This is a genomic window from [Flexibacter] sp. ATCC 35208, assembly GCF_001975825.1.
GTDB lineage: Bacteria > Bacteroidota > Bacteroidia > Chitinophagales > Chitinophagaceae > Chitinophaga.
On sequence record NZ_MTKN01000022.1, the window covers coordinates 19346 to 60047 of the forward strand.

The window sequence follows — 40702 nt, forward strand, 5'->3', positions numbered from 1 at the left end:
GCGTCAGCGTAATATCCGGAGGTCCCTGCTGTTTTGGGATAAGCCAGTACGTCGTGCGGATTCACCAGCGACACGATCAGGCAATAAGGTTTGTACTCACCTGCAGCTCTTTTCACTTTTACCTCCTGAAGGTATTTGATGGCCTCAGCCACATACCTGGCATCATGGTTGGCAAATCCTCCTCCAAAATTTAAAGGATTTACATCTTCTCCTGCATCCGGGGCTATCCATCCCATTGCACCAAATAGAGAAATATCGGCTGATGTAAGGTTATCATAATTCGTGGTTGCGCCATTACCAGCAACGCCCTTACTCATATGCCATTTACCACGGTACTGCACATCATAACCGTCATTCCAGAGTACATTCATGATGTTTGGTAAGGAAGTACTGATGGTTGGTTCCGAAGGAGATAAAGGGCCGCCAATAGTCAGTGTTTGAGAAACCTTATGCTTAGCCGGATAAATTCCTGTAAATAATGTGGTACGGCTGGGAGAACACATGCAGGTATTACAGAAAGCTCTGTCGAAACTGAAACCGTTCTTTTTTAGAAAGGTCAGCGTTGGAAGATTTGTCTCCTCCCATCCCGGGGGGAAATGCTGTGTAGCACGCTGTTCGTCTGTAATAATGAGGATCATGTCTGGCTGCTTGCCAAGTTGTGCTAACTTTGTTTTGAAGTTCATGGTTTAGAGTGTTTTTTTGAAAGGGATCGGGGCAAGTTCGGGGTAGATTTAAAAGTTAAATGTATTGTTAAGATTGTGTCAATGTCAAGACCAACATATATCTCAATATATGATAGTATTCAGTCAGGGTTATAATACTTTAATTTTTCCAGAATAGCTTTCAATTCCGGCATGAATCAATTAAACATCTTGTTACAGTCATCACATATCTTTAACTAATCAAAGTCGCTTTTGTTCAAAAAATATTCCATTGTTTCTTAATAGGGCACAAATCACTTAGTTCTACCTCAAGGGCCTCGGCGATCTGAACAAGCCTGGTGAACCCCGCTCTATTTGCGACATATTAGAGTCAGAAACACCACACTTGACTTCCAAACAAATAAAATTGTACCTTCCCTCCCATCAGACAGGCCCCAGTTCATAAGTAGCCATACCTTACTGTAAGCAATTCATTAACCATTTAAGTCCCACAATTATGAAGCTAATACTACTCATGCTAGTAGTTGTCACCCACTCTGTATCCGCGGCTGACTATTACGTAGCCATCACTAACCATGCGAACACCAATGAAAGTCTTCCCGGAGGTAGTTACACCATCACCGTTACCGGCACTGCCAGCGGCACAGATACCCTTACGGTCAACTTTACAATCAGCGGAACCGCTGTACCGGGTGTTCATTACCAGGCTTTCCCACAGCAAATCAAGATCCCCGTCACTGATGGTAACGGCAGCTTTACCTTCCCGGTCATTCCTGTACAAAATAGAATTGTTGAAGATTATGCCGAAGTTCTACTCTCTATTCAAAGTGCAACTGCTACTTCCTCAGCAAGCGTGGATGTCGATGCCACTCCTACTACCCTCAGGATTTACGATGATGACTGGATAAATACAATAATTTCTTTTACCGGTTCAACAAATGGAACAGAAGGCGGCCCCAATGCGACCATTACTGCCAGCTTGTCCAGCGATTATATAGCAGGTCAGGTCATATGGATCAATGCTAATTTTGGTGCCGGTACAACAGCTGGTTTTACTGATATTGACGGGCCAACATTAAGGATTGATTCAGGTCAACATAATGTTATTGCCGATATCAACGTACTTGACGATAAAGTGAAGGAAGACACTGAATTGATATACTTTGAAATCACCAATATTACCGGCGGTGATTCCTGCAGGACTGCATAGTGCTACCCTTCCAATCAACATTATAGATGATCGCAAGGTGGAGTCAACAGAATATTTAAACCTCCAGATTGACGGAGGATATGGAGATAGTACAATTTATCCTGTTAATTCGGATAGTGTGGCAGTGATTACAATTGAAGATAATGATTCCAGTTACACCCGGCTTTGCATTCCTAATGTGTTTACACCAAATGGCGATGGCAGGAATGATTTGTTCGTGATCCGGGGATTAGAGAATTATCCCGGTTCAAGACTTTCTGTCTATAATTTGCTGCGTGGTGGCGCGCTTGTTTACAGGTCGGAGAATTATGATAATAGCTGGGATGGACGTGGTGCCAGTCCGGGATTATATAGTTATATCCTGGAGGTGAATGAGAGCGGACGAAGAAAGATCTATAGGGGAAAACTAGTTATTATTAAATAAAAGAAGGGTCGGCAGAATGCTGACCCTTCTTTTAAGAATGAGATCCTGATGCTATTCCAGTTCATTTAAAGTTGAAAAATGGCCACCTCATCTGATGGGTTACGTGGAGCCTCCATGCTTTATAAAAGACACTTATAAAGCATGGAGAAAAACCCATAATGCGTCTTTTGACTTTTCTACGTAAGCAATGGGGGAGCTCCTCATGAAATTGCAACCAGATATTTTAAGCCTGGATGCCTTGTAGTCAAGGCATCCAGGGATATTTTACCCCCGATTTACCCGGACAATCATGAAAAAAAAGTAAAATTACTTGGATATTGTTGTCGTGCATACTATATTTGCGACAACAATATAAATTATTAGAAAATGATACAATTAACATTTGCCTCACTACAAGTGAAAAATCTGGAAGCATCAAAAGAATTCTACACCCAAAAATTAGGATTTGAAATTGACAATTCTAATCCGCAAGCCTGCATATTTAAATATAATCAAGGACAAGCAAGTTTTGCCATTCGCACACCGCTTGAGCCAATAGAGGAAAAAGAATTGGGTATTGGTGTAGCACTTTGGTTTGCTGTTAACGAAAATGTAGATGAACTGAAAGAGAAACTCATTACAAATGGAATAACTACAACAGGACCAATTATTGAAACACCTTTTGGCAGGGCATTCCACGTAAAAGACCTTGACGGCTATAAACTTACTTTTTTAAATACAATATAAATTTAGCGTTTCATCACAAATGCTTCAATAAGAGTATGCAAAAAAAAATAGAATTTAAGTTCAAAAACCCAGGTGAAAGTCCGGGTTATTTACTTGGACAAGTAACCTTGCTGTGGCAACGTAAACACAAAAAAGTTTTAGACCCGTTGAATTTGACCCAAACACAGTTTGTTCTCTTGACCGCACTGGGCTGGCTTTCAAGAGAAAATGATACGGTAACACAAGTGGATATTGCCAATCAGGGAAACGCAGACAGAATGATGGTTTCCAAAGTTCTGCGGACATTGGAAGAAAAGAAATTTATCAGCAGACAGGAACATCCGACTGACACGAGAGCCAAAGTAATCAAATTGACAAATGAAGGTGCAAAAGTTCTGCAAAAAGCCTTGACAGCAATTGAAAATGCTGATATAGAGTTCTTTTCGGTTATAGACAACAACTTGTCGTCATTCAATTCGAATATGATAAATTTAATAGAACAAAACAAAGAAGAATAAAAACACTGCCTTTAGCAACGGCTTTGCAAAATGCGGGGAAAAACCTCTCTATAAGAAAGTCTTCGCTTAGCCCTTTCATTTTGCATCTCCAGGTAATAATATTATCTGAAAATATCCCCCCTCCTCTTTTGTGATGTATTTCAGTTCTTTCCTTAGAAATTATCGTTTGGAATGAATCCCCCCGCCGAAAGATGAAAACTTTGAACTTTTCAGGAAAGATGCTGTTTCCTGAAAACGTGCGGCGTCATCCCGAATTCTTTTTTAAAAAGCCGTATGAATGAGCTTTGGTTCCCAAAGCCACAAGAACTGCAAATCCCACTGACAGTCTGATTTGTCTTTTTGAGCAACCGGCAAGCCTTCTTCATTCTAAGACGTGTAAGGTACTGGTTCGGCGAAACTTCGTAAGTCGCTTTGAATAACCGGAGAAAGTGAAAAGTGGAAATATGAGCGGCACCGGATAATTTTGCGAGGGTAATCTCTTCATCTATATTTTCATGCATATACTTTATTGCCAATTTGAGTTTTTGGTGCAAATCAGCCTTTGTTGATTCGGCAAATGCCTTAACGCGGTTGACCGTTTTATATTGTTCCAAATCAAACCAGGGCCTTTGAGGACGATTAGCCGGATAGCCATTTTTTTGTCTGAACGCTTTACGTTCACTCGTGAAGTCCCACCAATTCAAAGCACTGTCAGGGTGATCCGAATAATAAACAACTAAACGAAATTGATCTTCCACACAAGGGTCGATCCACACACCTGTCTGCAGTTCCAGTCTGTCAAACAGTTTTGCCGGATCTTTGCCCCTGATCTCTTTCAGGGAATAAAAGCCGAGTTGCATAAGATTCTCAGCAAACTGTTTCCCGATTGAAGGAATAGTTTGAAACTCGGATATGGCCCTGAGCTCCATCGCACGTATTTCGGAGACATTCAAAACAGCTTTTAATTCACGGATCGAACGATGATGAATTTCTTTTAACTTTATCCCATTGGCTCTCAGTATTCGCTTTTCGGAGTCCAGAATGTCTGATCTGTTCAGGAAAGGGTCATTCATATTCTGCAAATGTTAATAGATAATTATTATTGTCTACTATCGAAAACTCTGTGGCACCATAAAAAGTTTTTTCAAGGCCATGCAAAATAGTCACTTTGTCTTTTATTTTCACAAACAGCGCACTTATATTTTCCACCTTGATGTACAGTAGTAGCGAACCGCCATCATTCCGGCTGATCAGAGGCAACGTATTTCCAATGCTTTCAAATGTCTGAAACATAAATGTAACACCTCCGCAACGCATCAATACAAAAACAGGATCGCCCTTATCAGGCACCATGGTAAGGACCTCGAAACCCAGCTGCTTGTAAAAATCGACGGTCTGTTTGATATTCCTCACATAAATATTGGGCGAGACCTTTTCCATGGTGATGGCCTTACTGGTCAACGGTGTCTGAGCCTCAGTGGATAAATAGCCGGCCAATAAGCCTGTTAAGATCAATACAAATTTCTTCATTTTTTTCTCTCAAAAATAGAAGACAACAGCGAAAGATAATGTGCAGAAATTGCTATTCCTAATTTCTGAAGGTATCTTCTCCAGCATCAACGTGGCGGACAACATAGCGATGGGGTACAGCCATTTCTGTACGGAAGGTTCAATTTCTAACTATCCACCCGATAAGAATAACTTTAAAGGTAACATTTATGTGCTGAATCCCCCTCCCCTGTTGCAGCACAAATTACATTTTGGACACCCAAATTCAAACTTATCACACATCCCTCATGTAAATTAAAATCATTAAAAAAGGTCCCTTCCGGATACCACCCCGCAAGGGACCTTATACTTTGACATTTCTAATACAACTTCATCACTCTCATCTCACTACTACAAGCTTTGTACGGGGTAAGGATACAACCTGCCTGTCAGTAGGAAAGTGTAGGAATTTCATCTCTACAATAGCACCGTTAATCACTTTTCGATATCCACTAATGTAGCCCCATTTAAGCAGCTCCTTCATAGAACGGTAATACGTTGTCCTGGATCCAAGATTAGATTCATCCATCATTTCATATGATTTGATGAGGATAACGGGGTTATTTTCCTGTTTTTGCCATTTCAATAGCAGGCTGATATACAGCGTTACATGATGAGATTTAATGTTCTTGTCTGCCATTTGCAATTGCCAAAAGGCAGGTAGTTGTATATCTAAATTAAAGTGAGTATTCATGGAGGATACAATACATCGTTAATAAAGGGATTACTAACAATACGAAACGATTGCATCCTCGGGTCTTCGGTACACGCGCCCACGGCTGCATATGCAATCGGTCGTCACGATGTATCGAATGACTAATGGGTTAAACATAGGCTTTTTTCGAAAGGTGAAACAATAATTGAAATAACATAAAACCACTGCAACGGGAGGTTCAGTGAAAAAATATGTGCCTCTACGTAACAGGATCACAAGTACTACTTTCCAGTCAGCATACCCCCCATAAAACAGCTCACTCAAAACATAAAATACTGATTATTAAAACCTCGTTTAGTCATCACTAAGTATCAATACTCAATCCATTCACCCGTTTGCCCATGATTCACTATAACGACTCTCCATTGAAAAAAAATTCCATCCCATTATATTTTCTATTGAACCATCCCAAATATCACTATTCAACATCCGTTGCGACGCTCCCTTCAACCTAAAATTCTCTCTTCACCTTCCCATAAAAGATTTTACCGATCGTCCCACTTCTGGTACCATCGATCATCCCGCTTCCGATACCATCGATCGTCCCACTTCCGGTACCATCGATCATCCCACTTCCGATACCATCGATCGTCCCACTTCCGGCACGCCTGTTTTTTTCATTCGCCCCTCTCTAAATTGCCAACCATATCGAACTAAACAACACACATAAACGCATCACACACCTATATCAAACCGTACCAATATATGAACCTATTATCCAACATCGCCAAACTCGTTAACACTAAAGTGCATACGATTCCTCACCTGGAATCCAACACCCAATTCGCATCCACCCTCGAAACAGAAAAAGAAAACATCATCTCCGCCCTTCAGAAAAAACTCTTCTCTCTCGATGATAAACTAGACCAATACATCCAGCTTCATCAAAAAAAACTGTCAGAACTAATGGAAACAATCTCAAACATTCTACCCGAAGAACTATTCACCACACCACCCCCTGATAACCACCTCATCCAGTTATACTACACCTTATACGACATACAGGTCTGCCTTGAAAAAGACTGTGCCCCCTACCTTGATTTTCACTGTAAAATCCCATTTATCTATTTACTCTCCGCCCGCCAGGCATTCACAAAAGAAATCCCCCTCCTACGTCAGCTACTTTCCTCATTTGGTATCATTGATTTTGTCCAGGAAATCATTATCGCCCCATTCGAAGAGGTCCTAAAAACCGACAATATCAGTTACCACCGACTTTACTATATCAAAGAACTTAGCAAACATCTTCAACAACTTCCGACGGACAGCACTTCCGAACATGTTGAGAACATCCTGATCTACATGAATTTTAATAATGAAATCTACCTGAACTACCGGCTGGATATAATCTCAGAAAATATCAAATCATTTCCTACAACCCAACAGCAACTCATCCAAACAAAATTGTTGTTAAAAATGAATAGTCAAAAACGGCAACATCCCAACTATCGATACACACATCACCTTCCCTCCCTAAAGGAACAAATCCGTGATTGGCTCACCGACGAACATACATTTCTGGAACAAAAAATCCTTTACCCTGAAAACACCTTATTACCAGAAGAAGTCGCCAGATGGCAGGCCTATAAAGTAAAAGTAGATCTCTCAGTCAATGAACTGGGTTACCTGATCCGCTTAATGATAGAACACGGCCTGATATTAAACGACAACAGAACCGAAGTCGCTGATTTTTTTGCCCAGTATTTCGCCACTAATAATCAGAAATCGCTCTCCCACCTAAGTCTCAGACAAAAAATGTATAACTATCCACCCTCATCCACAGAATCAGTAAGAGGTCTTTTGCTGGATCTTTTCAACACCAGTAAACAATTAAAAAACGATCACCTACCCAGGAAGTCATCCTCCCCCTGATACAGGCGTATTAAATCAATGCCTGCACAAAGTGCGTGTGGGTGCCCGAAATACCAACAACAAAGCCGCTCTTAAAGCTTTACTATGTAGTCAATCACATATCCTGCACCAGCCCCATACCAAATGCCCACCCTCATCTTTTTCCACCTCACAACCCATTACAAACCAATACCCTAACAGGGGTTACAGTAACCCCTGTAACTATTCCAGCGTGCTTTATCTCCGTTCATTTGCATCATCAACAAAGCAATCAAAACGCAATGCCAACACAAATAGTAACACTTGACGATCTGCATCATTTCAAAAAAGAACTCTTCACCGAACTAAGAGACCTCTTCAAACCTGCATCACCCATCGTCAAAAAATGGCTAAAAACATGGGAAGTCAAAGACATGCTCGGCCTCTCATCCGGCACCTTACAAACCATGCGCTCAAACGGAACGATTAGCTATACCAAAATAGGCGGATTAGTCTTCTACGACTACGATGATATCATGAAACTGATGGAAGCGCAAAAAAAGGGCGGAAAACCAGCTAAAAACAGATACTAATGCAGGACATGTACCGGGTAAACTACATCCGGCATCAAAAAGCCTTCTATTCCCACGTCCGTAAAGACAACCGGTTAAAGGCAAATGACATCAGCCTCTACCTGGCCCTCTTCCAGATCTGGAACAACCAGCACTTCCGGAACCGGTTTCCCATCATACGCGAAGAAGTGATGCTCCTCAGCAGAATAGGCTCCCGGAACACCTATACTAACTGTCTGAAGTGGCTACATACATGCGGTTACATCATCTATCAACCATCTAACCGCCCATATGTCCCCAGCCTGGTCAGTATCGTCCCATTTACGGGGAAAAGCACAAAACAGCTTACCCTGTTCGACGAACCTAATCCCAAAAGAGAGACACGCACTAAGCTCAGAAAAGAGACACATACACGTCTCAAAAAAGAGACACCTACATGTCCCAAAATCGATACTACCATAGTCCCAAAAATGAGACACAATTATAATAAACAAATAAACAATCAAACAGAGAGTAAAAGTACACGCTCAAAAAAAAATTCAATTATCAATGAAAAAAAAACACCAACAATAGAAGCCGCCATGGATTGGTTTTCCCAAAGAGGCCACCCGCCTCAGGAAGCCCGCAAATTTTTCTACCACTACCAGGCCATTGACTGGATGCTCAGCGGCCACCCAATAGCGGACTGGCAGGCCGCCGCCGCAAAATGGTCCGAAAACATAAAAACCACAAAACATGACAAACATGACAAACCCGGAAAACTCCACACCGACAACAACAAAGCCTACACCCACCCCTTATGACTATCATTACCTGCTGCAGTACGTCTCCAGCATAGGAAAAGACATGTACGGAAGAGACTACACCATTGCGGATATAGACAAACCTATCATTTCCCGTCTCTTATGCTATTTCCTAAAAGACAGGGAAGTTGCCGCCGCCGAAAAAATAGACCTGCAGAAAGGCATACTCCTCATGGGCCCTGTCGGCTGCGGCAAATCTTCCATCATGAAAATCATGAACAACTTTTGCCCTGCACCAGATAAACCAGTTTTCCACTCCTGCAATGAAATCGCCATTGATTTCAATACCAAAGGATACGAAACCATTCTAAAATATACCAAAGGGAGTTTCTTCCCATACACCTCCATCCCCCGCGTTCATTGTTTCGATGACCTCGGCCTTGAACCACCTGGGTACTATTATGGCAACAACAGCAATGTCATGGCAGAAATCCTACTGTCCCGATACAACTATTTTACCTCGTGCGATATGATCACCCATATCACCACGAACCTGAACACCAGCGAGCTGGAAGCCATATACGGCAATCGTATCCGCAGCCGCATGCGCGAAATGTTCAATCAAATCATATTCAGTAACACATCACCTGATAAACGAAAATAATTATGTATCCAACATTCGTCAAACAAAAAGAAAGCAACCCATACAACAGTACCCGTACCCTCGAAATCTGTGGCCAAAGCTACCTCGCCCACACCGCCGATCCTTACATCGACGACGCTATCAGTCTGGCAGCTCTCTGGCACTCCCACCAGATCACTTACCCCCGTATCATCCACTTAAGAAACTGGATCCGGGAAAATGATCAACACGGGCACAACATCCCATTTAAACACATAAAAGACATCATGGGCTGCAAGTATTTTGTAGATAGCGTCATTGAAGCTGAATTTTCCAACATCGGCCCTCACTATCAGGAAAACTTCTATGCCAGCTTAAGAGAGAATGAAAGAATATTCTTCGAATAACAGTTCATTGTAGGTATAGGATTTATCTCAAAGGGCCTGATAGTCTTGTCGGACCTGATTTTAACCTCTAAACTATTACATATGCGACAACGACAAGCCATGATAAAACGGCCTGATATTCCTGTCGGGCTCAATCCTAAAAACATTATTTTGGGGTTAACAATCAAATCCAATGAAAAAAGGCCTGGTATTCCTACCGGGCCTAATTGCATTAATAACTATACCGAACTGCATTATTATGATGGCAATCAGGTAAACTTTGGTAATAGCAGTCCTAAAAGATACGTCAATACGACCTTTGATCTGGCGGGGTACCTAAACCGTCCACTACGTATAGCGCTGTTTGTAGACGGCCAAAGGATGGCTGTATACCTGGACGGCAAAAAAATACAGGACGGCATTTTTTTTAATCCGTCTGCTGCAAAGAATTTTTATATCACCGCACCATGGATGTATGAAAACGGAGCCAAAGTTCTGGTCAGTAATATAAAGATTTATGGATTTGGAAAATAATCACGGTTTAAGGGAGGTACGACAATGCATAGTCGGCCTTACATACAATAGGCCCCAAAAAGTCAATAATACTTGCTATTTTGTAACCACTTCCTGGCTCACTGCATCTGGTAGCGAAACAACATCATAAATTGATTAAATGAAGAACATTTTTGTAGTATTTCTTTTATGGATATTTACCATCAATCCATTCACCGTTCAAGCCCAAAACCTGGAAAATGCTGTTGATGAACTAATCCTTAGGGATTTTAATGATAAAAATGGTCCAGGAGGTGTATTTATGGTTGCACATCATGGAATACCTGTGTATCAAAAAGCTTTTGGAAAAGCCAACCTGGAACTTGGCGATGATCTGTCGGTGGACAATGTATTCCAGCTCGGTTCTATGACTAAGCAGTTTACCGCTATAGCAATACTGATGCTGGAACAACAACGTAGGCTTAGCGTTGGGGATCCTGTTTCCAAATATATTTCGGATTATCCAAATGGGGACAAAATCACCATTCACCATCTATTGACGCACACTTCCGGAATAAAGGATTTTACGAAAATGAAATCCTTAATGGGTATCGCACAAAAAGATATGACACCTAAAATGATGGTTGATTTCTTTAAGGACGAACCCGTTGATTTTGAACCAGGTGAAAAATTTGACTATAATAATTCAGGGTATGTTTTGCTGGGTTACTTGATTGAACTTGTTTCTGGCGAAAAATATGAAGAATATATCAAGAAACACATTTTCGACAAAGTTGGCATGACCCAGTCATATTATGCAAGTGATCGAAAAGTTATTAAGGGCAGAGCCTATGGATACCATAAAAAAGAGTCCGGTTATGTAAATAAAACGGTCATCAGTTTCAGCGTTCCGTTTTCTTCCGGTGCTTTAATGTCAACTTTATCGGATATGCTGAAATGGCAAAATGCACTGAACAAAAATCTTTTACTTGATACCGCTGAAACAACGAAAGCCTTTAGCAGGTATAAACTAAATAATGGTGAAGAGTTTAATTATGGTTACGGATGGCATATCAGGGATATAAACAAGGTGCCAACCCGGGAGCATGGGGGAAGCATATTTGGATTTAAGACAATGGCAGTATACATACCTGGTGAAGACATTTATGTAATAGGATTGAGCAATTGCGACTGCAATTCGCCCACAAAGGTAACCGGGGACATTGCGGCATTAGCCCTTAAATTCCTGGGTGGTGAAAAGAAGGATAATCGTTAGTTTGTTATGGCAGAAAGGCCTTTATGAGTCCAGGGATCAAGGGTGAAAAATAGTTATGTTTTGTTTTTTGTAATAAATAGAAACGTTTTATATAATGTATTTATCTAAGCATAATATGGCCAGGGCTGGAGTGAAATTTTATTTTGTATTGTTCCTGTTTACCACTTTCGCCTGCAATAACAACAATAACCAGAAAGAACAGATAGATAAACATGCGGATAAAAAAAGTACTGAAGTTAAACAGAAGTGGCACTGGGATAATGACCACAAGCAGAATGAAGATGCGGGATATGCCCAGGTCGTCAAATTGGGCAATATGCTTTATATTTCAGGTATACCCACAGAGGATCTTAGCCCAAAAGGGATAGCCCAGGTCTACCGGGCACTGGGAAAATGCCTAAATGCAAATGGCGCATCCTTCGCAGATGTAGTGAAAGAAACCCTATATACTACTGATATAGAGACAATGAAAAAGTACAATGACGTTAGAAAAGAGTTTTACAATGGTGACTTTCCCGCTGCTACATGGGTACAAATCAGCAGACTATATGAACCCGATTGCAAGTTGGAAGTGGAACTGATTGCACAGCTCACAGATGATAAGTAATGCCCACAACACTTAGGAATATGAGGTGACCGGACTTTCTGGCGATTATTTATTATGACAATGTAGAAATTACGTAACTATAAGGTGAAAGTCAGTAGTCCTCAAAAGGTTTTGACGTATCAGCCCTTTCTTAACAGCCAGGTCTGCCAGAACAATGACCGGCATTGTATAAAAGCCTTTTATAACAACAGTCCCTTTCATAAAAACGTAATCGTTTTTCCGAAAAACAGGCCAATTGTAATCGTTTTTCCAAAATCATAATTACTTTTCCAAAAATGATATGATTTATAATCGTTTTTCCAGGTAAAAACAAGCCTTGCGTAGATTATACCACTTATTCTACGCAAATCTTGCGTAGAATACTTCTTCATGCGAAGAATATTAGCTATAATACGAAGGCCCCTGCATACGCAGAGGCCCTCACCACACCAACAGCCAGCTACACCAGCCTGAATTCATCTACTCTTAACCATATTCCCACCATCCACCGTCGCCTGGCTAATCCCACTCATCACCGTCCCAGCCACCGCCAGGTACCCTGCAATCTGTGTCAGCACCGCAGGTACCATCACCGGCAACCCCGCAATCGTCCCACTAATCGCCAACAACACCAATCCCACATTACGCACCTTCTGAAAAAATGGTGGCGTCGGTGCCACCAACCGTTCCGCAATATTCATTGTTGCTTTTTTTTGATAGTTAAAAAAACCTGTTCCTTCGCATCTAGCGCCATATACACCACCCTCCTCAACACATCCATTGCAGCCACGGAATAATACCCCAATCCCTCTCCATGAATACTGGTCACCGGCGCAATACACCCCTGCAACTCCTTCATCGCATTATTCGCCGGATGAATCAGGATCAGACTCCTACCTTGCACACCCAACACCTCAAGGTGCCATTTCTTCCGCTCACTAAATCGCTTCCTTAGTGTATACCTCCCTTCCGGAATACACGAACACCCCACATGGTTCTCCTTCCACGGCAACTCAATAGTATAACAAAGCCGATGCCCTTCCATGTACAAAGCGCCATTTGTACCCGTATCAAAATACTCCCGCATCAATAATAATTCCATAACCCTGAATATTAAGCCGTACCAGACACCGCAACAATAGACAAGGCATTAAATGCCCCATTAAACAGGCTATACAACCCATTATTAACCCGCTGGAAAAACTCAATACCCAAAGCCAGGAAAAGTGGCCTGGTACTATTAGCAGTAACCACTGCAGACAAAACAATTGGCGCCGTCGCAACCCTGTCCAATGGCAGTTCACCACTATCCAGGATATTATTCACGAAAGTCTCCCCTTCAAAATCAATCTCTGCACCACCCACAAAGATCTTATAATGGGTAGCACCTTCAGGTGCAGCAATCATATTATTGGGAATAAACGCAGGCACATTTATAGTTGCAGTGCCTGCAGCCCGGTCAATGGTTGCCACATATGGCGCATAAAAAGTACTCCCCAGCGATGACGCTGCATTGAACTCAAATCCCCGCAGTAACTCCACCTCTCCATCAATCACATTCCGCTTTCCACGTACACTGACCTGGTCTGCCTGAATCACCTTTAAAAAAGCACTGGTTAACCTCCCTGATACATAACTGTCACTGGCATTCTGTACCAAAGCTCTTAATGAAGTTCTCAGGAGTTTATTTGCCTTCCCGGCCCTGCCAAACTCCTCGCCGTTCTCCCTGGTCCGCTCAAACGCCGGATCCTTTGCTATACGGCTGCCATCAACACCTCCTTTTTCTCTCGCCAGATTCCCGGCTTTTGTCTTATAAAAAGAGATATTCCCGATAGTACCCTTAAAAGGCACAATTCCTCCAACTCTTGCCATTTTAATATCATTTAATTCACTTTAAATAAGGACAATTTCATCGCCATGTCCGTTCGGCTCATTCTGCGCAAAATGTATTATATTTGGTTACCAACACCAAGCTACGCCGGCATTTCAACCTAAAAAAATGTACCTTCCGAATATGCCGATTACGCAGAAAATCATACCAAACCGCATCGTAATATTTGCCAAAGATGTCATGAATATCACCGGCAGAAAAGAACGTGCTGCGCGGGATTTGATACAAAAAATAAGAGAGAAAAATGGAAAGGGGCCAAAGCAATTTGTGACCGTAAGTGAGTTTTGTGAATATACTGGTCTGCCAGAAGAAAATGTGAAACCATTTCTGCTCTGATAATAGAAATAATATAAACGCCCCCATATTTCAAATCAGGAGCTGCCACATATAAAGGCACATCTACCAAAGGTTTCCAACTGCACCTCCTTATGAACATTCACCCCTTCCATCTACACCTCTTCCAACTGTGAGTGAAATCCTACTGTTGAAAGAAATGCAGATGAAAAAGAAGTCCACAACAAAAACACCGTTGTGAATGTAATAACAGTTTAAATTTTCCAATAGCTGGAAAATTTAAACATGCATTCCTACTGATTACCTAAAAAATATTATCTGAAAAAATAACTGACATGAGCAAGCGCTGCAAACTTAGTCCCCGCTGTAAATGCAACGCCATCAACAGGCTGTTCACCCTTCAAACGTGTGACTGTCTCAAATTGTGTTTCCTTCCATTTCACATTAAACACATTGTTGATCGTTAAGCCTACCTCAAACTTCGCCCTTGTGTAATTCAATACTAAATCATTCACAAAATACCCCTTTGCTGTCAGACTATAATCCTCATTCGCAGCCCTGTCTCCTAAATAACGATATCGAAAACTGCCATTGATTCCATTCTTTAATAACCATGTTACCCCTCCCGTACTACTCCATACCGGTGCAAGCGGAATATAGTTTTCCCCCTTAGGGTCATCGATAGAACGCCCATGTGCATAGTTTACATCCGCATCTACATAAAGCGCAGCAACCGGCTGAAAACGTCCTGAAAAGTCGAAACCCACACGACGGGTACGACCACTGAATTCAACAGTTCCACCATCACCTGCATATACATATTCTTTTTGCAAATAGCTATACCATACCGCTGCATTAAATAATAAACTTTTTGATAACTTGAACACTGTTCCCAGATCTGCACCATATGCAGCAGGCAAGGTCTGCCCCCCTTTTTCCACTACCACTACCCGGGCATCGTTGGAATGAAACCCTTTCCCCAACAACAAATAAAACTGCGTTTTATCTGTTGCCTGGTAATAAAGGTTCACCTTCGGACTAACAACATTATTATTAGCTGTATAAATCCCCTCACCACTTAATGTAGCATCATCCGCCAGTTTGTTATTGTACTTATAGAAGAATTGATCAAACCTTAGCCCTAAATTTAATGAAAGCCGGTTATTAAACTGTAGGGTTTCATTCACATATCCACCTGCACTGAATTCAGTAATATCGCCCAGTTTAAAACGTTCAATCAATGTATAGCGGTTGATAGTATGAGATAGCTCTGAATTATCTGTAGCATCAAAACGCGCATTGATACCAGCGTCAGTGGTTAACTTTGTATTCCCTATATACCCTTCATGCAGGTAACTGCCATTATATCCAAATAAATTACGCGCTTCTTTTTGCCTGATCTCATCTCCATTTACAGTATCTTCTAAAAAGAAAGTAAAATTCGTAAACAGATCAAACTTGTACCTGGAATAATAAACCTGGTTTTTTATAATATCATGGTTAGGAAGAGTAGTGACTAACTGTACATTCAAATTTGTCCGGGAAGTAATCCCCCCCTCATTCGGATCCAGCTGTCCATAAAACCCTACTTTCCCTTCATCAACAGCACTTTCAGGTATCTGGCCGGATGCATCCCATTTGCTATAAAGCGTAGATGCTGTCAATGTTAACCAGTTATGCTCATTGAGTTGACCATGATATTTAGTAAAGAAATTGAAACGCTTGAAATGCTGGGAATGATCGAAGTAACTATCACTATAGCGATATTCTGAAGCAGCATACCAGGATTGATTCTTCGCTTTGGCTTTATCTCCCAGCAGGTTTATCATCGCGAGTGCCCGGTAAGTATTATATTGACCACCTTCCAGTTTTACAGTGTTGGAACTGATCGCATCTGCTGTATTAAAGTTCACAAAACCAGTTACAGCAAGATCTCCCTTTTCTGCATTATACATTCCCTTCTGGTAAGTAGTACTTTCAATCGTTTCGGGAATAATGAAATGACTATCTGCATAGCCCTGCCCATGTGCATGCGAAACCATATTAATAGGTATTCCATCTACACTCATACTGATATCTGTACCATGGTCATTATCAAAACCTCGCAGGAAGATCTGTTCTGCCTTGCCCCCACCCTGGTGCTGGCCTATAAACAAACCAGGCACAATCCGTAATACTTCCTGTGAATTTGATACACCTCTTAACTTAATATCCATTTCACTCAAAGCCTTATATGGATTGCCGGTATTCGCAGTGATGATCACATCTGTTAATTGAGTTTGCTGGGTGGCGATAGGAATAATCTGGCCATTTCTAAAGTTACTTAACTGGTAAGATTGTTGCTTATAGCCAATTGCCGATACTATAATCACCCTCGCCTCAACAGGGATATTTTTATAAAAGAACCGTCCATTTTCATCCGTTATGTCCGTATGGTTGCCGGGAGTCAAACGTACAGTCACCCCGCTGGCAGGAACATGTGTTGCACTGTCAATGACTATACCGGAAAGGGTTTGTTGTTGTGCAGAAATAGAGTGATTGATCACGATGGTCATCGTGATAACAAGCAATAATTTTAATAAATTCATCTCAATATTTATAGTACATACAAAGACAGATCAAGCCAATGGCTTAATCAAATTAAAAATAATCAGGTATATGCCTATAATCGTGGTGGAGGGTAGTCAATATCCTGCCTGGATGCTAAATTAGCACATCTGAACAGGGAATATGCCGGATTCAATATTTGCTCAGCAGGGAAATGGAGTTGTATATTTACGGCTGGCGTATGAGAAATATCTTCCAGGCCACTTTTTTGATTATTAGTAGCATCTTCTTTGCCGGCAAGCTTTTCAGCCTTTACAATTTCAAGGCCAACGTGATCTTTGCCATATGCATGATGCGCTGTTTCCAGGTGCTCCTTTTCCCGGAAAGTATGGGCGATGATGTCTGAAACCAGTGGTATAAGCGGTGAAAAGATGAAGAAAACGTAAGCAAATAACACCACGTAAGACAGATCCTGCATCAGCTTCTTTTTCAGCGACATACCTGTATCTCCGGATGAATTATCCAGGGATTCATTCAGGTCGCGTACAAAAAGGAACCAGTATAGCTTTTTAATCAAGATCGTTGTTAATTATCGCTAAAATATCATTATTTAACCAGGAAAACGCACTAATTTCGACATGCAAGTTAATAATATAGCCTAAATCATGCTATCTCAAAGTAAATTTATTATTGTATTCGCTCATATACAACCAGGAGAGCTGACCCGGCTGCTAAAATCAAATGTGATATCCGCTTATCTGCTACAAGGATATCAGCATATTTTGCCATACGGCTACGACCACATTGCATTTATTTTAGGACTATTTTTACTAAGCCCCCGTTTAAAGGCCATATTATGGCAGGCCACGGCATTCACTATCGCCCATTCTATTACACTTGGACTCGCCATATATCATATTATTACCCCCTCGCCGGCACTTGTAGAGCCATTAATAGCACTGTCCATTCTTTACGTTGCCGTCGAAAATATTCTTTCCCCTAAGTTGAGGCCTTCGAGAATAGGAATTGTATTCCTCTTCGGATTAATTCATGGACTTGGATTTGCAGGCTCGCTGTCGCAATTGGGATTGTCTCATGAGCATTATTTCTCCTGCCTGATTATGTTTAACCTGGGAGTTGAACTTGGACAAATTACAGTGATACTTACCTGCTATTTTTTACTGGCCAGGTGGTTTGCGGATAAACCTTATTATCGAAAATATATAGCAATACCGCTATCAGCCTTGATTGGCGTGATAGCTTGTATCTGGCTGGTACAAAGGATATAACCTGCTTCTGAACACTGTATAAATAATTTATTCAATACTGCTCCCCCTCATTTGGAAAGTCAGAATATAACAGCATCTTACATACACCTATTGAAAGTTCACATTCCCTTACCCGTTGGAAAGCTTTTTGAATTTTTTCTATAGCCAATCGCCTTTAATAACCATCCCTACGAATGATCAATTGAAGGATTACATGCAGAAAGGAATTTTCCACACCGTAAAAAATTTATACCATTTCATAATTATATTTATAATCTGAACATACATCTATGAACTGGTTTAAAAACCTGGCTGGCAGAATCTATGCATTATATGTGCTGATGATCTTCACCATATTCATGCTCATTTTCCTGCTCCCAATGTGGTTGTTATCATTCTACTCTCTAAGAACCCGCGTTCGCAGATTTGTCAAATCCGGACGCCTCTGGTGCCGTATAATGATGCCGCTGATCGGTTGTCCCGTCCGTACCAAAGGCCGCGAAAATTTCGCCCCCGGACAAGCCTATATCATCGTTTGTAACCACAACTCCTTCATGGATATCCCTGCCACCTACGCCGGCATCCCAGGTATCCACAAAAGCCTCGCAAAAAAGGAAATGGTAAAAGCACCCATCTTTGGCATTATGTACAAGATCGGCAGCGTGCTGGTAGATCGGAAAGACCCCGCCAGCCGTAAACATAGCTTCGTGGAAATGAAAGAGGTACTGGAAAATGGCATGCATATGCTACTCTATCCGGAAGGCACCAGGAACAAAACTGATCAACCCCTGAAGGAGTTTTATGACGGGGCCTTTTCACTCGCTATTGACACCAAAAAGCCCATTTTACCAACCATCATAAAAGGCACAAAAGAAATTATGCCCCCTGGAAAAACGTTCTTTGCCTGGCCACATGCTGTTACAATGGAGTTCCTGCCACCCGTCTCCACTATTGGGTACACCTTGCAGGATATAGAAGAACTAAAGGCAAAAATATTCCAAATCATGTGGGAACATTATCAAAAAATATAAAAAAAGGGAAGCCCCTACCGGAACCTCCCTTTTTACAATATCCTACACTTCGCTATAGATCATAGAACGTCCTCGACCTGTTAATCCTCAAATCTCTCAATATTCCCGCCTTCGGACTGATCGTAATACTAAACTGACGATAACTACCAATCGGAATCAAATTAATCGACATCTGCCAACAGTGCAGATCCCTCGATATATACATATTTGTATACCCCAATGCATGATTAATAAAGTCATAACCACTATTCACCCCCACCTTCCACTTCGGTGTCAAACTAAAATCTCCACTAACCGTCAGGTACTGGTAGAATGTCTTCACCACCCCTCCTGAATCCGCCTGGATCGTATTACTATAAGTCAGGCTATAAGACAGATCCAACTTCCATGGAATATCAAAGTCCACATACTCACCCGGGTTCTTCTTCACCGTCGCCAGCTGTCGCTGCTGTGCCTGGAATGCCGCATCCGTACTTTCTGCATTCTCTATACTATTTAGCTGATCCTGCTTGGCCTTCGCCTTCTTATCCGGCGAAGTAAGGGACGTACTCAGCGCTATCGTGGCATTCGATAATCGGCCCGGACTGAACCTGCCCTGATTCCACACATATTTGTCAATTTTTTTTCCCCTGCTATTATATACATAAGGATCAATATTACCACTGGCTGTGATGTTGATCTTATCAAACAGGTTCGTACGGGCGTACAAACTGAAAGTTGACAGTTTGAAGCTGTCCGCCAACAGGTTATAAGAACCATTGAAACCAAAACCATCCAGCAGCTTGATCTTCTTCTCATGGTTCGCCGACGTATCCTTCTTCGAGAACACCTTCATTTCCAGGTTATTATCCAACCCGAACGAGATAGATGCGGCCCTCCCCTCCGAAGGCACCCCAACAGAAGAACTGGTAAAATAAGAAGTACGTACCGCATCGCTGTCCCTATTATAATACTGGTTATAATAGGCATTACTGGCCAGATCAGGTTGCGCACTGATACTCAGTGTAGGCCGCATCACATGGCGGATAGCTTTCACTTTAGACCCATTCGGGAACACATACATACCATATACCGCTGTTGACAAAGACAAACTTGCACTCGCCTGCCGTGCAGCAAATAAGCCCTGAGTATATATTGTATCCAAACCACCCAAAGAGTCTACACTCACACGCTTGTTTGGATTCCACCTACGCTCCGTCTTCTTTGTATACCAATATTCTGCATAACTGACACCCGGAGACAGGGTAAAGTTTTTAAACACAGGAATAGTAAAGGAGATAGGAATATTCTGTTTCATCCCTGACTGCAACGCATCGAACATCTTCGACTTACCAAACACTGAGTCCTTGAATGTCACGCTATTAGCAAGCGTTGCGGTGTAACCAATCCCGAGTTTGTGGTACCATTTAGACTTCCCAACCAGCTCCTTTGGCTGAAACGGATACTGCGTATTCATGGAAAACGTCGCATTCGGGAAGGAAATAGACACATCACGGGTACTCAGGTTCTGAGAGTGTGTCAGACTCGATGTAAAGTTATAAGGCTTGCCCTGCCAGGTCTTCGAAAAGCTGATAGAAGAACCAATGTTATTGTTTACACGGGTAGCATAATCCGTTACATTGTAAGTATTATAGCTGGAAGTACCAAAGTTCACGTTCGCACCGAAGTTCACACCCGGTCTGGCCTTACTGTCCATACTGTGGTTCCAGGTAACCCTGAAGTCACGAGAGCGGCTAAACTCAGATTTCACCGAAGGATCACCGAAACGGGTATTGGCAAAACTCAAAGTCATACCACCATTATAATGATAGCGCTTTCGGTATGTCGGACTGGCAGTGAGCGACCAGCTACCATAAGAGTAGATATCTCCCCGCATGGTAAGGTCAAAATGCTCCCCCAGACCTAAGTAGTATCCTCCATTTTCCAGACCCATCCCCTTCTGGGCGTTCACCACATACCCCGGCACCAGGATACCGGAACGTTGTCCCTGGGTGATTGGGAAAATAGCAAAAGGAATGAACAAAGGTGTTGGAATCCCTTCAATCTCCAGGTTTGCCGGACCAGATATTACCAGTTTATCAGGAATTACCTTGATCCTTTTGGCCCTGAACTGGAAGTGAGGGGTATCCAGGTTACAGGTAGTATACCCGTTTTTGAAACCAAAGATGCTATTGTCAGGCATGCGCTTCGTCTGCTCACTATGCACATAGCCTTCTCCGTACTGGGATTTGGTATTGTAGATCTTTGCTTTCTTCGTTTCCATTGCAAAACGCAGGGTATCGGAATCAAATTCCTGTCCACCGTCCTTGAAATGCGGACGACCGAAAGGCTTACCAGCTGTATCCAGCGCGGTAGTGGCTTCCATAATACCTGTAGATTGCATGTAGGTCATTCGTTCAGCTGTAATCTCCATCGTTTTATACTTTGTATTGGCAGTGCCATACATATAAAACTTCTTTTCCGGAATTACCAGGATAATAGAATCCTTCGCTTTGTAAGCGACTGGCGCATCCAGGCTATCCTTGGAAAGCTTGGGACCATGCAGGCTATCTATTCCTGTGGAATCGGTTGAAGATCCAATAGTATCAATACGGTTTGGATGCTGTGTATCAGTTTTTGCTGGTTCCGGCGTTTTTATAGCAGGAATAGTCGTATCCGCCCCTTTCGGCACGGTATCTGCGAAAACAATTGAAGACACGGTGAGGTCGGACCTCGGCGAAGCCAAACTGGTAAAAATTACAGGAAACGCAATTAATATTCCTCCAAATACCAGGTATATCTGTCTCAAAAACTTTTTATAATTATTTTTGTAACTCGGGTGCATGTGTTAAGTGGCACAAACCTACAAGTTTTTGTACAAATTATTGTCAATTGTAAAATGAAAAAGAATGCGGCTTAATATTATTTAACACCTTATATTAGGACGAAAGACTGATTTTAAACGATGAATTACTTTAGAAAAACCAGGAACTCCCTGTAAATTACTGACTGAGGAAGGAACCGGACAATACAAGTTTACTGTGTAGACCCCGGCCCCATCGGGGAAATTCGATTGTAATTCGCAATTATTTTTTTTATTATGACTAACGCCCATTAAATTAAAATAAAAACTGAGTCATGCGCTGGAACCGATTTTGGATTTTTTTAAGTTGTGCAACATTTTTTGGAAGTTTATTTCTTTACGCGAGGAACAAACCTGAACCAGCAGGCAAAAAACAAAATCCGCCCCTAAGGACGATCATTATTGATCCTGGACATAGTGCTACTACCCCGGGAGCAAAAGGAAGTTTTTCCACGGAGGAACAGGTAACACTGGATGTAGCCCTTAAGTTGGGCAAGCTGATCGAAGCCAATATGAAAGATGTACGTGTGGTCTACACAAGAAAGACACCCGCAGCACTGGCAGGCTCCCTGAAGGCAGACCTGAACGAAAGAGCCAATATCGCCAATAGGGAAAAAGGAGACCTTTTTATCTCTATTCACTGTAATTCTGCTGGACCTACCCATAAAGTAACCGGCTATAAGACGGTATATGTGAAGAAAGGAAAAAAGAAAGTAGCCTCCAAAAGACCTATTTACTCAACCTCCCCCAGCACAGCAGAAGGTACTGAAACCTATGTATGGGCTACCGGGAAGAACAATGCAAAGACAGAATCCCTGCGTGAAAGCTCCGTAATCATGCTGGATGCTGAATCTGAAGGGGCTAATTCTGTCATGGATATGTCCGATCCGGAAACCTTTATCCTGCTGAACACCCTGCGCAACGCTTATTTTGACCAGAGCCTCCGCCTCTCTTCCCTGATCGAAGATCAGTTTACAGAAGTAGGCCGCATCAGCCGTGGCGCCCGTCAGCGTGACGAAAAAGGAATCTGGGTGCTGCAGGCCACCGCCATGCCAAGTGTACTGGTAGAACTGGGCTTTATCTCTAACCCACAGGAAGAAAAGTACCTGAACTCAGACGATGGTCAGCAGGAAATGGCACTCTGCATCTTTAAAGCAATCAAACGCTACAAGGATGAACTGAACCGCTACGATGGCGACCGCCGCTCCGGCAGCGAACAACCAGCTACCATTCAGAACAATGCCACCAAAAGCAAGTCGGTTTATAAGCAATCCGCTGATAAAGAGGTCGTAAGCAATACACCTACTGCCCCAGCCAAACAATCTTTTGATGTACAACTGCTGGTCACCGAAAAGACCTACGGCAGAGGTGCTACCATATTTAATGGAATGCACGGTACCATCAGGAAGTATTCATACGTAAAAGACAGTAAGAAGTTAAATAAATATATCTGGGAAAATTTCCGGACCGAAGCTGAAGCCAAAGCTGCATTGCAAAAAGCAAAGCAGCTTGGCTTTCGCCAGGCCTTTGTAATTAACAAGGATGGCTCCATAGGTAGTTCAAAACCAACGCCCCCCGTACAGCTGGCTAAAACAAAGTCGGTGAGCAAGCCACCAGACAATAAATATAATATACAACTCCTCGTTACTGATAAGAAGTATACCCGCTCAGCCCCCATCTTCAGCAAATTGAACGGTTATATTAAAAAACAACCCGTGTCTATTAATAATAAGACACTTAATAAATATGTTTGGGGCACTTTTGCCAGCATCAATGAAGCAAGGTCTGCGCTCTCCCACGCCAAAAAAGCCGGCTTCTGGAACGCCTTTATTATGGACCCTGAGCATAACAGCCTTGCTCAACGTTAACTCCTCCCCTCCCCCCTTTAGCCTTTTTAACCCCACGACCCTTTCCCCCAACTTTTTCCCAAAACCAATCATTTCCAACACTTCACGTTATATTTACCTTTTTAAATATTAGTTAAAATAGGTGTGGTATTTGCAATTGAAAATCAGTAATTGATTGCCCGCATCCTTTTTTGATTATTTTTGCAAGAACGTATAACGTATTCACATGCTTAAAGTATCGAACGAAACTAAGGTTGGCATCCTGGCTGCAGTAGCCATCGCAATGCTGATTTTAGGTTTTAATTTGTTAAAAGGTAAAAGCCTTTTTTCGCATAGCAAGACTATTTATGCTGTATATACACAGGTAAATGGCCTCCAACCTTCCAGCGCCGTACAGGTAAATGGCCTCGTGGTAGGTAATGTAGCCAACCTGGACGTAATGGATAAAAACGCAGGCCGCATCCTGGTAACGCTGACTATCAAGAAGAAAATTGATATTCCGCGCAATTCTGTGGCCCGTATTACCGGCGACCTGTTAGGTACCAAAACCGTACAGATCGACTTCGGTAACGCGAACGATTATCTCAAAGACGGCGATACCGTGTATGCAGCCGTAGACGGATCCGTAACAGACGCCCTCAAAGAACAACTGAACCCATTGGTGCAGAAACTGGAAGGTACACTGGGATCTGTAGACTCCGTTCTCCTGACCGTCAACTCCATCTTTGACACAACTACCAAAGGCAACCTCAGAGAAGCAATCGCCCACCTGAATGCCACTATGGGCAACTTTACCCGTACTTCCGCATCCCTGAATGGTATGCTGGATCCAAAACATGGTAATGTGACCGCAACCTTCGACAACCTGGAAGCACTCACCGCTAACCTGAAAGCAAACAACGACAAGATCACCGCTATCCTGAGCAATGCAGAAAAAACAACTGCTGCCCTGTCTAACGGTCAACTGGATAAAACACTACAGGAGTTGCAGCAAATGGCTACACGCCTGAACGAAACAATTGCAAAACTGAATAGTACCGATGGTACTGCAGGTATGTTGCTGAACGATAAGAAAGTATATGTAAACCTGCAGAATTCATTGAATAGCCTCAATAAATTGTTGGAAGACCTTCGCGTAAATCCAAAAAGGTATGTACACTTCTCTTTGTTCGGTAAAAAATCAAAACCTCAGCCCATACCATCAGATACTGCTACGGCACAATGATTTTAAACATGCAGCATTTAGCTAAAGTCGGGCTTATCCTCGCCGGGATCTGCCTTGGTAGTATATTCTCTGCCAAAGCACAGGATACCCTTCAGCAAAAGACTGATACCGGGAAAGTGATCCACATCATTCACGCTGACTCCTTGAATGTAATCACGAAGAACGGAGTTTCGCTGAACCGGTTTATAAACGATGTTGTCTTCCGACAGGGAAATACATTATTCTATAGCGATAGTACATTTATTGACAAAGCGACAAATGTACTCGACGCCTATGGTCATATTCATATCAATCAGGCCGACAGTATTCATATCTATGGCAACTATCTCCACTATGAAGGGGAGAGCAGACTCGCCACCATGTATGACAATGCCCGCCTCACAGATGGTAAAGTGACCATCTCTGGCCCTGAGCTGCAATACGACATGAATGCCAGGATCGGTACCTATACCAAAGGTGGTAAACTCGTAAACGGTACCAGTGTTCTCACCAGCCAGGAAGGTTTTTACTACGCCGATACCAAAGACGTTTATTTCAAAAAGAATGTATTGCTCGTAGATCCGGAATATACCCTGACTACCGATACCCTCTTATATAATACAATCTCCAAAGTGGCCACCATCGTAGCACCTACTACGATCAATGATGGTAAAACCATTATGTATACCACCTCAGGAGAATATAATACAGAAACCGGCGAAGGTAACTTCGACAGCCGCCCTACTATTGAAGACAGCGCCACGACCATTACTGCAGACAGGATCATTATGGACAAAAGAACCGGGATGGCATATGCCTACGGGAACATGGTCTATAGAGACACCGCACAGCATATGAGCCTCCTCTCTAACTTTGGTACGGTAAACCAAACCAAAAAAACCATCCTGGCCACACAGCATCCTCTCATGATCCTGGAAGGGAAAACAGATACCATGTACCTCTCTGCAGATACCTTGTATTCTGCCATCCTGGGCAAGGATAGCATCAATGTCAGGAAACCACTGAAAGATACCATCGCTGTCGTGTTGGAGAAACCTGCGGAAAAAGAAATGCCGGATCTGGCCAAAGCAGATAGTATAGCCAAAGCAGTACCTGATAGTACCGCAAAAGCATTATCAGATAGTATAAAGGCCGTAGCAAAGATCGATAGCGTCACCACACCAACTGCGGCAAAGCTTGATAGCGTCGCTACTTCAGCACTCGCAAAGCAAAAACCTGTACCAGGAGGTCCACCTCCGGGACCGGGTGGTCCGGGTGGCCGCCCTCCAATGGCGCCAGGTAATCATCCGCCAACGCCTCCGAACGGCAATCCTCCTTTCCTTGATGCAAAGACTGACACCACTGGCAAAAAATTCCAGGAAAGTCTGCAAAAAGCTAATGGTCTGGCAGATCGTGAACGCGATAGCCTCATGAATGTAGTCGATACCGCTACACTGGCGCTGACCAACCCTGCCCTTACAAAACAAGTGAGGGATAGCCTGGTAAAAGCGGGTCCTGATGCATTGCAGAATAAACCGGATACTATCGCAAAAGACACGACAGAGATCAGGTACATCATGGCATGGCACAATGTAAAGATCTACTCCGATTCCTTACAGGGCGTGGCAGATAGCGTATATTATTCTACAAAAGATTCTATCTTCCGCTTCTACCGCAACCCGGTATTGTGGGCGAATAGTACACAGCTGAGCGGAGATACCATTCACCTCTATACAAAAAATCAAACGGCAGATAAAATCTTACTGACACAGAATAGCCTGATTGTAAAAGAAGTAGACAAGGATCTGTATGATCAGATCAAAGGAAACTTTATCACCGGCTACTTTAAAAATCAGTCGCTCGACTGGATGCATGTAGATGGAAATGCCGAAAGTATCTATTATGTACAGGATGATGATGGTTCTATTATCAGTGTGAACAAAACGTTGAGTGGTATCATCAATATGTACTTCCTGGAAGGACAATTGCACCATGTAAATTTCATCAAAGATCCGGAAGGAACGATGTATCCGTTCGGTCAGCGGCCTATCGATCAGATGCAGCTGCCTAACTTTAAATGGGAAATCAAGCGAAGACCGAAGTCGAAATATGAGCTGATGGGTGGTGTGAAAGAAAAACAACCTGTAGCTGATACAACGACCGTAACAACTTCTTTACCTTAAAAAAATAATTATGATCAAACGGCTCTTCTCTCCCATTTATGATTTCCTGAATGATAGCAGAGCCACCGGAATAGTGTTGATCATATGTACAATCACATCCCTGCTACTGGCTAATTCTCCAATTCAGGAGAGCTGGTTGCAGGGATGGTCTTTTTCAGAGCACTGGATCAACGATGGATTGATGGTGCTCTTCTTTTTTATGGCCGGTATGGAAATTAAAAGAGAGCTGATTAGCGGAGAGCTTTCTTCTGTACAACAAGCCACACTACCAGTGTTGGCAGCAGTAGGCGGAATGTTGTTACCCGCAGGGATCTTTGCTTTATTCAATCATGGTACACCCTATGCAAATGGCTGGGGAATACCCATGGCAACAGATATCGCTTTTTCACTGGGCGTGATTTCATTATTAGGAAAAAGAGTACCGCTGGCGTTGAAGATCTTTCTCACTGCGCTGGCAATAATCGATGATCTGGGAGCGATAGTGACGATTGCAGTTTTTTATACAGCGACATTGCATCAAATTTATTTATTGGCAGCCGGGGGAATTTTAATCGGGCTGTTTGTGATGAATAAATTTAAAGTACAAAGGCTGATATTTTATTTCATCCCCGGCATCATCCTCTGGTATTGTATCCTCCATTCAGGTATCCATGCCACTGTTGCAGGTGTATTACTGGCCTTTACAATACCGCTCAATAAGTTGGATAATCTGATCCATCACCTGCACAAACCTGTGAACTTTATCATCATGCCCCTGTTTGCACTGGCAAATACAGCCATCGTAATCCCAACACCACTCGGACCCATTCTCCAACACACAATCAATTACGGCATCATCGCAGGACTGGTACTCGGCAAACCACTGGGTATTTTCCTCTTTTCTTTCATCGCTGTTAAAACACGTATTGCGGCATTACCTTCACAAAGCAACTGGTCACAGTTATTAGGTGTAGGCCTGCTGGCCGGTATCGGATTTACCATGTCCATATTTATTGCCACACTTGCATACACAGATGTCAACTGGCAGGTTTACAGCAAGATAGCAGTAATGATTGCATCATTAATAGCCGGCATAGCAGGATATCTTTATTTACGCAAAAGATAGCTACCTCATCCACGCAATATTCCGTATCTTGGCACCGTTATTGCGAAGCATTGCAAATAACAAATGAAAAAGATCCTGTTCATAGCCTTGCTCCTGGGGTTGTACGCTAGTTATTCAAAGGCACAGACAAAAGGCAATCCACAATTAGGTTTGCGCGCTGGTTTGCCATTTGGAGCTACAGTACGATACTTCTTCGACGATGCCAACGCAATAGAAGGCATCGCAGGCGCTTATTCCAAAACTTACACTGTCACCGGTTTATACGAACATCATTTTGACCTCTCGGCCTTGACCACGCAAGGATTTGCATGGTTTATCGGCGGCGGAGCTCATATGGGTAGCCGGACAGTGTCAGGAAATACAAAAGTGATTGGTGGTGTGGATGGTATTGCGGGCGTAGATTACACCGTCCCCTCCCTCCCACTGAACCTGAGTATAGATTGGAAGCCCGCAATTCATTTTAATACTGACGACGACCTGACTGACTTTGCCATATCGATCAGGTATACGTTTGGAAAATAATTATTGAAAACCTTTAGAGATTATTGAAACAACCTTTTTTAAAAACCAAAAACAGATATGAAACAACTTGTGTTATTATTCAGCCTGTGTACTGTAATGGCATTTCAGGTTAATGCACAACGTCGCGGTAGCTCTACAGACTACGTGAACGCGGTAGGCGTAAGATTAAATCCATTTGTAGTAGGTGCAACTTTCCAGCATTTCTTTACTGAAAACCATGCTTTCGAGGCCCTGGCCTTTACGGATTACAACCGTCGTTCAAATGTAACTTTCACGGCATTGTATGAGTACCATTTTGACCTGGGCGATACCCCACTGCGTATGTATGCAGGTGGTGGCGTGCACTTAGGTATCTACGATCGCTGGGATTATGATCGTGACCGTTATTGGGAACACGGTGATGGTTCTTATGCATCTCCTGGTATAGATGGTATCATTGGTTTGGAATACAAATTCAAAAAAATCCCGCTGGTGATCAGTGGTGACCTGAAACCATATGTAAACTTCGTAGGTGGTACACACCACATTGGCGAAGAGATCGGTGGTGCTTCAGCAAGATTCGTCTTCTAAGAAGAATATACTCTATTATTGAAAAGGGTCGTCTCAAACTTCGGGACGGCCCTTTTTCTTTGAAATAGTTTTCATTCCCCGTTGCTGAATTCCCTCTATCATGAAGGTTTTATTCAGTACCTATGGAGAGAATTTTCGTACATGCAATTCTCCTGGCCTTCCTTTTATGATACATCCCCTTTTCTTTTTTATATTTAACTATGAAGATTTTTTCTGCACAACAGATTCGTGAAGCAGATGCATATACCATCACGCACACGCCCATCAGCAGCCTGGACCTAATGGAAAGAGCCGCTGCTGCTTGTACTACCTGGATTTGCAAGCACTATGCTGCTGATATACCTGTATATATTTACTGCGGTATGGGCAACAATGGCGGTGATGGTCTGGCCATTGTACGCCTGCTCAGAAACAGAGGTTACATTGCCCACGCATTTATACTGCACCATAGTGAAAAGGCGTCTGCAGATCACGTGGCTAACAGAGAAGCTTTGCAGCAAAAATATTTGGATGCCCTACACGATGTGCCTGTTATATCTTCTATTGCTGCACCACCTGCAAATGCACTGATCGTAGACGCCCTCCTCGGTACAGGACTCAGCAGGCCCGCAAGTGGCTGGATAGCGGGCATTATCCAACAACTACAGGCATTGTATACCACCCACACCATCATCGCCATCGACCTGCCTTCAGGCATGCAGGCAGATAACTCTTCCCTGAATACACCTGTGGTAAAAGCACACCATACACTGAGCTTTGAATTTTATAAACTTGCTTTTTTATTTCCTGAAAATGCTGGCCTCACCGGCGAAGTACATATTTTGCCTATAGGCCTCCATCCGGATTATATTAAGCAAACCCCTACCCCATTTCATATTAGTGAGTCCGCATTGATCAAAAGCATTTACAAACCCCGCTCCCCTTTTGCACACAAAGGTACCTTTGGTCATTCCCTGCTCATTGCAGGCAGTGAAGGCAAAATGGGCGCAGCAATACTGAGTGCCAGCGCCTGTCTGAGAGCAGGTGTCGGTTTATTATCCTGTCATGTACCCAAGTGTGGATATACTATTATTCAACTGGCAGTGCCCCCTGCTATGTGCATCATAGATGACCAATATGACCACAGTTCCGGCTTTCAGACAGACACTTCAAAATATAAAGTGATCGGAATCGGCCCCGGTATCGGCACCGCCGCAGGTACCGCCTGGGCACTCGAAAGACTTTTTGAACAATATCGCCAGCCCATGGTAATCGATGCAGATGCACTCAACATCATCGCAACTACACCTGGTTTGATTGACAAAGTACCTGAAGGAAGCCTGCTAACCCCACACCCTAAAGAGTTTGAGCGCTTATTTGGAAAGACTGCCAACAACAGGGAACAACTACAGGTCTTATCTCATAACGCCATTGAAAAACGCCTCTGTATACTTTTAAAAGGCCGGTATACAGCCATGGCATTTCCGGATGGCAATATTTATTTTAACACAACCGGCAATCCCGGTATGGCAACAGGTGGCAGTGGAGACGTATTAACAGGTATTTTGACATCATTAGTGTCACAGGGATACGCCTCCAAAGATGCGATGCTGATGGGCGTTTATATCCATGGTCTGGCAGGTGACTATGCCGCTGAAACCCTCTCCCAGGAAGCAATGACGCCGGAAGACATCATTGACAATCTCGGCAAAACCTTTCTGGGCCTGCGTAAATGAGATACTACATCAACATACACCCCAAAAAACCTCGGAATAACGGCTTTTTTCTATCAGTTATCTATCTATTTCCCATCAGACAATTCGTAATGGAATAAAGTTTATATTTATAGAATTGTAAAAAATCACGTATATGAATATCGTTTACCTCGTTCCATGTTTTGGCTTGCTTGCCCTGCTATTTACTGCCGTCCGCAGTGCATGGGTATCCCGTCAGGATGCCGGTAATGAAAGGATGACAGAAATAGCCCGCTACATAGCAGAAGGGGCAATGGCTTTCCTAAAGGCTGAATACAAGATCCTAACCTATTTTGTAATTATCGCCGCTATCCTTTTGGGGATTATGGGTGCTTCTCATGAAAACTCTGACTGGACTATTGCCCTTGCATTTATCATTGGCGCTGTATTCTCTGCTACAGCCGGTTTCATTGGAATGAGAATCGCAACGAAAGCAAATGTACGTACTGCCCAGGCGGCACGTACCAGCCTGTCACAAGCCCTCAAAGTTTCCTTTACCGGCGGATCTGTAATGGGTATGGGTGTAGCCGGACTCGCTGTATTAGGTCTGGGTTCACTCTTCATTATTTTGAAAGCTTACTTTGGTGCAATACCCAACACCGATCAGATGATCAAAACCATCGAAGTATTGACAGGCTTCTCACTGGGTGCAGAAAGTATCGCACTGTTTGCCCGTGTGGGTGGTGGTATCTATACAAAAGCTGCGGATGTAGGCGCTGACTTGGTAGGTAAAGTGGAAGCAGGCATCCCGGAAGATGATCCGCGTAACCCCGCTACCATTGCAGACAACGTAGGCGACAATGTAGGTGACGTAGCCGGTATGGGTGCTGACCTCTTTGGCTCTTATGTAGCCACTGTACTGGCAACAATGGTATTGGGCAGTGAAATCATCTCTAACGACAAGTTTGGTGGCCTTGCACCGATCCTCCTGCCTATGATGATCGCAGGTTTTGGTATCGTGTTCTCCATGATAGCAACCGTTTTTGTAAAGATCTCTGATACCGCAGGTCTGAACACCAGCACGGTACAAAGAGCACTGAATATGGGTAACTGGGGGTCAATCGTACTCTCTGCTATCGCCAGTGCAGCATTAGTTTACTGGATCCTGCCTGAAGGATCAATTTACCTGAAACGTGATTATTTACCAGGAACATCTGATTTACGTGAAGGTACCAAAGCGATCACACAGAGTGGTGTAGTAGGAGCCATCTTCGTAGGATTGGCTGTGGGTACGCTCATGAGTATCATCACTGAATATTATACCGCAATGGGCAAGCGTCCGGTATTATCCATTATCCGTCAGTCTTCAACTGGTCATGCCACAAACGTGATTGGTGGTCTGGCTGTAGGTATGGAATCTACCATGCTGCCAATCCTTGTGCTGGCTGCAGGGATCTACGGATCTTTTGCCTGCGCAGGTCTCTATGGCGTAGCAATTGCTGCTGCCGGTATGATGGCCACAACTGCCATGCAGCTGGCGATCGATGCCTTTGGCCCGATTGCAGATAATGCAGGCGGTATCGCTGAAATGAGTGAACTGCCCAAAGAAGTAAGAGAGAAAACTGATATCCTGGATGCCGTTGGTAACACCACTGCGGCTACAGGTAAGGGTTTCGCCATTGCTTCCGCAGCACTGACTGCACTGGCGCTGTTTGCAGCATTCGTAGGCGTAGCTAAAATTAATGGTATTGATATCTATAAAGCAAATGTATTGTCCGGTCTGTTCGTCGGCGCAATGATTCCGTTTATTTTCTCTTCCCTGGCTATCAGGGCTGTAGGCGAAGCGGCTATGAGCATGGTGGAAGAAGTAAGAAGACAATTCAGAACCATCCCAGGTATTATGGAAGGTACCGGCAAACCTGAGTACGATAAGTGCGTGGCAATTTCAACACAGGCTTCTATTAAAAAGATGATGGTGCCTGGAGCCATTGCCCTCATCTCCCCAATCCTGGTAGGCTTTGTGTTTGGTCCGGAAGTATTGGGTGGTTTCCTCGCAGGTGCTACTGTAAGTGGTGTACTGATGGGGATCTTCCAGAACAATGCCGGCGGTGCATGGGACAATGCGAAAAAATCCTTTGAAAAAGGAGTCGTGATCAATGGCGAGACTTTTTACAAAAAGTCAGAACCACACAAAGCATCTGTAACCGGCGATACCGTAGGTGATCCATTCAAAGATACTTCAGGTCCCTCCATGAACATCCTGATTAAACTGATGTCTATCGTAAGTCTGGTGATAGCGCCGACTTTGGCAGATTTACACCATACAGGACAACCTGAAACTGCGAAAAAGCAACCAGTGAAAACGGAACAGGTCGTTGTTAAAAAATAATTATCTGAAGCTTATTTTGGAAAGCCCCGGCTGAAATGCCGGGGCTTTTTAATTATACAGTAATCGAACAAGCATCGAAGAAGCATCGAACAAGCATCGAAGAAAGCTTATAGCGACCTTATAGAAACCTTATAGAAACACTACCTGACTAGTCTAATTATCAATTTATTTGGTAGAATGGAAAAACTCTTTACCTTTGTACTGTAATCATTTTAATTACAGTATGGTCAAAAGTAAGTTTGCAATATCAGTTCATATCCTCAGTCTGCTCAGCCTTTCTGAGACAGAATGGATGTCCAGCGATCTCATTGCAGGCTCACTCAATACCAACCCCGCCCTGGTGCGCAAGGAACTCGCAGCACTAAAAGAAGCCGGTCTTGTAGAAGGCAAGGAAGGCAAAAACGGGGGAAGCAGGTTGACCAAATCACCAAACAATATCTATTTATCCGATGTTTTCCAGATTGTAAAGGAAAACCACATCTTCGGCTTCTCTCCCAACCTCCCCAATCCTGAATGCCCGGTAGGCAGGGATATCAATGGCGCGCTGGAAAGCCTTTTCGATACCATCGACCAGGCCGTATACGAGAAACTGAAGCATACCACACTGGCGCAGTTCAGCGCTCAGTTCGTGTCTTGATTTTTTTTACATCAAACTGTAACAATTTTAATAACAATAAAACTTAATACATGAAATTATCTATCGTAGGCGCATCTGGCTTCATTGGCAGCGCATTATTGGCCGAAGCACTGGAAAGAGGACATGAAGTAACCGCTATCGTACGTAATACTGAAAAGATCACCATTTCCAATCCTAAGCTGACCGTAAAGCAGGGTGACGTAGCAGATGCAGACCAACTCGCTGAATTGATCAAAGGTTCCGAAGCTGTCATCAGCTCTTTCAATGCACATGATACCCCCACTTACCTGAAACTGATTCAGGGTCTGGCAAATGGCGTAAGAAAAGCTGGTATCAAACGTGTACTGGTGGTAAGTGGTGCAGGTAGCCTGGAAATTGCTCCTGGTAAGCAACTGCTGGATACCCCTGAATTCCCCGCTGAGTGGAAAGGTGGTGCCACTGCTACCCGCGAAGGCTTCTACTGGCTGAGAGAACAGAACGACCTGGATTGGACCGTGATGAGCCCTGCGGCTAACATCTTCCCAGGTGAGCGTACAGGTAAATTCCGCCTGGGCAAGGATACCCTGGTAACTGATGCAGAAGGCAACAGCAAGATTTCAAATAAGGATTATGCAGTAGCACTGATCGACGAAGTGGAGAAAAACCAGCATGTAAAAGCAAGGTTCACCGCTGCTTACTAAGCTAATTAATAAAAGGAGGGGGTATCATGCTTTGAGTTCTTTTCTTTGAAAAAGAAAACATGATTTCGATACTCCCTCTTTTGAAATGCATCTAGGCATTCCGCAGCTTTACCGGGCTCACCCCGAATTTCTTCCTGAAAGCAGTACTGAAATGCTGTACTGATGAAAAACCCAGCTGCTCTGCTATCTGGGTCACTGACTGCACAGCCGATTGTAATAACTGCCGCGCATATTCCATTTTATGATCATTCAGGTAGCCAAACACGGTATTATCAAATACCTGTTTGAACCCATTCTTCAGTTTAAACTCATTTAACCCCGCTGCTCTTGATAACTCCGTCAGCGAAGGGGGAGACTGCATTTGGTTCAATAAATAATCTCTGGCAAAGAAGATCTTCTCCTTATCCGATGCAGATAATGCAAACCGCTCTTTCTGTAAGGATTCTGCCTGCTCCTGCTGCTCACATTGCAGGGCCAGCAACTCTATCACCTTAGATTGCAGGTATAATTTTTTATGCCCTCCCAGAAACTGGCAGTTCCTGATCTCGTCCAGGATCATCAGCATGCGGGCCGTAATAGGGTGATTACTCTTTTTATTTAGTATGATAGGCCTGTTGCCAGCCACATTGTTCCCCAGCATATCCAGTATCCGGCCATTATTTTCCGCCAGCTGCAGGAACCGTTCTTTGCTGAAATTCATCCCAACTGCAGCCAGGTTCTCCTGTTTGAGGATATGGGCATTTTCCACACCCCCGGGATTATAATATAGGTTGTGCTCAAGCGAACCAAACAGGCGCTGCCGCTCATGCCCTACATTAGTATTAAAATGTCCGCGTACCATAAACAACAGGGATACTGCCGGTATGGCTTCTGTCGCATTCACATGCAGGTTCTCATATACAGAGGCATCGCCGGTGAAAATATGATACCCGTCAAAAAAGGTTTCCCGTAATACCGCTTCCCCGAAATGGTACTTGATTTCCTGCTGCTCTTCTACCAACTGGGTAGACACCAGCTTTTCATGCAGGTCATCCCCGATCTCTTCTTCGAGCAATAACTCATTTATATCATTCCTGATCTGGACAGCCATAATAATCCGTTAAATATAAAATTTAATCCTTTTCGTGTAACAGTTAACCAGACGATGTGCTTCACCTTTGCACAAAGCTAAATATTATAATTAAATGATCGGGATATTCAAAACAAATATCAATACAGACCTGGATAAGTTAAAAGTAATTACCGCTATCCATAAAGAATTCCCAATCCAGGCCTGCACTGTAGATATTGAAGATTGCGATAAAGTATTAAGAGTTGTAGGCCAGGGTTGCCCAGTGAATGAAGGGGAAGTTATTTTTCTTTTACAACGCATGGGTTATCAATGCGATATACTAGAATAAAGATTAATTTTAAAAAATTCTACGGTAACCTATAGGGGTAACCCCATTATCCTACGTCATATATGCGTGTTTAGATCACACTAGCGCACCTTACAACATATTGTAAATTTATAACTATCAAATCCTTTTATGAAGACAAGGCTACTAAAGCTCCTGTCCATTGGCATCCTTTTGCTTTGGGCGCTACAGACAAATGCGCAGCAACGGTTTACATTAAGTGGATACGTAAAAGACCAGCAAAACGGGGAAAGCCTGATCGGCATTTCCGTTTCCAAAGCAGGAACAGGCATCGGTACTGTAACCAATGAATATGGTTTTTATTCTCTCACACTGCCTGCCGGCGACCATGACATTCAGTTTTCTTATGTAGGGTACACACCTATTAAGACACATATTTCCCTGAAAGGAAACCAAACACTGGATATCAAATTAGATAAATCCAGCAGTACACTGAACACAGTCACCGTAATCGGTGATAAAACAGAGAAAGCAGTTAATACGCTGAATTCCAGCATCAACCGTCTGGATATTGCCCAGATGAAAAAGATGCCCACCTTCATGGGTGAAGTAGACGTGCTGCGTTCTATCCAGACCCTGCCCGGCGTACAAACCGTGGGCGAAGGCGCCAGCGGCTTCAACGTACGTGGCGGTGCCGCAGATGAGAACCTGATCCTGCTGGATGAAGCACCTGTTTACAACTCTACCCACATGCTCGGATTTTTCTCTGTATTCAACCCGGATGCAGTTAAAAGCGTGAATCTCATTAAAGGTGGTTTTCCAGCTGAATACGGCGGCCGTACATCCTCTGTGCTTGATATACGCATGAAGGATGGAAACAACCAGAATCTGGCTGTAAATGGCGGTATCAGCAATGTATTCAGCCGTCTCTCCATTGAGGCGCCGATCGTGAAGGACGAATCCTCCTTTATCATCGCTGCCCGGCGTTCCTATATCGACATCCTCATGAAGCCTTTCCTGAGCGGAGATATGAAAGACACCAAACTGAATTTCTACGATATCACCGCCAAGGCGAACTTCAAACTGAACAAGACCAATACCCTCTTTGTAAGCGGTTACCTGGGAAGAGACGTATTCGGTTTCGGATCAGATGTGAATATGAACTGGGGCAATAAAACCGCTACCATAAGATGGAACCATGTGTTCAACAGTAAACTGTTCATGAACCTGACTACTTTTTATAGTAACTATGACTACAGCCTTGAATTCAGCAACGGTAGTACCAAAAATGCCGGTGATAATTACCAGGCTTATGACTGGACTTCCAACATCATCAACTACGGTGTGAAACCTGGCTTTACTTACTATGTGAATGCAAAAAACAGCGTACACTTCGGGGTACAGGGCCTCTATTACATTTTCAAACCGGGTAAAGGTGTGAGCCAGGACGGCGAGAATACAACCGTGAAAAACCTGACTCTCCAACATGGTCTCGAAGCAGCTGCTTACATCGATCATGAATGGAAACCTAGCAAGAAATTTGGTGTGCAATATGGTCTTCGTTTCTCTGAATACCAATACCTCGGTAACAGTACTGCTTATTACTACAATGACACCACACCCGGCGTACGTAAAACACTCATAGGCAGCAAAACTTATGGTACCAATGAGCTGATTAAAGCTTATCACTACCTGGAGCCAAGAATCAACGTTCGCTATGGTATCAACGACAACAATGCCGTGAAAGCATCTTATGCCCGTACTACACAGTACATGCACCAGTTGTCCAACACCGCCTCTCCTACACCACTCGATATCTGGACACCAAGTACCAACAATGTACAACCACAGGTGGCTGATCAGTACACCGTAGGTTATGCATACGATGCGACTAATGGCAAGTATGAAATTTCTGCTGAAGTGTTTTATAAAAACATGAACCACCAGCTGGATTACATTGATAATGCAAACCTGCAGCTGAACCAGTACATTGAAGCAGACCTGCTGCCAAGCAAAAGCCGCTCTTATGGCCTGGAACTGATGGCAAAGAAAGAAATCGGTACCACCACAGGTTGGATCAGCTATACACTGTCAAAATCTGAACGTAAAACTGAGGGCATCAACCAGAATGAATGGTTCCTGAACCGCTATGATCGCACACACAACATTACCATCGTAGCAACGCATGAATTCTCAAAACGTACTTCTTTCTCTGCTAACTGGACGTATGCAACAGGTACACCTACTACGTATGCAGACAGCCGCCTGGAATACCAGGGTTGGGATATTCCATACAACAGCACTGACAAACGTAACACTTACCGCCTGCCAGACTACCATCGCCTGGATGTATCCCTCACACTGAAAGGCAAACAGCTGAAACGCTGGAAAGGCGAATGGGTGTTCTCGCTGTACAATGTGTATTCACGCCGCAATGCTTATTCCATCTACTTCCAGCAGAATGAAGACGACAAGAACAAAAGAGAAGCAGTACGCCTGTCTATCATCGGTTCTGTCATCCCAGGTATTACTTACAACTTTAAATTTTAACCGTCATGAAGAAGAAATTTTTCCGACTCAGCATATTAGCCGCTTTCGTAACAGGATTTAGCGCCTGTACGGATGTGATAGACCTGGATGTTCCAGCTGGTACTTCTTATCCTGTACTGGATGCATGGATTACCAACGAACCAGGTACACAATATATCAGATTTACAAAATCAGTATCTTATACAGAGTCAGGTGATGCTCCTATTATCAGCGATGCAACCATCACACTGTATGACGAAACAACAGGCGATACTTATCCTTTCGTGTTTGCAGATTCATTGTACAAATGTGATCCGGCTAACGGTCAGATTGGTCAGGTGAACCATACTTACCGCCTCCGTGTGGAATACGATTCTAATGTATACGAAGCGACTGATACCATTAAGCCCGTGGCTGCTATCACAAACATTGACTACAAGTACAAGAAAAAAGGTGATGACGGTGCAACCAAGGATGGTTACTATGTACGATTCTATGCAACTGATATGGCAGGGCAGACAGATTACACCTGGATCAGGTCTTACAGAAATAATTTAAATGATGACAATATCCTGGAAGATAACTACGTGATCGATGGTGGCTTCTCCGAAGGTTTGTCTGACGGACAGGAGTTCCCACAGTTCGTAGGTGAAAGCGTAAATGATCGTGATCATCCTTATCTGCAGGGAGATCTCGCTATCGTAAAACTCCGCTCACTGAGTTATCCAAGCTATTTCTGGGTAACCTCTGTTCAGACCCAGATGGAGTCTGGTGGATTATTTGCTACTGTACTGGCCAATGTAGGCACGAACTATAAGAACGTCACAGATGGTGGCGGAAAAGGGAAGATACTGGGATGGTTTGGCACCTCCGCAGTAAGTGATTCTTCCATTACCACGAATTGATTTTCTTCTTCATAAGGGAGTGGGGCGGTTTTCAACACAACTGACCGCCCACTCCCCTCTTCTCTCTCACTTTTCTTTAAACTACATTTTATGAAAAAAGCGCTGTTGGCGCTGCTCGTACTGTTATCAGTACAGCAGGCCTGGGCTCAGACTGCCCAGACGGAAACGTTATTCTCTAAAAAGTCTACTAACACAAAAATTGGTGCATATGGAGTGCCTGCGGCCAATTTAACATCGATCGGTGGTAATTTCGCTGTAATGACCGGTGGTTATGGCGGAGTGCTGATCAATAAGAAATGGATGTTTGGTGCGGGTGCCTATTCGCTGGCGAACAATATCACTTCTACCTATGCACCAAGTGCCACCACGGGATATAAACAATACCTGAATTTCTGGTATACCGGACTTGCTGTAGAATATACACACAACACTGATAAGTTAATCCATTGGACAGCAGGTGCACTCGTAGGCGGCGGAGCCGTATCAAGAAGAAACAAAGCCACTTTTGACCTGAACGACGACGATACACATTATCATTCTTACGACAGGAGCGGATTGTTTGTGGCAGAACCATTTGCCAATATAGAGCTGAATGTAACCAGCTATCTGAGGTTAGACCTGGGTGCAACTTACCGCTTTGTACAGGGGTCTAATACCCCTAATATTTCTAACGGAGATCTGAGCATGGCTTCTTTCCATTTTGGAATCAAGGCAGGTAAGTTCTAATTAAAGCCAATAAGTTCTAAAAAATACTTGTGCCAGGCATTGCTATCTGTTCTGTCTTGCTGTAATGGGTGGCCGAAGGATGGCATGCCTGTTTTTTACCAGATTACCCATTTTTTCAAATAAGCCACGGGTATGGCCCCTTTCTTCTGGAAGGGGCCTTTTTTCTGAAAATGGTTTTCATCACCCCTTGCTGAATTCCCCTCTTTCCTTTGAAAATGGTTTTCATCCCCCCT

At 43.3% G+C, this 40702-nt stretch carries 40 protein-coding genes; 29 read left to right on the forward strand and 11 right to left on the reverse strand.

What is annotated here, in order from left to right; translation table 11 throughout:
- A partial coding sequence (locus BW716_RS37655) for a sulfatase-like hydrolase/transferase (protein ID WP_220388769.1) occupies nucleotides 1–683 on the reverse strand: 683 nt, incomplete at its 3' end.
- A gap of 475 nt (nucleotides 684–1158) precedes the next feature.
- Between BW716_RS37655 and BW716_RS15500 the strand changes: the two genes are divergently transcribed.
- From BW716_RS15500 to BW716_RS15515, 4 genes are all read left to right on the forward strand, one after another.
- The gene (locus BW716_RS15500) at nucleotides 1159–1872 is read left to right on the forward strand and encodes a hypothetical protein (protein WP_143708860.1); all 714 of its coding nucleotides are present in this window, start codon (nucleotides 1159–1161) and stop codon (nucleotides 1870–1872) included.
- On the forward strand, nucleotides 1826–2296 hold the full coding sequence (locus tag BW716_RS15505; RefSeq protein ID WP_083723585.1) for a gliding motility-associated C-terminal domain-containing protein: 471 nt from the start codon (nucleotides 1826–1828) through the stop codon (nucleotides 2294–2296). Before BW716_RS15500 ends, BW716_RS15505 begins: the two co-directional genes overlap by 47 nt.
- Nucleotides 2297–2662: 366 nt before the next feature.
- Nucleotides 2663–3022, forward strand: a complete 360-nt coding sequence (locus BW716_RS15510; protein WP_083723587.1) for a VOC family protein — start codon at nucleotides 2663–2665, stop codon at nucleotides 3020–3022.
- 35 nt (nucleotides 3023–3057) lie between these two features.
- Nucleotides 3058–3519 carry a MarR family winged helix-turn-helix transcriptional regulator gene (locus BW716_RS15515; protein WP_083723588.1) on the forward strand — a complete coding sequence of 154 codons (462 nt, stop codon included), beginning with the start codon at nucleotides 3058–3060 and terminating at the stop codon, nucleotides 3517–3519.
- 209 nt (nucleotides 3520–3728) lie between these two features.
- Here the strand turns inward: BW716_RS15515 and BW716_RS15520 are convergent, their stop codons facing one another.
- The 3 genes from BW716_RS15520 to BW716_RS15535 all read right to left on the reverse strand — a co-directional run bounded on the left by BW716_RS15520 (nucleotide 3729) and on the right by BW716_RS15535 (nucleotide 5740).
- Nucleotides 3729–4571, reverse strand: a complete 843-nt coding sequence (locus BW716_RS15520) for a helix-hairpin-helix domain-containing protein (protein ID WP_083723590.1) — start codon at nucleotides 4569–4571, stop codon at nucleotides 3729–3731.
- On the reverse strand, nucleotides 4564–5028 hold the full coding sequence (locus BW716_RS15525) for a glyoxalase/bleomycin resistance/extradiol dioxygenase family protein (protein ID WP_220388770.1): 465 nt from the start codon (nucleotides 5026–5028) through the stop codon (nucleotides 4564–4566). The genes BW716_RS15520 and BW716_RS15525 overlap by 8 nt, the downstream gene beginning before the upstream one ends.
- A 358-nt stretch (nucleotides 5029–5386) precedes the next feature.
- Nucleotides 5387–5740 (reverse strand): hypothetical protein, encoded by a 354-nt coding sequence (locus BW716_RS15535; RefSeq protein WP_083723594.1) that lies wholly within the window; start codon nucleotides 5738–5740, stop codon nucleotides 5387–5389.
- Nucleotides 5741–6466: 726 nt separating this feature from the next.
- Between BW716_RS15535 and BW716_RS15540 the strand changes: the two genes are divergently transcribed.
- The 8 genes from BW716_RS15540 to BW716_RS15575 all read left to right on the forward strand — a co-directional run bounded on the left by BW716_RS15540 (nucleotide 6467) and on the right by BW716_RS15575 (nucleotide 12289).
- Nucleotides 6467–7633, forward strand: a complete 1167-nt coding sequence (locus BW716_RS15540; protein WP_083723596.1) for a hypothetical protein — start codon at nucleotides 6467–6469, stop codon at nucleotides 7631–7633.
- A 260-nt stretch (nucleotides 7634–7893) separates the two neighbouring features.
- Entirely contained in the window at nucleotides 7894–8184 is a 291-nt protein-coding gene (locus BW716_RS15545; protein WP_083723598.1) for a helix-turn-helix domain-containing protein, read from the forward strand.
- A complete protein-coding gene (locus BW716_RS15550) occupies nucleotides 8184–8966 on the forward strand; it encodes a hypothetical protein (RefSeq protein ID WP_083723600.1) in 783 nt (260 codons plus the stop codon). The genes BW716_RS15545 and BW716_RS15550 overlap by 1 nt, the downstream gene beginning before the upstream one ends.
- Nucleotides 8908–9570, forward strand: coding sequence for a hypothetical protein (locus tag BW716_RS15555; RefSeq protein ID WP_220388771.1), 663 nt, complete (start codon nucleotides 8908–8910; stop codon nucleotides 9568–9570). Before BW716_RS15550 ends, BW716_RS15555 begins: the two co-directional genes overlap by 59 nt.
- Nucleotides 9571–9572: 2 nt before the next feature.
- The gene (locus BW716_RS15560; RefSeq protein ID WP_083723604.1) at nucleotides 9573–9935 is read left to right on the forward strand and encodes a hypothetical protein; all 363 of its coding nucleotides are present in this window, start codon (nucleotides 9573–9575) and stop codon (nucleotides 9933–9935) included.
- 81 nt (nucleotides 9936–10016) lie between these two features.
- A complete protein-coding gene (locus BW716_RS15565; protein ID WP_143708862.1) occupies nucleotides 10017–10448 on the forward strand; it encodes a hypothetical protein in 432 nt (143 codons plus the stop codon).
- Between the two features lie 139 nt (nucleotides 10449–10587).
- Nucleotides 10588–11682 (forward strand): serine hydrolase, encoded by a 1095-nt coding sequence (locus BW716_RS15570; RefSeq protein WP_083723607.1) that lies wholly within the window; start codon nucleotides 10588–10590, stop codon nucleotides 11680–11682.
- Between the two features lie 115 nt (nucleotides 11683–11797).
- Nucleotides 11798–12289, forward strand: a complete 492-nt coding sequence (locus BW716_RS15575; protein ID WP_083723768.1) for a RidA family protein — start codon at nucleotides 11798–11800, stop codon at nucleotides 12287–12289.
- Nucleotides 12290–12744: 455 nt separating this feature from the next.
- On the opposite strand, the gene BW716_RS15580 is transcribed toward BW716_RS15575, so the two are convergent.
- Genes BW716_RS15580 through BW716_RS15590 form a run of 3 tightly spaced genes read right to left on the reverse strand, consistent with a single transcriptional unit; the run spans nucleotide 12745 to nucleotide 14140 of the window.
- On the reverse strand, nucleotides 12745–12969 hold the full coding sequence (locus tag BW716_RS15580) for a hypothetical protein (RefSeq protein ID WP_083723609.1): 225 nt from the start codon (nucleotides 12967–12969) through the stop codon (nucleotides 12745–12747).
- A complete protein-coding gene (locus BW716_RS15585; RefSeq protein ID WP_083723611.1) occupies nucleotides 12966–13370 on the reverse strand; it encodes a DUF5675 family protein in 405 nt (134 codons plus the stop codon). The genes BW716_RS15580 and BW716_RS15585 overlap by 4 nt, the downstream gene beginning before the upstream one ends.
- Before the next feature lie 11 nt (nucleotides 13371–13381).
- The gene (locus BW716_RS15590; RefSeq protein ID WP_083723613.1) at nucleotides 13382–14140 is read right to left on the reverse strand and encodes a hypothetical protein; all 759 of its coding nucleotides are present in this window, start codon (nucleotides 14138–14140) and stop codon (nucleotides 13382–13384) included.
- Nucleotides 14141–14267: 127 nt separating this feature from the next.
- On the opposite strand from BW716_RS15590, the gene BW716_RS15595 reads away from it, so the two are divergent.
- Nucleotides 14268–14495 carry a hypothetical protein gene (locus tag BW716_RS15595; protein ID WP_220388772.1) on the forward strand — a complete coding sequence of 76 codons (228 nt, stop codon included), beginning with the start codon at nucleotides 14268–14270 and terminating at the stop codon, nucleotides 14493–14495.
- A 272-nt stretch (nucleotides 14496–14767) separates the two neighbouring features.
- On the opposite strand, the gene BW716_RS15600 is transcribed toward BW716_RS15595, so the two are convergent.
- Together BW716_RS15600 and BW716_RS15605 are read right to left on the reverse strand one after the other, a co-directional pair.
- Complete coding sequence (locus BW716_RS15600; RefSeq protein ID WP_083723615.1) at nucleotides 14768–17041, reverse strand: TonB-dependent receptor; 2274 nt, start codon at nucleotides 17039–17041, stop codon at nucleotides 14768–14770.
- Between the two features lie 74 nt (nucleotides 17042–17115).
- On the reverse strand, nucleotides 17116–17577 hold the full coding sequence (locus BW716_RS15605) for a hypothetical protein (RefSeq protein WP_083723617.1): 462 nt from the start codon (nucleotides 17575–17577) through the stop codon (nucleotides 17116–17118).
- An 88-nt stretch (nucleotides 17578–17665) separates the two neighbouring features.
- Between BW716_RS15605 and BW716_RS15610 the strand changes: the two genes are divergently transcribed.
- Nucleotides 17666–18289 carry a HupE/UreJ family protein gene (locus BW716_RS15610; protein ID WP_083723619.1) on the forward strand — a complete coding sequence of 208 codons (624 nt, stop codon included), beginning with the start codon at nucleotides 17666–17668 and terminating at the stop codon, nucleotides 18287–18289.
- Between the two features lie 269 nt (nucleotides 18290–18558).
- Nucleotides 18559–19299 (forward strand): 1-acyl-sn-glycerol-3-phosphate acyltransferase, encoded by a 741-nt coding sequence (locus BW716_RS15615; RefSeq protein WP_083723620.1) that lies wholly within the window; start codon nucleotides 18559–18561, stop codon nucleotides 19297–19299.
- A 52-nt stretch (nucleotides 19300–19351) separates the two neighbouring features.
- Here BW716_RS15615 and BW716_RS15620 read toward each other — a convergent pair whose 3' ends face one another.
- Nucleotides 19352–22087, reverse strand: a complete 2736-nt coding sequence (locus tag BW716_RS15620) for a putative LPS assembly protein LptD (protein WP_143708863.1) — start codon at nucleotides 22085–22087, stop codon at nucleotides 19352–19354.
- Nucleotides 22088–22416: 329 nt separating this feature from the next.
- On the opposite strand from BW716_RS15620, the gene BW716_RS15625 reads away from it, so the two are divergent.
- The 10 genes from BW716_RS15625 to BW716_RS15670 all read left to right on the forward strand — a co-directional run bounded on the left by BW716_RS15625 (nucleotide 22417) and on the right by BW716_RS15670 (nucleotide 34951).
- Nucleotides 22417–24009, forward strand: coding sequence for an N-acetylmuramoyl-L-alanine amidase (locus BW716_RS15625; protein ID WP_083723624.1), 1593 nt, complete (start codon nucleotides 22417–22419; stop codon nucleotides 24007–24009).
- A 205-nt stretch (nucleotides 24010–24214) separates the two neighbouring features.
- The gene (locus BW716_RS15630; protein WP_083723626.1) at nucleotides 24215–25213 is read left to right on the forward strand and encodes an MlaD family protein; all 999 of its coding nucleotides are present in this window, start codon (nucleotides 24215–24217) and stop codon (nucleotides 25211–25213) included.
- Between the two features lie 8 nt (nucleotides 25214–25221).
- Nucleotides 25222–27375 (forward strand): OstA-like protein, encoded by a 2154-nt coding sequence (locus BW716_RS15635; protein ID WP_179091153.1) that lies wholly within the window; start codon nucleotides 25222–25224, stop codon nucleotides 27373–27375.
- A gap of 10 nt (nucleotides 27376–27385) precedes the next feature.
- Nucleotides 27386–28480 carry a Na+/H+ antiporter NhaA gene (gene nhaA, locus BW716_RS15640; RefSeq protein WP_083723630.1) on the forward strand — a complete coding sequence of 365 codons (1095 nt, stop codon included), beginning with the start codon at nucleotides 27386–27388 and terminating at the stop codon, nucleotides 28478–28480.
- 63 nt (nucleotides 28481–28543) lie between these two features.
- Entirely contained in the window at nucleotides 28544–29002 is a 459-nt protein-coding gene (locus BW716_RS15645) for a hypothetical protein (RefSeq protein WP_083723632.1), read from the forward strand.
- A 57-nt stretch (nucleotides 29003–29059) separates the two neighbouring features.
- A complete protein-coding gene (locus BW716_RS15650) occupies nucleotides 29060–29572 on the forward strand; it encodes a hypothetical protein (protein ID WP_083723634.1) in 513 nt (170 codons plus the stop codon).
- Nucleotides 29573–29772: 200 nt separating this feature from the next.
- Nucleotides 29773–31287: an NAD(P)H-hydrate dehydratase gene (locus BW716_RS15655; RefSeq protein WP_083723636.1), complete on the forward strand. Its 1515-nt coding sequence runs from the start codon at nucleotides 29773–29775 to the stop codon at nucleotides 31285–31287.
- A gap of 133 nt (nucleotides 31288–31420) precedes the next feature.
- Nucleotides 31421–33634, forward strand: coding sequence for a sodium-translocating pyrophosphatase (locus BW716_RS15660; protein ID WP_083723638.1), 2214 nt, complete (start codon nucleotides 31421–31423; stop codon nucleotides 33632–33634).
- A 223-nt stretch (nucleotides 33635–33857) separates the two neighbouring features.
- Nucleotides 33858–34271, forward strand: a complete 414-nt coding sequence (locus tag BW716_RS15665; RefSeq protein WP_083723640.1) for an Rrf2 family transcriptional regulator — start codon at nucleotides 33858–33860, stop codon at nucleotides 34269–34271.
- 50 nt (nucleotides 34272–34321) lie between these two features.
- Nucleotides 34322–34951, forward strand: a complete 630-nt coding sequence (locus BW716_RS15670; RefSeq protein WP_083723642.1) for an NAD(P)-dependent oxidoreductase — start codon at nucleotides 34322–34324, stop codon at nucleotides 34949–34951.
- 91 nt (nucleotides 34952–35042) lie between these two features.
- On the opposite strand, the gene BW716_RS15675 is transcribed toward BW716_RS15670, so the two are convergent.
- Nucleotides 35043–36041, reverse strand: a complete 999-nt coding sequence (locus BW716_RS15675; RefSeq protein ID WP_083723644.1) for a helix-turn-helix transcriptional regulator — start codon at nucleotides 36039–36041, stop codon at nucleotides 35043–35045.
- Between the two features lie 94 nt (nucleotides 36042–36135).
- On the opposite strand from BW716_RS15675, the gene BW716_RS15680 reads away from it, so the two are divergent.
- The 4 genes from BW716_RS15680 to BW716_RS15695 all read left to right on the forward strand — a co-directional run bounded on the left by BW716_RS15680 (nucleotide 36136) and on the right by BW716_RS15695 (nucleotide 40469).
- Nucleotides 36136–36351 carry a hypothetical protein gene (locus tag BW716_RS15680; protein ID WP_083723646.1) on the forward strand — a complete coding sequence of 72 codons (216 nt, stop codon included), beginning with the start codon at nucleotides 36136–36138 and terminating at the stop codon, nucleotides 36349–36351.
- A 129-nt stretch (nucleotides 36352–36480) separates the two neighbouring features.
- On the forward strand, nucleotides 36481–38859 hold the full coding sequence (locus BW716_RS15685) for a TonB-dependent receptor (protein ID WP_083723648.1): 2379 nt from the start codon (nucleotides 36481–36483) through the stop codon (nucleotides 38857–38859).
- Nucleotides 38860–38864: 5 nt separating this feature from the next.
- Entirely contained in the window at nucleotides 38865–39743 is an 879-nt protein-coding gene (locus BW716_RS15690) for a DUF4249 domain-containing protein (protein ID WP_083723650.1), read from the forward strand.
- Between the two features lie 90 nt (nucleotides 39744–39833).
- Nucleotides 39834–40469: a hypothetical protein gene (locus tag BW716_RS15695; RefSeq protein ID WP_083723652.1), complete on the forward strand. Its 636-nt coding sequence runs from the start codon at nucleotides 39834–39836 to the stop codon at nucleotides 40467–40469.
- Nucleotides 40470–40702: the final 233 nt, after the last annotated feature.

What these genes read in the sequence shown, in the direction of transcription:
- nhaA (WP_083723630.1), top strand. Translation starts at nt 27,386, where the DNA reads ATGATCAAACGGCTCTTCTCTCCCATTTATGATTTCCTGAATGATAGC.
- BW716_RS15520 (WP_083723590.1), bottom strand. Translation starts at nt 4,571, where the DNA reads ATGAATGACCCTTTCCTGAACAGATCAGACATTCTGGACTCCGAAAAG.
- BW716_RS15630 (WP_083723626.1), top strand. Translation starts at nt 24,215, where the DNA reads ATGCTTAAAGTATCGAACGAAACTAAGGTTGGCATCCTGGCTGCAGTA.
- BW716_RS15685 (WP_083723648.1), top strand. Translation starts at nt 36,481, where the DNA reads ATGAAGACAAGGCTACTAAAGCTCCTGTCCATTGGCATCCTTTTGCTT.
- BW716_RS15615 (WP_083723620.1), top strand. Translation starts at nt 18,559, where the DNA reads ATGAACTGGTTTAAAAACCTGGCTGGCAGAATCTATGCATTATATGTG.
- BW716_RS15590 (WP_083723613.1), bottom strand. Translation starts at nt 14,140, where the DNA reads ATGGCAAGAGTTGGAGGAATTGTGCCTTTTAAGGGTACTATCGGGAAT.
- BW716_RS15555 (WP_220388771.1), top strand. Translation starts at nt 8,908, where the DNA reads ATGACAAACCCGGAAAACTCCACACCGACAACAACAAAGCCTACACCC.
- BW716_RS15525 (WP_220388770.1), bottom strand. Translation starts at nt 5,028, where the DNA reads ATGAAGAAATTTGTATTGATCTTAACAGGCTTATTGGCCGGCTATTTA.
- BW716_RS15535 (WP_083723594.1), bottom strand. Translation starts at nt 5,740, where the DNA reads ATGAATACTCACTTTAATTTAGATATACAACTACCTGCCTTTTGGCAA.
- BW716_RS15650 (WP_083723634.1), top strand. Translation starts at nt 29,060, where the DNA reads ATGAAACAACTTGTGTTATTATTCAGCCTGTGTACTGTAATGGCATTT.
- BW716_RS15670 (WP_083723642.1), top strand. Translation starts at nt 34,322, where the DNA reads ATGAAATTATCTATCGTAGGCGCATCTGGCTTCATTGGCAGCGCATTA.
- BW716_RS15660 (WP_083723638.1), top strand. Translation starts at nt 31,421, where the DNA reads ATGAATATCGTTTACCTCGTTCCATGTTTTGGCTTGCTTGCCCTGCTA.
- BW716_RS15515 (WP_083723588.1), top strand. Translation starts at nt 3,058, where the DNA reads ATGCAAAAAAAAATAGAATTTAAGTTCAAAAACCCAGGTGAAAGTCCG.
- BW716_RS15510 (WP_083723587.1), top strand. Translation starts at nt 2,663, where the DNA reads ATGATACAATTAACATTTGCCTCACTACAAGTGAAAAATCTGGAAGCA.
- BW716_RS15545 (WP_083723598.1), top strand. Translation starts at nt 7,894, where the DNA reads ATGCCAACACAAATAGTAACACTTGACGATCTGCATCATTTCAAAAAA.
- BW716_RS15600 (WP_083723615.1), bottom strand. Translation starts at nt 17,041, where the DNA reads ATGAATTTATTAAAATTATTGCTTGTTATCACGATGACCATCGTGATC.
- BW716_RS15570 (WP_083723607.1), top strand. Translation starts at nt 10,588, where the DNA reads ATGAAGAACATTTTTGTAGTATTTCTTTTATGGATATTTACCATCAAT.
- BW716_RS15610 (WP_083723619.1), top strand. Translation starts at nt 17,666, where the DNA reads ATGCTATCTCAAAGTAAATTTATTATTGTATTCGCTCATATACAACCA.
- BW716_RS15645 (WP_083723632.1), top strand. Translation starts at nt 28,544, where the DNA reads ATGAAAAAGATCCTGTTCATAGCCTTGCTCCTGGGGTTGTACGCTAGT.
- BW716_RS15560 (WP_083723604.1), top strand. Translation starts at nt 9,573, where the DNA reads ATGTATCCAACATTCGTCAAACAAAAAGAAAGCAACCCATACAACAGT.
- BW716_RS15540 (WP_083723596.1), top strand. Translation starts at nt 6,467, where the DNA reads ATGAACCTATTATCCAACATCGCCAAACTCGTTAACACTAAAGTGCAT.
- BW716_RS15655 (WP_083723636.1), top strand. Translation starts at nt 29,773, where the DNA reads ATGAAGATTTTTTCTGCACAACAGATTCGTGAAGCAGATGCATATACC.
- BW716_RS15680 (WP_083723646.1), top strand. Translation starts at nt 36,136, where the DNA reads ATGATCGGGATATTCAAAACAAATATCAATACAGACCTGGATAAGTTA.
- BW716_RS15635 (WP_179091153.1), top strand. Translation starts at nt 25,222, where the DNA reads ATGCAGCATTTAGCTAAAGTCGGGCTTATCCTCGCCGGGATCTGCCTT.
- BW716_RS15565 (WP_143708862.1), top strand. Translation starts at nt 10,017, where the DNA reads ATGCGACAACGACAAGCCATGATAAAACGGCCTGATATTCCTGTCGGG.
- BW716_RS15675 (WP_083723644.1), bottom strand. Translation starts at nt 36,041, where the DNA reads ATGGCTGTCCAGATCAGGAATGATATAAATGAGTTATTGCTCGAAGAA.
- BW716_RS15550 (WP_083723600.1), top strand. Translation starts at nt 8,184, where the DNA reads ATGCAGGACATGTACCGGGTAAACTACATCCGGCATCAAAAAGCCTTC.
- BW716_RS15690 (WP_083723650.1), top strand. Translation starts at nt 38,865, where the DNA reads ATGAAGAAGAAATTTTTCCGACTCAGCATATTAGCCGCTTTCGTAACA.
- BW716_RS15665 (WP_083723640.1), top strand. Translation starts at nt 33,858, where the DNA reads ATGGTCAAAAGTAAGTTTGCAATATCAGTTCATATCCTCAGTCTGCTC.
- BW716_RS15575 (WP_083723768.1), top strand. Translation starts at nt 11,798, where the DNA reads ATGGCCAGGGCTGGAGTGAAATTTTATTTTGTATTGTTCCTGTTTACC.
- BW716_RS15500 (WP_143708860.1), top strand. Translation starts at nt 1,159, where the DNA reads ATGAAGCTAATACTACTCATGCTAGTAGTTGTCACCCACTCTGTATCC.
- BW716_RS15585 (WP_083723611.1), bottom strand. Translation starts at nt 13,370, where the DNA reads ATGGAATTATTATTGATGCGGGAGTATTTTGATACGGGTACAAATGGC.
- BW716_RS15595 (WP_220388772.1), top strand. Translation starts at nt 14,268, where the DNA reads ATGTACCTTCCGAATATGCCGATTACGCAGAAAATCATACCAAACCGC.
- BW716_RS15695 (WP_083723652.1), top strand. Translation starts at nt 39,834, where the DNA reads ATGAAAAAAGCGCTGTTGGCGCTGCTCGTACTGTTATCAGTACAGCAG.
- BW716_RS15625 (WP_083723624.1), top strand. Translation starts at nt 22,417, where the DNA reads ATGCGCTGGAACCGATTTTGGATTTTTTTAAGTTGTGCAACATTTTTT.
- BW716_RS15580 (WP_083723609.1), bottom strand. Translation starts at nt 12,969, where the DNA reads ATGAATATTGCGGAACGGTTGGTGGCACCGACGCCACCATTTTTTCAG.